Annotated in this window: 42 protein-coding genes and 3 pseudogenes (1 of these 45 cut by a window edge); 32 read left to right on the forward strand and 13 right to left on the reverse strand. The window is 63.6% G+C overall.

Annotated features, from left to right (window positions below; translation table 11 throughout):
- Positions 1-317 precede the first annotated feature (317 nt).
- From ACIBTM_RS41845 to ACIBTM_RS41860, 4 genes and pseudogenes are all read left to right on the forward strand, one after another.
- Positions 318-2,033: a DUF6119 family protein gene (locus ACIBTM_RS41845; RefSeq protein WP_395882682.1), complete on the forward strand. Its 1,716-nt coding sequence runs from the start codon at positions 318-320 to the stop codon at positions 2,031-2,033.
- Positions 2,034-2,372: 339 nt separating this feature from the next.
- Positions 2,373-2,441 (forward strand): annotated as a pseudogene (locus tag ACIBTM_RS41850) (hypothetical protein); the annotation flags it as partial.
- A 267-nt stretch (positions 2,442-2,708) separates the two neighbouring features.
- A complete protein-coding gene (locus ACIBTM_RS41855) occupies positions 2,709-3,581 on the forward strand; it encodes an arylamine N-acetyltransferase (RefSeq protein ID WP_395882728.1) in 873 nt (290 codons plus the stop codon).
- A gap of 234 nt (positions 3,582-3,815) precedes the next feature.
- Positions 3,816-5,825: an NB-ARC domain-containing protein gene (locus tag ACIBTM_RS41860; protein ID WP_395882683.1), complete on the forward strand. Its 2,010-nt coding sequence runs from the start codon at positions 3,816-3,818 to the stop codon at positions 5,823-5,825.
- Here the strand turns inward: ACIBTM_RS41860 and ACIBTM_RS41865 are convergent.
- On the reverse strand, positions 5,779-7,242 hold the full coding sequence (locus ACIBTM_RS41865) for a hypothetical protein (RefSeq protein WP_395882684.1): 1,464 nt from the start codon (positions 7,240-7,242) through the stop codon (positions 5,779-5,781). The genes ACIBTM_RS41860 and ACIBTM_RS41865 overlap by 47 nt on opposite strands.
- 1,046 nt (positions 7,243-8,288) lie before the next feature.
- Between ACIBTM_RS41865 and ACIBTM_RS41870 the strand changes: the two genes are divergently transcribed.
- The 5 genes from ACIBTM_RS41870 (at position 8,289) to ACIBTM_RS41890 (ending at position 14,243) form a co-directional block, all read left to right on the forward strand.
- Positions 8,289-9,443, forward strand: a complete 1,155-nt coding sequence (locus ACIBTM_RS41870; protein ID WP_395882685.1) for a LuxR C-terminal-related transcriptional regulator — start codon at positions 8,289-8,291, stop codon at positions 9,441-9,443.
- 242 nt (positions 9,444-9,685) lie between these two features.
- Positions 9,686-11,044 (forward strand): NADP-specific glutamate dehydrogenase, encoded by a 1,359-nt coding sequence (gene gdhA / locus ACIBTM_RS41875; RefSeq protein WP_395882686.1) that lies wholly within the window; start codon positions 9,686-9,688, stop codon positions 11,042-11,044.
- 328 nt (positions 11,045-11,372) lie between these two features.
- Complete coding sequence (locus ACIBTM_RS41880; protein WP_395882687.1) at positions 11,373-12,296, forward strand: hypothetical protein; 924 nt, start codon at positions 11,373-11,375, stop codon at positions 12,294-12,296.
- Positions 12,297-12,427: 131 nt separating this feature from the next.
- The gene (locus ACIBTM_RS41885) at positions 12,428-13,087 is read left to right on the forward strand and encodes a DUF6879 family protein (RefSeq protein ID WP_395882688.1); all 660 of its coding nucleotides are present in this window, start codon (positions 12,428-12,430) and stop codon (positions 13,085-13,087) included.
- A gap of 532 nt (positions 13,088-13,619) precedes the next feature.
- Entirely contained in the window at positions 13,620-14,243 is a 624-nt protein-coding gene (locus ACIBTM_RS41890; RefSeq protein ID WP_395882689.1) for a LuxR C-terminal-related transcriptional regulator, read from the forward strand.
- On the opposite strand, the gene ACIBTM_RS41895 is transcribed toward ACIBTM_RS41890, so the two are convergent.
- Together ACIBTM_RS41895 and ACIBTM_RS41900 are read right to left on the reverse strand one after the other, a co-directional pair.
- Positions 14,240-17,131, reverse strand: coding sequence for a BTAD domain-containing putative transcriptional regulator (locus tag ACIBTM_RS41895; RefSeq protein WP_395882690.1), 2,892 nt, complete (start codon positions 17,129-17,131; stop codon positions 14,240-14,242). The genes ACIBTM_RS41890 and ACIBTM_RS41895 overlap by 4 nt on opposite strands.
- A complete protein-coding gene (locus ACIBTM_RS41900; protein ID WP_395882691.1) occupies positions 17,128-20,220 on the reverse strand; it encodes a BTAD domain-containing putative transcriptional regulator in 3,093 nt (1,030 codons plus the stop codon). The genes ACIBTM_RS41895 and ACIBTM_RS41900 overlap by 4 nt, the downstream gene beginning before the upstream one ends.
- 569 nt (positions 20,221-20,789) lie before the next feature.
- Here ACIBTM_RS41900 and ACIBTM_RS41905 point away from each other — a divergent pair.
- A complete protein-coding gene (locus ACIBTM_RS41905; protein ID WP_395882692.1) occupies positions 20,790-21,746 on the forward strand; it encodes a helix-turn-helix transcriptional regulator in 957 nt (318 codons plus the stop codon).
- Positions 21,747-21,977: 231 nt separating this feature from the next.
- Here the strand turns inward: ACIBTM_RS41905 and ACIBTM_RS41910 are convergent, their stop codons facing one another.
- Positions 21,978-22,400, reverse strand: coding sequence for a hypothetical protein (locus tag ACIBTM_RS41910; protein WP_395882693.1), 423 nt, complete (start codon positions 22,398-22,400; stop codon positions 21,978-21,980).
- A 529-nt stretch (positions 22,401-22,929) separates the two neighbouring features.
- On the opposite strand from ACIBTM_RS41910, the gene ACIBTM_RS41915 reads away from it, so the two are divergent.
- The 10 genes and pseudogenes from ACIBTM_RS41915 to ACIBTM_RS41960 all read left to right on the forward strand — a co-directional run bounded on the left by ACIBTM_RS41915 (position 22,930) and on the right by ACIBTM_RS41960 (position 31,765).
- The gene (locus tag ACIBTM_RS41915; protein WP_395882694.1) at positions 22,930-23,727 is read left to right on the forward strand and encodes a DUF4142 domain-containing protein; all 798 of its coding nucleotides are present in this window, start codon (positions 22,930-22,932) and stop codon (positions 23,725-23,727) included.
- Positions 23,724-24,569 (forward strand): ferric reductase-like transmembrane domain-containing protein, encoded by an 846-nt coding sequence (locus ACIBTM_RS41920; protein WP_395882695.1) that lies wholly within the window; start codon positions 23,724-23,726, stop codon positions 24,567-24,569. Before ACIBTM_RS41915 ends, ACIBTM_RS41920 begins: the two co-directional genes overlap by 4 nt.
- Positions 24,562-25,851, forward strand: coding sequence for an NAD(P)/FAD-dependent oxidoreductase (locus tag ACIBTM_RS41925; protein ID WP_395882696.1), 1,290 nt, complete (start codon positions 24,562-24,564; stop codon positions 25,849-25,851). The genes ACIBTM_RS41920 and ACIBTM_RS41925 overlap by 8 nt, the downstream gene beginning before the upstream one ends.
- 485 nt (positions 25,852-26,336) lie before the next feature.
- Positions 26,337-26,987, forward strand: a complete 651-nt coding sequence (locus ACIBTM_RS41930; RefSeq protein ID WP_395882697.1) for a DUF742 domain-containing protein — start codon at positions 26,337-26,339, stop codon at positions 26,985-26,987.
- Between the two features lie 24 nt (positions 26,988-27,011).
- Positions 27,012-28,853, forward strand: coding sequence for a sensor histidine kinase (locus tag ACIBTM_RS41935; protein ID WP_395882698.1), 1,842 nt, complete (start codon positions 27,012-27,014; stop codon positions 28,851-28,853).
- A gap of 24 nt (positions 28,854-28,877) precedes the next feature.
- Positions 28,878-29,321, forward strand: coding sequence for a roadblock/LC7 domain-containing protein (locus ACIBTM_RS41940; protein WP_395882699.1), 444 nt, complete (start codon positions 28,878-28,880; stop codon positions 29,319-29,321).
- Between the two features lie 73 nt (positions 29,322-29,394).
- Positions 29,395-29,958 (forward strand): GTP-binding protein, encoded by a 564-nt coding sequence (locus tag ACIBTM_RS41945; protein WP_395882729.1) that lies wholly within the window; start codon positions 29,395-29,397, stop codon positions 29,956-29,958.
- A 54-nt stretch (positions 29,959-30,012) separates the two neighbouring features.
- Entirely contained in the window at positions 30,013-30,396 is a 384-nt protein-coding gene (locus ACIBTM_RS41950; protein WP_395882700.1) for a thioredoxin family protein, read from the forward strand.
- A 33-nt stretch (positions 30,397-30,429) separates the two neighbouring features.
- Positions 30,430-30,885 (forward strand): annotated as a pseudogene (locus ACIBTM_RS41955) (peroxiredoxin); the annotation flags it as partial.
- Positions 30,886-31,081: 196 nt separating this feature from the next.
- On the forward strand, positions 31,082-31,765 hold the full coding sequence (locus ACIBTM_RS41960) for a response regulator transcription factor (RefSeq protein ID WP_395882701.1): 684 nt from the start codon (positions 31,082-31,084) through the stop codon (positions 31,763-31,765).
- Between the two features lie 345 nt (positions 31,766-32,110).
- Here the strand turns inward: ACIBTM_RS41960 and ACIBTM_RS41965 are convergent, their stop codons facing one another.
- On the reverse strand, positions 32,111-33,376 hold the full coding sequence (locus ACIBTM_RS41965) for an aminotransferase class I/II-fold pyridoxal phosphate-dependent enzyme (RefSeq protein ID WP_395882702.1): 1,266 nt from the start codon (positions 33,374-33,376) through the stop codon (positions 32,111-32,113).
- A 1,181-nt stretch (positions 33,377-34,557) separates the two neighbouring features.
- Here ACIBTM_RS41965 and ACIBTM_RS41970 point away from each other — a divergent pair.
- The 4 genes from ACIBTM_RS41970 (at position 34,558) to ACIBTM_RS41985 (ending at position 38,621) form a co-directional block, all read left to right on the forward strand.
- Entirely contained in the window at positions 34,558-35,856 is a 1,299-nt protein-coding gene (locus ACIBTM_RS41970) for a wax ester/triacylglycerol synthase domain-containing protein (RefSeq protein ID WP_395882703.1), read from the forward strand.
- 697 nt (positions 35,857-36,553) lie between these two features.
- Positions 36,554-37,774, forward strand: coding sequence for a cytochrome P450 (locus ACIBTM_RS41975; RefSeq protein ID WP_395882704.1), 1,221 nt, complete (start codon positions 36,554-36,556; stop codon positions 37,772-37,774).
- A gap of 12 nt (positions 37,775-37,786) precedes the next feature.
- Complete coding sequence (locus ACIBTM_RS41980; protein WP_395882705.1) at positions 37,787-38,245, forward strand: PaaI family thioesterase; 459 nt, start codon at positions 37,787-37,789, stop codon at positions 38,243-38,245.
- Positions 38,238-38,621 carry a DUF6221 family protein gene (locus ACIBTM_RS41985; protein ID WP_395882706.1) on the forward strand — a complete coding sequence of 128 codons (384 nt, stop codon included), beginning with the start codon at positions 38,238-38,240 and terminating at the stop codon, positions 38,619-38,621. Before ACIBTM_RS41980 ends, ACIBTM_RS41985 begins: the two co-directional genes overlap by 8 nt.
- Positions 38,622-39,302: 681 nt before the next feature.
- Here the strand turns inward: ACIBTM_RS41985 and ACIBTM_RS41990 are convergent.
- Positions 39,303-39,713 carry a cold-shock protein gene (locus tag ACIBTM_RS41990; RefSeq protein ID WP_395882707.1) on the reverse strand — a complete coding sequence of 137 codons (411 nt, stop codon included), beginning with the start codon at positions 39,711-39,713 and terminating at the stop codon, positions 39,303-39,305.
- 316 nt (positions 39,714-40,029) lie between these two features.
- Here ACIBTM_RS41990 and ACIBTM_RS41995 point away from each other — a divergent pair, with 316 nt between their 5' ends.
- Together ACIBTM_RS41995 and ACIBTM_RS42000 are read left to right on the forward strand one after the other, a co-directional pair.
- Positions 40,030-40,311, forward strand: coding sequence for a hypothetical protein (locus ACIBTM_RS41995; protein WP_395882708.1), 282 nt, complete (start codon positions 40,030-40,032; stop codon positions 40,309-40,311).
- Positions 40,312-40,513: 202 nt separating this feature from the next.
- Entirely contained in the window at positions 40,514-41,368 is an 855-nt protein-coding gene (locus ACIBTM_RS42000; protein WP_395882709.1) for a bile acid:sodium symporter family protein, read from the forward strand.
- Positions 41,369-41,420: 52 nt separating this feature from the next.
- Here the strand turns inward: ACIBTM_RS42000 and ACIBTM_RS42005 are convergent.
- The 7 genes and pseudogenes from ACIBTM_RS42005 to ACIBTM_RS42035 form a co-directional block, all read right to left on the reverse strand.
- Positions 41,421-41,671, reverse strand: a pseudogene (locus ACIBTM_RS42005) (transposase); the annotation flags it as partial.
- Positions 41,672-41,684: 13 nt separating this feature from the next.
- The gene (locus tag ACIBTM_RS42010) at positions 41,685-42,917 is read right to left on the reverse strand and encodes a cytochrome P450 (RefSeq protein WP_395882710.1); all 1,233 of its coding nucleotides are present in this window, start codon (positions 42,915-42,917) and stop codon (positions 41,685-41,687) included.
- A gap of 119 nt (positions 42,918-43,036) precedes the next feature.
- On the reverse strand, positions 43,037-44,236 hold the full coding sequence (locus tag ACIBTM_RS42015) for a cytochrome P450 (RefSeq protein ID WP_395882711.1): 1,200 nt from the start codon (positions 44,234-44,236) through the stop codon (positions 43,037-43,039).
- A gap of 61 nt (positions 44,237-44,297) precedes the next feature.
- On the reverse strand, positions 44,298-45,473 hold the full coding sequence (locus ACIBTM_RS42020; RefSeq protein WP_395882712.1) for a cytochrome P450: 1,176 nt from the start codon (positions 45,471-45,473) through the stop codon (positions 44,298-44,300).
- 70 nt (positions 45,474-45,543) lie between these two features.
- Positions 45,544-46,716 (reverse strand): cytochrome P450, encoded by a 1,173-nt coding sequence (locus ACIBTM_RS42025; RefSeq protein ID WP_395882713.1) that lies wholly within the window; start codon positions 46,714-46,716, stop codon positions 45,544-45,546.
- Positions 46,717-46,820: 104 nt separating this feature from the next.
- A complete protein-coding gene (locus ACIBTM_RS42030) occupies positions 46,821-47,996 on the reverse strand; it encodes a cytochrome P450 (protein ID WP_395882714.1) in 1,176 nt (391 codons plus the stop codon).
- 68 nt (positions 47,997-48,064) lie between these two features.
- The gene (locus ACIBTM_RS42035; protein ID WP_395882715.1) at positions 48,065-51,052 is read right to left on the reverse strand and encodes a squalene/phytoene synthase family protein; all 2,988 of its coding nucleotides are present in this window, start codon (positions 51,050-51,052) and stop codon (positions 48,065-48,067) included.
- A 247-nt stretch (positions 51,053-51,299) separates the two neighbouring features.
- On the opposite strand from ACIBTM_RS42035, the gene ACIBTM_RS42040 reads away from it, so the two are divergent.
- The 6 genes from ACIBTM_RS42040 to ACIBTM_RS42065 form a co-directional block, all read left to right on the forward strand.
- Positions 51,300-52,574, forward strand: coding sequence for an FAD-dependent monooxygenase (locus ACIBTM_RS42040; RefSeq protein WP_395882716.1), 1,275 nt, complete (start codon positions 51,300-51,302; stop codon positions 52,572-52,574).
- Between the two features lie 11 nt (positions 52,575-52,585).
- Positions 52,586-52,783 (forward strand): ferredoxin, encoded by a 198-nt coding sequence (locus tag ACIBTM_RS42045; protein ID WP_395882717.1) that lies wholly within the window; start codon positions 52,586-52,588, stop codon positions 52,781-52,783.
- Positions 52,784-52,870: 87 nt separating this feature from the next.
- Entirely contained in the window at positions 52,871-54,229 is a 1,359-nt protein-coding gene (locus tag ACIBTM_RS42050; protein WP_395882718.1) for a cytochrome P450, read from the forward strand.
- Position 54,230: 1 nt separating this feature from the next.
- Positions 54,231-56,246, forward strand: coding sequence for a prenyltransferase/squalene oxidase repeat-containing protein (locus ACIBTM_RS42055; RefSeq protein ID WP_395882719.1), 2,016 nt, complete (start codon positions 54,231-54,233; stop codon positions 56,244-56,246).
- A complete protein-coding gene (locus tag ACIBTM_RS42060; protein WP_395882720.1) occupies positions 56,243-57,433 on the forward strand; it encodes a cytochrome P450 in 1,191 nt (396 codons plus the stop codon). Before ACIBTM_RS42055 ends, ACIBTM_RS42060 begins: the two co-directional genes overlap by 4 nt.
- Positions 57,434-57,438: 5 nt before the next feature.
- A protein-coding gene (locus ACIBTM_RS42065; RefSeq protein ID WP_395882721.1) for a polyprenyl synthetase family protein crosses the window boundary here: on the forward strand, positions 57,439-57,671 show its 5' end (the start). 832 nt of this gene lie beyond the right edge of the window; 233 of the gene's 1,065 nt are visible here — the first part of the coding sequence; it begins with the start codon at positions 57,439-57,441; its stop codon lies off the right edge, out of view.

Here is a 57,671-nt window from a genome sequence, read left to right on the forward strand (position 1 = left end):
CGGCGAGCATCGCGAACTCCCGTGCGCCGACGTAGACGGTGTGCTGGCCTTGATGAGTCGGCGGGCTAACTCCCTGCCGAGACCCCATGTTGGCCCTGGCGATCTGTGTTGTCGTCATGGCTCCAGCCTGGCTCGCGCGACATGCTCGTGGCAGTCACCTGTCCTTTCTGGGACTGGCAGAGCCACCCTGGCACTACCCGCTGTCGGCTCGTGGGACCGGTGTTTGTTACAGAACGGGTTGTTTATCCGCCGATGTGATGACTACTGGTGGGTGTACTTGGAGTGCTGAGAGTTAGTTTGTTACCCGTGTACCGGTGATGGATAACACGGACGAGGTGCTCGACAGTGTTGCGCAGGCCACGGCGACGCGGAGGATGAGCGTGTACCGCTTGTTGCCGGCGGGGCCGGTGAATGAGCTGCTTGCGCCGAAAGTCGTGGAGGATGAGGAAGGCACCTTCACGATTGAGCGGGTCGTGGTGGGCCGGGTGCCGGGCACGCTCGTGTATGGCGAGACCGAGACCGCTGAGGTGGAGTGGGCTGAGACCGTTGAGAGGTTGACCGGCGTCGACGTCGAGTTCACCACGACCACCGCGTCGGCCGCTCTGGTGTTGCCGGTCGACGGGGTCAATTACGCGGTGGCGTTCGGGCATGGGCGGCATTATTTGCGCGATGGCAAGATCGATGCCCAGTTCGGCCTCGATATCGCGGTGCGGCTGCTCGACCCGGATGAGATTCGCCGCATCACGCGATGGGCGCTGAGCGCGAAAGCCCGCGTGGACCAGAACAATGTCCCCGGCGGGCAACAGCTGTGGGCATTCGGGCTGCGCGAGCACGCCGAGTTGATCCGGAACTTGACGGGTCGGGTCCGGGTGGAGGTGATGCCACAGATCGCGCACGTCAAACGGCGCGGGCATTACCGCAATTTTCGGCTGAGTTTGACGTGTTCGAACGCGGTGCAGGTTCCGCTCGGCATCGAGGGCGATTCACTGATCGCGGACTTGCGGGAGCTGACCCGTGTGATCGATCAGGTCGCTCCGCACGACCAGCTCACACCGTTGCAGTGGGTGCGCCGCATGCCGGCCGATCACCCGCTGATCGAGGTGCTGGACTCGGCGACAGCCGATCTGCTCGCCGAGCCAGACTCCGCGTCGGGTGAGGTGGGGATCGCGTATCCGGCGCGCTACTACGACGGGCCGGACGTGCAGCGTTACCAAGGGTTCATTGGCGAGGCCACGATCGACACGGAGGATCTGACCATCGAGCATGTGCAGGCAGGAGTGCGGGCGCATGGGCCGGATGAGTACTTGCGCGTCTTGCGCACTGGCCGGATCGACGGGCTGGATGAGGCCGGCCGCAGTCTCGGCGGTGATGTGTCGGCGTTGAACTGGCTCGCCGCGGAGATCATCGACCCGCAGTGCCGCTACATCCTGCTCGATGGCGACTGGTATGAGCTGGGCGACCAGTACCTCGATCACGTGGATCGGGTCGTTACCGAAGCGTTCAGCCGCGCGCCGTCATGGACGTTGCCCCGCTGGCGGGACGCGAAACCGGAGGTGAAACCGGACGGGACGGAGCGCTATGTCGAGGGCAACTACAACCTCCACGTGGCCAAACAGGATCCGCGCTTCCTCTGCTTGGACAAGAAACTGGTGACCAGCCGCGCGCATCCGCATGGGATTGAAGCCTGTGATCTGCTCGGCCCAGCCAATGAATTGGTGCATGTGAAGAAGTTCAGCAGCAAGACGGGATCGTCGGTGCTCAGTCACTTGTTCGCGCAAGGCTTGGTGGCGGTCGAGACTCTGTTGACTCATGCCAAGACCTGGGAGGAGTTTCGCGAGAAGGTTCGTGCACAAGATCCCGCACGCGCGGACGCCTTGGGGGTGAGGCCGGCAGCGTTGGTGTATGCGATCCACCGCTCGGACAAGCCGTTGAACCCCGGCACGTTGTTCACATTCGCCCGCTCGGCGCTGGTGTCGGCGTCGATAGCATTGAATCTGTATGGGATTCCGCTTCAGATTTGCGTCATCCGATGACGGTCAGAGGGTGCGGTTCCAGGCAGTCGGTAGCGGTAGCTCGTGCATCTGCTTGCTCACATTGAGGAAGATCTCGACACAACCCCAGCGCGGACGCGGCGGGCCGCTCGAAGTCGCCGTACCGAAGCGCTGCTGGCGGAGCAGGATGCGAGCCGTTCGAGCGGCCGCGTCGGCGCGGGCCGCGAACGGGACCTATCTGGCCCGGGAGATGGTGGTCAAGGCGCCATCGGGGTCGCCGGAGATCAGTGGTGAGGCCACCAACGGCGCACTGTCGGTCCTGGAGTCTTCGATCCCGCCGGGAACGGCCCGCCGCCGCACGTCCAACCCGAGTCGGACGAGGTGTTTTATGTGCTGTCCGAACGACTGGAATTCCAGGCCGGCGACTCGCGGTTCACCGGCAGGGTAGGGGACGCCGTCTTCGTTCCCACGGCGCCTCCGCAGTGCTTCAAGAACGCCAGCGTGCACGTCGCTCATACTATCTTCGCTTACACCCCGCCGGGTTCGAGAAGTTGTTCCAGGAGGCGGGTGATCCGGCGGAGCCGAACACGCCGATCCCGCAATGGAGTTCTGAAAGGTTCGAACCGGGGCGGTGGCGATCGCTCCCCGTCTCGGCTGGGATGGGCCGAAGACCAAGTAGGAAGCCGTCCGCGTCGAGTATGCGTTGCCGGGAGTGCCATGACACACATCGAGCCCACCCCGTTCCCGGTCACCGACCCGATAGCAGTCTTCGACACCACCGCCTTCGACCTGGACGCGTATCTGTGCCGTATCGACCACCCCCGTGTCGGGCCGTCCCTGGAGGCGCTGCGTTCGCTGCACGCCGCGCACGTGCGGGCCATCCCCTTCGAGAACGTCGATGTGGTGCTGTGCCGGCATCGCGGGATCGAGCTGCCGGCCATCATGGACAAGCTGGTCCGCCGGAACCGCGGCGGCTACTGCTACGAGCATGGCCTGCTGTTCGCCGCCGCGCTGGAGGAGCTTGGGTTCACCGTCCGGCGCAGCTTCGCCAGGGTGTGGCCGGACCAGGAGTGCGGTTCGTGCACCCACATGCTGATGGTGGTGCCCGTCGACGGCGTGGAGTACCTGGCGGACGTCGGCTTCGGCGCCTGGGTGATGCGCCCGACCCCGATGATCGACGGCGCCGAGGTTGACCAGGCCGGCTGGCGGCACCGGATCCGCCGGGACAACGGCCAGTGGCTGGTCGAGAGGCGCGCCGCGGACTGCTGGGCCAAGCTGTACTCGACTCTCGGCCTGCCCGCGCGGCAGATCGATTACGAGGTGTTCCACCACTACATCGCCACCCACCCCGGGTCCCCGTTTACCGGCCAACTGGTGGTGATGCGGTTGGCCGACGGGGTGGGGCGCAAGTTCGTCGGGCGCAAGCTCACCACCGAGTACGCCGACGGCCGTCTCGAGAGTGCCGAGATCAGCACCGACCGGCTCGCCGACACCCTGCACGCGCTGGACGTCGAACTGACCCCGGCCGAGCTGTCAGCACTCCGCGAATTCTATGAGTGCACAAAGAACGCCGAGCTCGAAGGACTGTGATTTTCGTGCATGCGTGTCGTCCATCGGCTTCGACATGGGAGCGTCACCTGGCGTCTGCAGGTCAAGAGGCCGAGTTGCCAGGCTCGATTTGAACCCATTCGGGTGATGGAAGACTCCTGCTGAGGTCACATCCATGAACGAGACGCGGCCTAGGGGCACGTGTCCGGTCGTTGATCACGATAAGGTCGTGAACGGCATGGGTGTCGGTGGTCGACTGATGAGCGGGAGGGCTGCATGGTCGTGCCGCAGGAGGTTCCGCTGGGACCGCGTGATTTCGTGAACCGGGAAGCGGATCTCGCACGGATGGACCGGTTCTGGGGTTCCCGCTCGTCCGGGGTGGCCCAGCTCGGTGTCTGCATCGGCCTGCCGGGCGTGGGGAAGACCGCGTTCATCCGTCGCTGTGTCCAGCGGTTTCGTGATGCCAGAATGTTCTCCGGCGGTGATCTGCATGTCGAGTTCGCGACGGCCGACGGGATCGCGCCCTCGGTGGCGGACGCCCTTGCTTCTTGTTTGCTTGCGTTGGGTGTCGCGAAGGATGTGATGCCATCGACGCTGGCGGAGCGAGCCAACCAGCTACGGAGCATCACGGCGGAGAAGCCGGTGCTGATCGTCCTGGAGGACGTCACCGACGCGGCTCAAGTACTGCCGTTCGTGCCTAACGGGGCGGACAGCGCCGTGCTGGTCACGAGCAGCGCCCAGATGAGCGATCTGCTGGTCGAGGGCGCCGAGGCGATTCGGCTCGCCCCGCTCGACGATGCCAGCGGGGCGCATCTGTTGACCACCTTGGTCGGGGCACGGGCGGAGGCCGAGCCCGAGGCGGTCGGCCGGCTCGTTCTGCTGTGCTCGGGTCTGCCTGTAGCCCTGAAGGTCGCTGCGTCGCGCCTGCTCGCTCGCCCTAATCTGCGTGTGGATGCCCTGGTCGCGCAAATCGACAGCGGCCTTTCGGGATTCGCTGTCGGAGGCAGGGACAAGGTCTCGGCGGTTTTCGCAGTGGCGTACGAGGCGTTGGAGCCGGTCGCCGCCCGGATCTACCGCTTGCTCGGATTGTATCCGGGTCGTGATCTGACGCTGGATACCTTGGCGAGCCTGGCCGGCGTCGGGCAAGAAACGCTGAGCTCCGTGGTGGAGGCACTGATCGAATCAGGCCTGCTCAACGAGGATTCAGACAACCGGCTCTCGCTGCATGCGATGGTCAGGCGGCACGCCCAGCAACTTGCCTACAGCCTGGACGGGGCAGACGAATGCGAGGCCGCGGTACGCCGAGTGGTCACTCACCTGGTCACCGCCGCTGCGTTCGCTGATCTTGCCGTGCTGGGGCCTGGGCGATATCGGGTCGACCCGGATGCGTTGGCCGTCGGACGAAAATCTCCCTTTCCTGATGACGACTCGAAGGGAAAGGCGCTGGCATGGCTTGACCGCGAACGGGGGAATCTGCTGGCAGTACAGCGTGCAGCCGCGGATCTCGGGATGCATGACGAGTCGTGGAGGCTCGCTGAAGCCCTTTCCGCCCTATATGTGACCCGTCGCTATCTGGTGGACTGGACCGAGTCGAGTGATCTCGGCGCGACGTCGGCTCGGTTGACCGGCAATGCACGAGCCGAAGCGCGGCTGCGTAGCTTCGCGTCCCGCGCTTGGACCGATTTGGGTGACCTCGGACGAGCAGGTGAAGAGCTGGTCGACCGAGCCCTTCCGTTGGCCGAAGAGGCGGGGGATACCCGGTTGCTGGCCTCGGTCTGGGAGATGCTGGGCAGATTTCGAGACCACGTCGACCCCGAGGGCGCTGCAGCGGCTTATCAGCGCGCAATTGTCTTGTTCACGCAGGAATTCGATACACGGGGGACGGCCTTCACCTCATTCTTCTTCGGATGCTCTCACCACCGCGCCGGTCGGCTCCAGGAAGCCGAAGACATCCTGCGCACCGCCTTGGCGCAGATCCGCGAAGTCGGCGACCTACGCATGCTGGGAAGGTGTCTCACCGAACTCGGGAACGTGCTGCGAGCGGGTGGACAGGTGAAAGGCGCGCGGCTGGCGCTGGACGAGGCGATCAGAGTTCTTCACAACGATGACCAGCCCTATTACGAGGCGATCGCGCAGGAGAGCCTTCTCGCCGTCGTCAAGGACGACGGCTTGTCGCGGTCCACTTTGCGGACCTTGGCGGATATTCATCAACGCCTGGGCAGCGGGCGGGCCGACGAATTCAGGGAGCGGCTTCGCCTGCTTCAAGGTTCTGCAATGACAGAGTGATCAGTGTCGATACCTGCCCCGCATGCACGAGAACTTGGCGGTCGTAGAGGTCATTTGAAAGCCAGCAGCAGAAGACAGCGGTGCCCGCAAGGCACAGTAGCCGGTAGCCGGTGGCCATACCGATCTCAACGAACCCGCTTCCACGTACCGAGGCGAGACCGCCACGTGCCGTGGCGGCGACGGCCACACGCGCACCCGGATAAACCGCCAAAGTCGCGGTTACCCATCGCCGGGCTTCCGATGGGCTGAGGCTTCCGTCTCTGACGATCACCGCGGCTCGTTCGAGAATTTTCAAGTCGCGTTCGGTCTCATCGGCGACCACATGTGTCTCCCTGCCGGTTCTTTTCGGCAGAACCGCCGCCGGAAATCTGGTCAGGGTCAGCGTGTTGTTCTCGATCGCCACCGTGTCCACCACATGAGAGGTGATCGGACGAAGGTCAGGTTTCGGGAGGGGAAACCGTTGCGGTGACGACGTGTTCGACGGCGGTGTGAGCTCGAGTCGCCGGTAGATCAAGCTCCGCAGGTTGATGTCCGCTTCGGCGGTGTGGGCGAATACGCGGCTGGTGATGTGTCCGAACTGGCCGCGGCGGAAGGTGCTGCGGCACCGTTCGAGTTGCGCTTCGAGCGACGTGTTCCTATCGAGTTTCGCGGTCGCCCCCAGCAGCTCGTCCGGAGGCGAGCCGACGACGATTTCTGTGGAGGCGCCGGCGTGCAGGATCGGCTTGTCGAGAGCGGCGGCGAACAGTCCGAGCGAGCCGTGATCGGTGATCACCTGGTCGGCGGCCACCAGGGCTGCCTGCCAACCCGAATCCGGCGGCAGGAGCACCAGACCTGAAGCCAGTGCGGACGAATACCACGACAAAAGCTGCGCACGTCCGTAAAAAGACCACACGTTCGGATGAACCGCAACGCACACCTGATAGCGGTCGACCGGAAGCTGCGCCAGTAGTTCAGAGGGCAGGGATTGCCACCTGCCCAGCAAGGAATCCGGTCTCCAGGTCGAGGCCAGCATGACCAACGTACGTCCTTCGGTTTTGAACGCCTCGCGGTAGCGTTCACGTAGGTCCCGGCTCGACAGCAACCGCGCGAGTGTTGGATCACCGACTATCTCGGTGTGCTCTTCGCTGGCTGGACTGGCCGACGACAACTGCTGTCGTTGCTCCTGATGGGAGAGGACCACCGTTGCTCTACCGGCTTCCAAAACCCACTCTGGCGGAAGTCCGGCCAGCCGTGTTCCGCCGCTGTTGCTATCGGGTACGAACTTATTGAAACCCAAGCCGTGTGGCAGAACGACGGTGTGCTTCGACACGTCTTGGAAATCGATGTTCTCACTCGCAGACAGCACCAGATCGTAGGCGATCTCGTTCGCGCGGACGGCCTGCCAGGGAATCAGCCGGACGCCGGCCTGCCGAAGCACGTCCTCGACGCCGTCGCTGAATGCCGACGTGTCGTTGACCGTGAACAGCAGTCTGACACGAAAGTCGTCGCGGAACAGCGGCCATGCATCGATCAGCCGGTACGCCGAGGTCAGCGTGCGGGCAACGACAAGGACTGTGCGGTCACATCGGAACGTACCCCCGGCTCCCGGCTCCCGGCTCCCGGCTCCCGGCTCCCGGCTCCCGGCTCCCGGCTCCCGGCTCCCGGCTCCCGGCTCCCGGCTCCCGGCTCCCGGCTATTGTCTGATTGTAGCATGTTGATTACTCAGCGTCGCCTTCGGCTGAGGTGATTCTCCGTTCTGATCGCAGTCGGCCATCTGGAGCATAGTCACAGGTGAGTGGCCCTTGGGCTTGCTCGCCAGTGACTTCGCTCAACACTTTCGATGCCACGACGAAGTCGGACTCGATATCGCAACACTCGAACGCGAACATTTTTCGGTGCAGTCGCGGCTGGTCTGCACCACAACGACGGTTTTGGGTGACAAAGCTTCATGTCTCGGTGAAGTTAGGCTCTATTGCCACAAGAGTGGATGATAATGCGGAGAGCGAGCGTTATTCTTGGTTCAGGTCGTCGCGCGCGTATGAGGGAGATCGGGGCATTGTTGCTGTTCAGGAGGGACGGTTGGCGACACGTGGGACTTCGAACCGCGTAGGCAGGGCGGCGAGCGGGATCGCGTAATGGTCATCTGCAACAGGTGATCGGGCATGTCTCGATTGTCTTGCGGATATGCGCTCGTCCTGGGCCGCTGAAGGGGCAGATTTGATGCAGGAATCAGTCGAACGCGACGATGTCGCGAGGGTGCTTCGATCCTTGGAGGCAGCGCGGGCCGAACGCGCGCGGCTGGGCGATCTGGGGCGATGGAGCGAAGCCGATGAAGCCGCCTTGAGTACTCTGCGTGATGTTCTTTCGGCCGCTTCTCCCGGGATCGCCGGGCCAGATCTCGGAGGGCTGGTTTATGTCGCGGGTAGCCCTCGGCCGGGGAGTCGCCGGTCGCGTCGGAACCGGTGTGCGGTTCCGGCTGAGCGGATGACCGCGACCTGCGCAATGCTGCTGGTCAATCGTGGCTGTGAGCCGGAGGCCGTGGTCGGGATGGCTCATAGGGCGCTGAAATCCTACGGCTGGCGCGATTTGGGTACCTTCTGGTACTCCGTTCTCGCGCTCGCGTACGTGGGTGACTGGGACGCCGCGCGAAGCTACCTTGACCGGGCGATGGCACGGTCCGGGTGGGACGCTTCACATCCGCACGGCTCCGCGCTGACGGTGCTTCGAGCCCGGGTCGCGGGTCTGAGCGGCGAGCCGGCGGCGGCATGGCAGTTGCTCGACGGTGCACTCAAGCGGGGCGTGTTCCCGCAGTTCGCTGAGGTCGCGGTGGCCTGGGCGATCAATGCTCTTGTAGATCTCGGCGAACTCGAGCGAGCGGACGATCTCCTGCTCGCCCAAGATTTCGGACGTGCTTTGGACAGCGTCATCGATCGCGCCGAAGTGTTCGCGGCTCGCGGTGCCTTGCACGAAGCCGCGGGACGTCCGCAGGTGGCCTACGAGGACTTCGCTGCTTCGGGGCGTGAACTCGCTGGTTTAGGTGTGACGAATCCCGCGGTGATCGCATGGCGGTCGCAGGCGGCCCTGTGCGCCGCCGTGACCGAGCGGCGAAGTATCGCTCTTTCGTTGGCGAATGAAGAGCTCTTCCATGCGCGGCGATGGGGAACGCCTCAGGCGATCGGTACTGCCCTGCGCGCGGTCGCCCTGGTAGCCGAGGAAGGCCGCGATATCGAGCTGCTCGAGGAGGCGGTCGGCCTGCTGGACCGCGGTGACGCACGGAGCACGCTGATGCGCGCCCAGTACGAACTCGCGATCAAGCATGGCCTGCGAGCTCACGATGAAGAAGGGCGGACAGCGCTTCAGGCCTCGCGGGACGCGGCGGTGTCGATGGGCAGCAAGGTTTGGGTGAGTCGGATAGACGAAGTGACACGACGGTGGGCTGTCGCGGACGCCGAAGGAAAACTGACGTCGCAGGAACTCAAGGTGATGAACCTGGCCCGGGCCGGGCTGGGCAACAAGGAGATCGCCAGCCGGCTGCACCTCGTCAACAGCACCGTGGAGTTCCACCTCTCGAACGTCTATCGGAAGCTGGGGATCTCCGGTCGAAACGAGTTGCGCTCGATCATGGTTCCCGTTCTCTGACAGTTCTCGGTCTCGCCCTACTGTCGACGCGACGCGCCGTTGATGACTAACCACATGTCCAGTGCGACATACTGGACATGTCGAACCTTCTAAGCGTGTGTAGACGGGCAGACAATTTGGACGGTTGTTCCCGGATATGTAACCGTGTTCCTCGGTGCGGGTTGTAGCGTGGAAATCCTGGCGCGCCACGTGGGGCAGTGCTGAACACCCGCGAGTGCGGCGGTGTGAACAGGAGGACGTCGATGGCCATCACCGAGCACGTGGATCTGTCGAAATTCATGGCCGGCTTGCAGAAGCGCAACCCAGGGCAGCCAGAGTTCGTGCAGGCTGTCCAGGAAGTCGCGGAAGACATTTTCGAGTTCATTAAGGACAAGAGTGTCTATCACGAATACCAGATTCTTCGTCGATTGGCGGAACCCGACCGGGTGATCAGTTTTCGGGTGTGCTGGGAGGACGATGAGGGCAACATCCGGGTGCAGCGCGGCTGGCGAGTGCAGAACAACAATGCGATCGGCCCGTACAAGGGTGGGATCCGCTTTCATTCCGCAGTCGATGAGAGCACTCTGAAGTTCCTGGCCTTCGAACAGACCTTCAAGAATGCGCTGACCGGTTTGCCGATGGGTGGGGCCAAGGGTGGGGCGAACTTCAACCCGAGAGGAAAGAGTGATCACGAGGTAATGAGGTTCTGTCAGAGCTTCATGACCGAATTGTACCGCCATGTGGGCGCAGACGTCGACGTGCCGGCCGGAGACATCGGTGTCGGAGCCAGGGAGATCGGTTACATGTTCGGTCAGCACAAGCGCATCACGAACAGCTTCACCGGTGTCCTCACCGGAAAGGGTGTCGAGTACGGCGGGTCGCTGATCCGTACCGAAGCCACGGGGTATGGGACCGGATATTTCCTCGCCGACATGCTGAAGACGAGAGGACTGCAACTCGACGGACACACTGTTGTCATCTCAGGATCTGGCAATGTCGCGATCCATGCCGCGGAAAAGATCACTCAGTTGGGCGGGCTTGTCGTCACTCTGTCCGACAGTGGGGGTTTCATCCATGACCCCAAGGGAATCGATGCGGGGAAGCTCGCCTGGGTAAAGTCCCAAAAGACGCGGAAGCGAGGAAGGATTTCCGATTACGTAAGGGAATTTCCTGAGGCCGAGTTTATCGCGGGACGTCCCCCATGGTGCGTGCCCTGTGATATCGCCGTGCCGTGCGCCACGCAGAACGAGTTGACCGGCGACGATGCGCGCGTTCTGCTCGGCAACGGTTGTCTTGCCGTGGCAGAAGGCTCGAACATGCCGTGCACGCTGGAAGCGGCACATCTGTTCAAAGCCGCTGAGATCCTCTATGCACCCGGAAAAGCGGCCAATGCGGGCGGAGTTGCCGTTTCCGGGCTGGAGATCAGCCAGAACGTGGCGCGGATGTCGTGGAAGCAGAACGAAGTCGAGCAGTTGCTGGTAGGCATCATGTCGGAAATCCATGACCGCTGCGTAGAGTACGGCCGAAGAGCAGGTACAAACCATATCGACTATGTCCGAGGTGCGAACGTAGCCGGATTCAAGAAGGTGGCCGACGCCATGCTCGCCTTCGGAGTGGTTTGATTCGCCGCGGACCACGGACCGTCCAGAGCGGGGGCGTGGGCGTCGGCGCTGCATCCGTGGGGGCACTGCGGTCTCTTGTCGGGGCATGAGTACAGACCGGGGTATCGTTTACCTGCTGAAATCGACACGCCATGTCATCTTTATTGCCTGAAATTGCCCGATCTCTTCTCTTTAGGTCTCACGTCCTTGACCTGGTGTCGCCTGCTGGGTAAGGCTTTGGATCTTGGTAAGGAAATTAGTTCCCTTGTGAACGGAGCCAGTCATCCATACGTGTTGATGGCGTAGGGGACTCCAGGGATCTGGAGTCCAAGGGTAAAGGGAGAAGAGCATGTTCGATAAACGAGTGGTATCTGTCGTCGTTCTCATCGCAGCGGGAGCCTTGTCGCTCGCTGCGTGTGGTTCTGAAGCTCCGGTACCTGCTCAGGCACAGAAACCGGCCGGGCAGCAGAGCGGAGACTCGGGCGCGGTTGCAGCCTTAGTGTCCGGGACGGCGAAGGCGAACAACGCACCGCCGAGGACGGGTGACTGGGCGACCGGATCCGATGGAACGCCGAACACCGCGGACCAGGGTGTTGCCCGGAAGTGGGTGCAGCTCAAGGCGGACGACGCAGGTTCGCTCGGCCCGGTCGTCGTCAACGGTGCTGGGCTGACGCTCTACCGGTTCGACAAAGACGCGGCCGAGCCCTCGAAATCGACGTGCAACGGTGAATGCGCCAAGACGTGGCCGCCGGTACTCGTGACCTCGGGAAGCAAGATCTTCGTTGCCGGTGTCAAGAAGTCCGTAGTGGGCACGGTGCAGCGTGACGACGGCACGCGGCAAGTGACCATCGGCGGTTGGCCCGTCTACCGATTCGCGAAGGACACCAAGCCCGGCGAGACGAAGGGGCAGGGCGTCGGCGGAATCTGGTTCGGTGTCGCCCCGAGCGGGCAGAAGGCGGCAGCGCGAGGCGCGTCAGCCGGAGAACCGGCGCCACAAACGCAGTCTGCGCCCGAGGATCGGCAAAGTGCGACCAGTGCCATCCTCTTCGATGGCAAGAACTTCAGTGACAACGAAGCTTCGCAGGGCGTCTCGGGGAACGGCTGCAAGAACGTCGCTCGCCCGCACGTGACATCGTCGATCTCGACCGACGGCTCCTTGAAGCTGTGGAGCGAGAAGGACTGCAAAGGCAGGGCTGTGGTCATCACCGGTGACGTCGCGGATCTCGCGGCGGTCGAGTTCGACAACGGTGTGGCTTCGGTCTTTTTCGGTTGAGTAGACAGGGGTGAACTGTGGGCTTCCTCAAGGACGGTAGCCATGAGCGATGGCGAGGTTTCTCTGAGTAGATCTCCGGACTGGGGCAGAGACGTGCGACGGCGCCGAAATCTGCCCGATGGTCGGCATGAATGGCCCGCGAGACCATAGCCCTCCGTGGTGACATGCTGGCAATCTTTGACCTACCTAACGGGAAGCCGACGTGGAGATCCCGTCCGAACGATTCCTGGAGGCGTTACATGCGGCCGGTTAGCGCGATTCACGAGGCCGGAGGCGACCTGTCGACGGCAACCGAGTACCTGGACTTGATGGCTTTCAAGCGTACGAGTTTCAGGTTTCAGGTGCATCAGAAATACCGGGTCAGCAGTGAGAAGGCGGCCTTCAAGGAGTTCAGGGAGAAAGGTGCGTTCGAAGTCACACCGGACGACCCCAGGTTGGCTCGTCAGAGGCAGCAACTCAGTGGTGGCCGGGTGCTGCAGCGGGTTCAGGTGGTGGTTCCTCCAGTGTCTTCCTATCTGCGATTCTCCTTTGCCTACTTCGACCATTTCGCGCGTGCAGGCGAGGATCTTCGGATCCTTGATGCCTCGAAGGTGCCCCTTGACGGCCTGCCCAACTACGACTTCGTCCTGCTGGACGACGAGGTCGTCGTCAAGCTCCGTCACAGGGACGGTTACGCGATCGGAAGGGAGCTGCTGACGAACGTGGATATCGGGCATTTCCGCGCATACCGGGACCTTGCACTGAGTGCCGCGGTTCCGTTCGCCGAATACCAGGCGCAGGTAATGGGCTGAGACGCGAAACCGGCGCTCGGATCGAATGCTCAACGGAGCTATGTCCGATAGTCCCAGGGCAGGCTCGTACTTCGGCCGACCCGCGTGCAGCGCGTCAGGCGCTGCTCGCGGGTCGGTTTCGGGGCACAAACGGTTGACCGCTGCGCTGCTGGCCATGCCATGCGTCAAGGCGTGACCGTCGACGCGAATGTTTGCCCGGCCGACGAACTGCCCGGCGGCGGTGTCATCTAGGGGAATCCGGCTTCATCCCAACGGACGCCACGCTTCGTGGCTTGGACTTCGACTGGTCGCGCGCGGTGACGACAATTCCGCAAGCCGTTCCCGCGGTATCTCAGATCGGCCTCAGGCGCTGGCCGGGCACGCCGTGGCATTGACGTCGTCTATCACGGCTGTTGCGAACCTCCTGAGTACGGTGCTGTCCACGGCTGTGGACAGCACCGGCTGAGAAACAGGCCTGGCCTGAGCGTTTAGAGATCGTGAAGTCTGCCCTTGCATTCTTCACCTCAAGGGCGCCGAACGCAGGGAGGACGCCGTGGAACCGGTACGTGTTGCGGTGCAGGCAGCCGACTTGATCGTGCAGATCGGGCTCATGAGCTTCTTGCGGACCCGCCCCGAGCTTGTTGTGGTCGACCAGGAAGAGTTGACCGAGCGGGATGTGCTGGTCGTCCACGTCGATCGGATGACCCCGCAGACGGTGGGCGATTTGCGGGGCAACGGAACTCGCGCGGCCGTCTCCAAGGTTCTGGTGGCTGGTGAGCTGCGAGAGAACGACATCCTGACCGCGGTCGAGTGCCGGGTTGTGGCAGTGCTCCCCCGTGCTCAGACGTCGGGTGATCGCCTCGTCGAGACCATTGTTTCGGTCGCGCCTGGACGGGGGCTCCTGCCGGCTGACCTGCTCGGACAGTTGCTCGACAGTGTGCGGCGGCTGCAGCACGAAGTGCTTCTGCCGCGCGGCCTCGGCTCCGCCGGACTGGCACCACGTGAAGTCGACGTGCTGCGGCTGATGGCGGAGGGGTACGACACCGCGGAAATCGCGAGCAAGCTGTGCTACTCAGAGCGAACTGTGAAGAACGTCATTTACGGGTTGACCAACCGGCTGAACCTACGGAACCGACCGCACGCGGTCGCTTATGCGATGCGCGCCGGAGTGATCTAGTGCGATCCGGCTTGGCCATGACCGGAGGCGAAGATCAAATCGACTGCAAGGCACGTACGAGGGATCGTGGTACGGCCGAATGCACGGTGCAGCACCGAACACCTCTCCCGCTCGGTGCCGGGAGCTCGGAGGTATTGGGCGGCTTCGGGGTCCCTGCCGCGGCCGCAGACCGGCTTTGAGACGCCACCGTGCATCAGCGCGGCCGGGCCTGGCTCGCGAAGTCCATGGAACGTAACGACACGCCTCTCTTCGGAGACAGTATCCGGCCCCGTCCATGTGGCGGCCGGTATTTTGTGGCCGCTCGCCGAGCGGTGTGGAGCACGGTCCACACCGCTGCCGGCCGCAGAGCGCAGAGGTGGTGGACGAGCAGATCGAAAGCGAATCCGACGTCTTCCATATGACATTCGGGCGCGGCGATGGCGTGGTCGATCCGTCGCGACGCGGAGCAGTGGTCGCGTTCGATCGCCTTGATGCGGTTCCTCGTCCGCGAGAGCGTCATGGTGGGGATGCGGGGTCTTCTGCCTTGTCCGCCCGATGTCGCCGCGGTTGAAGTCCGCCAGCAGTGAGCGTCGCCTCTCTCGCCAGATCAGCGGGGTCTCCGGTGAGTCGTTGCCTTCCAGCAGGTCTATCGCCTGCCCGGTATCGCCTCGGCGGAGCAGGATCATCGCCGCCAGATGCCGCATCTCGGCCGCCCGGTCCGGATCACGGCTTATGAGCATCGCTTCCTTTGCGAGCTCAAGAGGTTCTTGATCAAGGAGGCACAGAACGAGGACGTACGCGGCCAGCAGCACTTCACGGCGTGGATCGTCGGAAGGACACTCGTCGGACACCTGGTGCAGCAGCATCGCGGCGATCGAGGGCGCGCGGTTCGACAACGACTCGTGGTTCTCGGTCAGCCAGCTGATCACCCAATCGTCCACTGCGGCGGGTACCGCGACGAGTTGCCGTGCGACCTGCTCCACTCCCGAACCTGTCTCCGCCAGTGCTTCGGCGGCACGGCGATGCCAGCTTGCGCGCACGTTCTTCGGGATTTCGTTGTACAGCGTCCAGCGAAGCATGGGATGCCGGAACGCCAGATGTGTCTCGGTGTCGACGATGATTCGCGTTTCCATCACGTGTTCGAACACACCGAGCAGATCGGAGGGCATCTTGTCCATCGTCGCCGCGATCTGCGCCAGGCCGAACTCGGCCCCCAGCACCGCTGCCCTGCGGAGGGTCTCTCTGGTGAGCTCGTCCGCGAGATCCAGCGTTCGAACCACAGCGCCGATAAGGGATTCGGGCGCCTTTGCTGCGGTGCCGTTACGCACATTCGCGATTCCATCGGTGACTTCGATGGACTGCTCCCGCGCCAGCGCTCCGATTACCTCGCGAAGGTAGAGCGGATTGCCGGCGGCTTTGGGAACGAGCGAGCGTAGCTCCTCGCCAGGACGTGCTCCGACGAGGTCACCTATCAAGTCTTCGGCGTCCGAATCTGCCAGCGGGGCCAGAGTGATCACCTCGAGGCCGCGTGATTCGGCAGCACGCCGCGCCTTGGCCAGTTCTTCCCACCGCGGCACCGGGCGGGATGCCGCGATCAGCAATAACGGGAGCTGCCGAGCGGCCACAGAAATCCGGTTCCACACGAGCACGCTAGCCTCGTCGGCCCAGTGGAGATCGTCGATGATCATGACCAGGGGTGCGGTGGCGCAAAGCCGGTCGACGTAGGCGAGCACCCGATCCGCGGTCGAGGTCACCGGGTCGACGTCTTCCAGCGCCCTCCGGGCCGTGGCTTCGCCGGCGTCCATGCCGAGACAATCCATGATCGTCTGCAGCGGGAACTGCTGCCCAGGCTCACTCGGTGCGGTCCAGGCGACGTGGCATCCGCGTTCGCCGATGTCCGCCAGCGCGGCCATGAGGAGGTCCGATTTGCCGATGCCGGGTTCGCCCTCGATCCACGTCGTCCTGCCGTGTCCTTTGAGGACATCGTCGACCAGTTGCCGTAGCTCGGCGATCTCCTTTTCGCGTCCACGACAGAGATGCAGCGAGGTTCGCCGGTCCTCGATCGTGTGGGCGACATGGTCGGGGAGAACGGAAAGCAGTTTGTCGGAGGGGCGCTCATCCGCCGGTGCCGGGATCAGGGCCGGGTCATTGGTCAAGATCTGCCGGTGAACCTCGACGAGTGCCGGCCCTGGTGTGATACCCAGTTCGTTCCGTAGAACTTCGCGGGCGTTTCGAAAGGCGTCCAAGGCCTCCGTGGTGCGGCCCTCGCGATGCAAGGTGATCATCAGCGACTGCCACAACGACTCGCGTAGCGGATGCTTTCGGACCAAGACGGTCAGATCCGGGACGAGATCTTCGTGAGAGCCCAGTTCCAGAAGGTAGGCCGCACGCATCTCCAGCGCGAGAATTCGTCGTTCGGCAAGCCTTGTGCGCAGCGATTCCGCATAGGGACCTGGAACACCGGAGAGAGCTTCTCCGCTCCACAGGGCGAGTGCTCGGTCGAGAGTCTCGACACCGCCGCCGACGTTGCCATCTTGCCGACACGAACGGGCGGTGTCGCATAGTTGTTCGAACTCGTGGACATCGAGAGCGTCGTTGTCCAGCCGGAGAAGGTATCCGGACGCGTCCGAGACCAGGAGGCCGCCGGTCGACCATCGGGTCCGGCTCGGGTCCAGGATCTGGCGCAGTCCCGAGATATACGTGTGCACACTGCCGCTCGCGCTGGCGGGCGCGGTGGCACCCCACACCGCTTGAATGAGCTCGGCCATGGTCATCGGCTGTGTCGTCGCCCGCGTGGCCAACGCGGCGAACACCGCACGCTGGCGTGCCGGACCGAGATCGAGCTCGTTGTCACCGCGCCAAGCACGTAATGAGCCGAGCGCCTCGACTCGCAGCCGGTCGGCCGTCATTCGCATACCCTTTGCCATTTGGTCTTGACCCGCTGTTTCGCTCGCTGGGCGTCGAGCACGGCACCGAGTTCGTCATAGCCGTTCAAGGCTGCGTGCAACGCCGCCGCGGCTTTGACCGGTTTGCCGCCTTTGGCGAAGAGAGCTGCGGCGTCTTCCATGGCTTGTGCCTCGCCGAACCGGTTACCGGACATACGCAGGCGAGCGGCCGCCGTGAGCGCGGTGAACGGGTCGTCATCCAGAAGCGCCCTGCACCGGAGCGCCGCCGCTTCCTGACCGGGGGTTCGTTCGCAGAGCATGGTCGCGAGTTTGGCGTGGTCGTGCTCGTTCAGTTCGACGGCGAGCCGCACCAGGCCGGGCATCCAAGGGCAGACCACCCCGTCATCGAACTCGAGCATGCTCGCGAGCAAACCGAAGGCGACCGCCTTCCGGTTCTGCATCTCGGCGAGCATGGCATTGGTCGCGAGCATGAAGTCCGTGCCGTCGGTGCCGAACTCGCCGGCAGGAGCCAACGCCCAAACGGACATCAAATGGGTGCGGGCGTCATGCGGTTGCCCACGGTGCGCGGCGATCATCGCCGCGACACCGCTGAGCTGCCGTAACGCCATGGGTCGACCGAGCGAGTGTCGCGCGAGCGTCGCCCCGCCGCCGAGCCGGCGCGTCAGTTCTTCCAACGGGGTGTCCCAGCGGCCGAGCCAGTATGACTCCGTGGCGCAGGATCTCGTCCTTCTCGGTTGAGCGGGGATCGGTGAGCGAGGTTCATCCGTCGTGCAGGTGGGCCACCAGCCGACCCGTACCCGGGACAGCAGAGCCTCGTGCATGGTCCGCCAGTCCGCCGGCGTGCTGTTGTCGTGGAGCGCCTCTCTGATCCCCTTCGATGCCTGGCCGGTGTTGCCGCGCAGCAGGCGCGAGTAGGCGAGGAGCCAGCGCATCTCGGCCACCACGGCGGGGTTCTTCGCCCGCACGGCGACCCTGCCGGCCTCGATGGTGAGGTCTCGGTCGAGCCAGAGCATGATCCGCGCCGTTGCGATCTCGAAGACTTCGCGAAGGTCCAAGGGGACGGTGCCCGAGGTCGCCACCCGCTGAAGCAAGCGCATGGTGGCAAGGGGAGCGCGGGGTGCGAGGTGGTACACCTCACGTGCCAGCCACTCACAGAACCATTTGTCGATCGGGAGCGGGGCGGCGAGAAGCTGGGCAGCCACGCATTCCACCGGGGCGCTCGCGTCGGCGAGCGCCTTTGCCAGCTGCCGGTGCAGCGCAAGGCGGATCGCCGTGGGGGTCCTGGCGTAAAGCGCCTCCCGGACCACGGGATGCCGGAAGGCGAGCTTGCCTCGCGTGCGGACCACCAAGCCCATTGCCTCGACTTCCCCGAGGACGTGGTCGAACTCGACGGCGGGACGTCCCAGCGTCGCGGCGAGGTCGTCACGGGTGAAGGACTTGTCCAGAAAGGCCGCCCAACGGAGTAACTCCGATGCGGCGGTGGACAGGAAGCCCAGCCGACGGTTGACGGCCTCCAACGCCGCCTGCGGGATCGCAGGCCTGTCTCCGGCGAGCTCCGGGTCCGGTTGTTCAGTCCCGTCGAACGCACGGACGATGTCCCGGATGAAGAGGGGGTTACCCGCGGCGGTTCGTGCGAGTTCGACAAGGGCCGGCCCGGGGGCCGTCCCCGTCAGCCCGGTGAGCAGGTCGTTCACTTCGCGCTCGGAAAGCGGGCTCAGTTTGTGTACGTGTGTGCCCGTTGTCGCGATCTTGGCGCGCAGCTCATTGAGCCGATGATCGCCGGGCACGGACCGGCAAGCACCGATCAACAGCAGCGGCGTCTCGGCGCATTCAGAGGCCAGCCGATACCAGGCTTCCAGGCAGGCGGGGGCCGCCCACTGCAGGTTGTCCAGCACGAGGACCATGGGACGTTCTCGACAGAAGTTCACGATGAGATCGACGACCAGCTCGACCGCGTTGGCGATGGCTTCATCGTTGTCGGGAGAGATATGCCGTGTGGCGAGCGCCACATCGCGCCGACGGGGGTCGGGCGAGCTAGCCGTGATGTCCAGGCTGTCGAAGATGGGCTGGAGTGGGATCCGCCGGCTCAGCTCATCCGCACTGGCCTTGGCGAGGCCACAGTTCGTCGCGTTCGCGAGTCCGGCGGAGATCAGTTCGGACTTGCCGATGCCAGGTCCACCCTCAAACCACAAGGAGCTCCCGCGCCCCTCATCCAGGCGGCTCACCGCCGACTTGATGGCCGTCAGCTCGCGGCTTCGGCCGAAGAACAGCGTTTGCCGTTCTACCCGTGCCACGACCGAAGAGCGCGGGACGTTGGTCAGTGCCCGCCACAGTGCTGGGTCGTCGGCCTTGATCTGCTCGTAGCGTGTCGTCAGGTCGAGCCCGGGCTCCATACCGAGTTCATCGATGGTGGTGGTGCGGAGTCCCTCGAATACCCGCAGGGCTTCCTCTCGCTGGCCACACCGGTAGAGAGCGAGCAGATGGAGACTCTGCAGCCCTTCACGCATCGGATGGACCGCGGCGACAGAGCCCAGCTCATCGAGCACCTTCCGGTGGTCACCCGCATCGATCATGATCTTGGCGCGTCGTTCGATGACATCAAGCCGGAGCTCGCGCAGCCGTTCACGTTGGTTGGTGGCGAAGGGGCCGGGCAGTCCGGCCATCGGCTCGTCTCGAAAGAGGCCGAGTGCGCTGTCCAGGGCGGCGAGCGCACCGGGAACGTCATCCCCGCGCTGGTACAGCCGAGCTCGTTCGCGGAGGTTTTCGAACCGGACGACGTCGATCGATTCGGCGTCCACCCGTAGGCAATAGCCCGATCCGGTCGAAGCCAGGACCTCGGCCGCTTCGCGCCGGGTACGGTCGGGATCGAGTGCCGACCGGAGTGACGAGACGTAGGTGTAGATGCTGCCATTGGCGCTGGCCGGCGCCTTCTCTCCCCAAATGGCGTCGATCAGCTCCGACCGGGTGACGACCTGGTTCGCCTGCAACGCGAGTACGGCGAGCAACGTCCTGCGCTGTGCCGACCCCAACACGATCTCTTGGCCTCCGCGCCAGGCACGGACCGGGCCGAAGAGGTCAAGCTGCAAACGCATTATCACCTCCGCGGACACTGCTCGGTACCACAGGTGGTCCTCTCCGGACAGGCTCTCCGGATCAGTTGGCCGTCCTGATCACCTGAATGGTCATGGATGGCCTCGCTCAATGATCCGTCGGCTACGTGGCGTATGCGCAGTACCAGGTGAGATACTGTGGTTGGCCCATAGGTTGTAGACGCTCGTCAGACGGACCAGCGCGAGCACGTCCTGGCGCACCAGCAGACGCGGGTCCCCCACAGCCTTGCCGGGTGAGCAAGCAACGTCGGAGGCTTGGTGCGTTCGGAAGGTGATCGGTGGGAAAGGCACAGCCGCCGCAGGATTCCTCGCCGGAGAGTCTCGCTCTCGGGGCGATCTGGAAGACTCGACCGGCGTCTCATAGGGGATGCCCGGCCGAACAGGCCCTTGCCCTGCTGGCTCAGGGCGCAGACCGGTCGGGCGCAGTCCAGCAGGCAGACCTGGCGCTCGTGAATGATGCGTGCGTAGCGCATCCTCGTTGTTTGTGGCGTGGGTTAACGGTCCTGCTGTGCGCTGGTGAATTGGTGAGTGCGGATGCTCAGCTTCGGAGGTTGGAGAATACCCGCGGCGACCACGTCGTCGATCTGTTGTCTCTGCTCAGGGCGCAGCACGCGCGTTTGGCCGGAGACCTGACCGGAGCGCGGACCTTGTTGAGTCCGCTTGCCTCGGCGGAAGCTTCACTGTCCGTTCGGCACCTCGCCGTGCCGTTTCTCGTCGAGGTGCTTGTCGAAGCCGGCGAGATCGCGTCAGCCGATTCGATGCTCAGTGAGCACGACTTCAGCCGGTTGATGGCCGGTGCCCAGGTAACGCGGCCGTTGTTCCTCGCGGCGCGGGGCACAGTTCACCTCGCTGCAGGTCGGTTTCGCGGAGCCATTGAGGACTTTCTGTCGTGTGTCCGACTTCCCGTCACGGAGATGATGGCGCATTCCGCGGTGATGCGCCGTCGTGGACTGGCGGCGTTGGCGGCGGCCGGCGCGGGCGGACGTGAACGGCTGGTCGCCACGTTGGCGGCGCAGGAGGAGGAAGCTGCGCTAGCGTGGGGTTCTCCTGCGTACGTCGGATGGGCTTTGTACGTCCGTGCGATGGTCGAGCAACCAACGGGAACGACCAGACTGCTGGATGACGCGATCGATTTGCTGGACATCGCTCGATCACGAGCCGGGCTCGCGTCGGCGTGCTACGAGCTGGGTTCTCGCCTTGCGGCATCAGGCGACGAAACCGCCGCGAAAGAGAAGCTTGAGCGTGCGGGGCGTTTGGCGCGGCAAATCGGAAATCGGACCCTGTCAGAGAAGGCCCAAGCCGCGCTATGCGAGTTGGCGCAGAACGGTCAGCCGCCTCCGTTGACCGTGCAAGAAGTGAAGATCGCGGAGCTCGCACGGGCAGGGTACAGCAACAAGCAGATCGCGGAGAGCCTTTTCCTCACTGTTCGCACGATCGAGTTCCATCTGTCCAATGTGTATCGGAAGCTGCAGATCTCCGGGAGACGCGAGCTGACTGACGGACTCTGAAGTTGTCCTGATCAGCTCGTGCGAGCCCAGGATTTCTGAGGGTAGGATGATCGTCGGCGTCGGCCGCGGCCAGTGCGCCTTCACTCGATGCGGCATCGTCGCGGACCCAGGCCGAACACCTCGAATCAGCACGAAGAGCTTTACCGAGTCGGACGCTGAATACCACTGAACGGCGGGTAGACGGAAGCGCGATGGTTGGGAACCATCGTAGCGATAGCCGGAGCTTCGCCGTCAGATCTTGGCAGCTACTACAACACTGAGGCGGGTATCGTGGGACAAGACGGTCATCGTGGTCTGTCGGCAGATGCCCTGCAGTCCGCTCTTGGCCTCTCCGGAAGCGGCCGCGGTGAGAAAAGCTCCCCATCCGGTCCGACGGGTGTGCTGTTTCCTGGCCCGGAGTTGGCTGTTCGGTTGGACCGCTACGTCGATGCCCTGATCCGGATCAGGGCGAGGCAGCATGGTCCGAGCGCGGACAAGTGTTATGTCGATCTCATGGTGGGTCTGTCCGATGCCGCGGAGGCCCTGCGGGCGTCGGATCGCTGTGATCACGAAATGGCCGAACGCCGCCTTCGCTCCGCTGTTGCCCTGCTCCAGGGTGCCGATCTGACGGAACTCGCCTTCCTTGACCAGTGAGAGGCGTTCTTCTGCGCTCACCAGTCCGGGCGAATCATGTACCTGTCGGCAGTGATGGAGGTCGATGGCGCCGGCGGCGACACTCCGCCCGGCTGGTGCCCATCGCTCGCATGTACTTGCCTCGTTAGGGCGCGGTGTTCATGAGTGACGGCCGGATCCCAGCCGTCTGACGCGCTGTGATCGAGGTGGCCTGCGGACTTGACCCGCCGCCACATACCCCGTGACCGGGGAGATGTCGTGCCGAGTGCCGACATGATCGAATGACCACTATAGCCCTGTCTGTCCAGGGCTGGACAGCCGTCGTGTGCATCCTGTGCCTGCAGGGCATATCGGTTGAACAAACTACCCAACTATGCACCTCGCGCTTCCAACCGCGCTTCTGAGCGTGCGTAATTGGTCCATCACGTTTCCTGCTGCGCGGCACATCTGAAGGGAGTGCGAGCATGAGGCACTACCTCGATCGGGTGGCACAAGGTACTGCCGATGTTCCGAAGCGTGAATGTGGGCCGGCCTCCGGCGAGAGCGCCGCGTACTCGAATGGAGTGCAGGCATGGTGACATCGCATCGTACGATCGGTCGTTCATTCGCGCGCCGGTCGATGATAGGGCAACTGCTCGCGGTCGTCGCGATGCTCGGCGCACTGTCGTCCTGTGGCATCTCGGCGACCTCCGGATGGAATGGTGCGGTTCCCGGTAAGGAAGCGCAGAAACGCACCAATCTGGAAGCTCCTTTCGGGCCGGTGTATCCGGCCGACATAGCTGTGCTCGTCGCGGTGTCGCAGGCAGGGTACTGGGAAGCGCCGACCAGTGAGCTGATAGCGAAAGAAAGCACGAACCCCAAGGTTAAGGCGGTCGGCGCGCAGCTAGCACGAGAGCACCACGTGCTGAACATGTACAACGAAGACGCCGCGGCACGCCTCCACGTACAGCTACCCCTGGCAGCGACACCGCAGCAGGAGAGCTGGCGGAAGCAGATCGAGGCCGCCAGCGGAGACGAACGTGACCGGCTGTACGTCGGGCTCACGAGGGCGGCGCACGGCTCGGTCTACATGAAGGTCGCCACCGTACGAGCGACTACGCAGAACGATGTCGTCCGCTCTCTCGCCGAAGTCGCGACCCAATATGTCTCGCGGCACATGGCATTGCTGGAGAGCACCGGACTGGCGGACCTGGATTCGCTCGCGGTCCATTCGGGCACCGACGCCGCGAGCCAGCCCACGCCCTCGGTGGCGGAGTGGGGGTTCGGCATCGGCATGGCGCTGGTCGCGGTGTTCGGGACGCTTGTCGTCGTCCGCGTGGCATCGCGACAAACTTCGGAAGCGGCCGACGACGGAGTGGCGATCGAATGAACCTGACACTGTCATCCTTGCCGGAAGTAGTCCTGGCCGCAGGCTATACTTCCTTTGACAACGGGGCGCGCACAGTCGCCGCGTTCTCCGCGCGGCTGGCCTATCTGGCCATGTGCCTGACGTTGTGCTGGGGCATTCTGACCGCGACCGGGTGGGTCCGCCGTATCACCGGACATCAGGCATTACGTACCGGACACATCATGTTGGCGTCGTTCACGATCGCGACGGCCATCGTGCACGCCTTCGCGATAACCGTTCTCGACGAACAGATCGTGGTCGGCACTCAGGTCGTGGTTCCGTTTCTCAACGGTTACGTTCGCCATGCGCTCGGCATCATCGCCCTCGATCTGATGGTCGCGATCGCCATCACCGCGGGGATGCACCGATTCCTTCGTTACCGCAATTGGTTGCGTTTCCACCAGACTGCCTATTTCGCGATCGCGCTCGGCGTCGCCCACTCCTGGTGGGGAGCATGGGCCAACGGAAATATCCAGCTCGTCTGGCTCGGTGGGCTCACAGCCCTGGCTCCGGTGATCGCGCTGACACTGGTCAGGTTTCTGCCCACGGTGGTCCTGGTGAAGATCGGCTTGGTGGGTGATGGTCCGGCCACACAGAAACAGGTTGTCAAGACGGCGCCGTTGAAAGTTCACGTCGATAATCAACGTTGTCACCGTTATGGCTTTTGTCAGGCAGAGGCTCCTGATGTATTCCAGTTGCGTGAGGACGGGCGTCTCGCGTACCGGAAGACTCCTGAAGTCACTCGCAATCTGGATGTGATTTCCGCGGCGAGGGCGTGTCCGATGCGAGCCATTCAACTGGAAGGGAGGAACCATCATGAATGAGCTGCCACGGATCGTCATCGTCGGGGCGGGGCTCGCCGGGATGTGCGCGGCCGAACGATTGCGGGAACTTGGCTTTGACGGGGAAATCGTCATCATCGGTGACGAGTCGACCATGCCGGTCTATCGGCCGGCGCTGACAAAGCAGTTTTTGACGGGAGAACTCGGGTTCAAGGAGATCCTCACCGCACCGACCCATGATCTCGACGCCATATGGCGGTTGAACACGCAGGTGTCCCAGTTGGATCCCGTGCGACGAGTCGTTTTTCTTCCCGGTGGCGAGGAGCTCGAATACGACGGGCTGATCATCGCGAGTGGGGTCGAAGCCCGGAGGGTGCCGGGTGCGATGAAGGCCGGCTCACGCGTCGCCGTGCTGCGCAGCATCTCGGACAGCAGGCGGTTGCGTCAGGCGTTGAGCGGTGCACGTGATCCCATCGCGGTGATCGGCACCGGTTTCATCGGTTGTGAGGTGGCGTCGAGCATTCGTTCTCTCGGTCAGAACGTGGTCCTCATCGGGCAGTCCAAACTGCTGATGAACAATCTGCTCGACCCTGGGCATGCGCAGCGGCTGACCGAACTGCACCGCCGCCATCGTGTTCAGCTGCAACTCGGCACCAAGGTGGAGGATTGGATGGCCACACCGTCGCGAGTGCAGCTACGCCTCTCCAACGGGAGGCAGCTGGATGCGGCCTTCGTCGTAGTCGCGGCCGGTTCCGTTCCCGCTGTCTCGTGGCTGCGCGACTCGGGAGCACGGCTGGACAACGGTGTGGTGTGCGAAGCCACTTGCCATGTCGCCGGGCTGGAGGACGTGGTCGCCGCGGGAGATGTCGCGAGCTGGCCGAACCTGCGGTTCGACACCAAGCCCCGGCGGGTCGAGCACTGGACCAACGCGATCGAGATGGGGCGTGCGGCCGCGGAGAACCTGCTGACCGGGCGGGAATCGGCGACACCATTCATGCCGGTGCCGCGGTTCTGGTCGGAGCAGCATGGCCTCCGCCTCCAGGCCGCCGGGATGCCTGCTGTCGGCATGAAGCGTGAACCGATCGATCCCACGACACCCGGTGGTCATTCTTTGACCGGCTATTACCGGGACAATGAGCTTGTCGGTGTCATCGGTTTCGACAATTCATCTGCGGTGTTGAACTATGCGAAGAGTTTTGTGGACAAGGCGCTGACCGGTCGAGCGGGGCAAGCGCGTCCGGGCGACCGAGAGCCGGTGTCACAACGAGATGCAAGGTCTGGAGCGCCGAAGCCGGACCCTCGTTCTGCCTTTCTGCAGGTTTAGTGAGAATGTTGCCGAATTCGAAAGGACGATTACATGCGACCGAACGTAATGGCGATCTTCTCAGTTGTCACACTTGCCGCAGCTGCAGCATTGGCGATCCAACAATCGCCGAATTTCTCGTCCCAGACGACCGGCCTGTACATCCTCACCACGGACACGCCGGATTATCGCTATGTAGTCGTTCCCTTACCGTATCGTGAAGAGCAGCGGACCATTCGAGCTCCGGTTCCGGGTGACCAGATCGCCACAGCCTGGGTGGAATCGCCCGCCGGCTCCGCCAAGCCGGGGTCTGTCGCTGAGCCCATGCCTACGCCTACGTCAGTGACCGATCCGGTCAAGCCGTCGGAGGTGGCCGGCGATCCGCTCGCCCCGTCAGTGCCATCGGACGAGTCTGTCGGCCCAGGAAGAACGGCACACACGGGAACATCCGCGGGCCACGCGCCGGAGGGGCGATGATGGGTGGGAACCGGTCAGGGGCAGTAACGGTGCAGTGGCACGGCGAGGGGCCGGGGCACGCGAAGTCGAGAGGCGGCGAACCGGTCCGTTTCGGCGGTTGGTCCGACTATGGAGAATGGGCCGATCACGACTTTCGCGAGCGTGGCCCCGCCGAGGAACCGATCGGGAACGGTCAGCGCCCCATCGTGGTGGAAGTCATGACCCCGGTCGTTCCCATAAAGCTGCCGGAGGAGCCGGAAGATGATTTCGTGTCCCGGACTTACTGCAGCATTCTGTCCCCACACGATGGCGATAATTTCGAGGGCGCTGACCTGTTGGTCGAGGTCGATCATCCAGCGGCTCTCATTCGTCCGTATCTCGGTGCCGGCGGGCAAGCCGGGACCAGACACGACCTCGCGTTCGAAACCATGATCGAGACGGCTCGGCCGTACGCCACCCTGCCGATCGAATCAATGAGTGACGACCAGCGATCGGTCTGCCGACTCTGCGCGACACCGCAGTCGGTCGCGGAGATCGCCGTGGCCATCGGGGCACCGATCGGACTGACGCAAATGATCATCAGCGACGGTATCGACAAGGGATTCCTCAGTGTGCACAGTACGGCACCGCCGACGGTGGGCGGCCTGCCGTCGATCGAACTGCTCCGACGGGTCCACCGAGGGCTGGCGCGGCTGGCCTGAAACGCCATTCTTGACGGAGGCACGGTGAACAACCACATGATTAGAGGACGCGGCCCCGAGCCGCTGCTGACGAGGTTCATCGTCCTCTGCGCGCTCCAGATCTCGACCGGCGCCCTGGTCGCGGTCGGTATGGTCGTGCCGGAAACTTGGCCACCGCTCGCCGCATTGGCCCTCATGGCCGGCGCAGTCGGCGTCGGTATCGCGTTATTCCTGACGGCACAGCGGCTGCGGCGATCGCTGACGGGCTTGCGCGCCGAACTCGATGAGCTCGGCCGGCAACGGCTGCCGGAGATGCTTTCCGAAATTGTCGTAAAGAAGGACGTGCAGCAGGTCAAACTGCGGTTGCCGACCCCAGTCGACGAGAGACTGGCCGTATTGATCGGCGATGTCGAGGAGATCTGTACGAGCGCGGTGCATCTGGCCGTGGAGCGTGATCAGATCCGCGCCGGCTATGCCGAGGTCTTCGTCAACATGTTCCGACGGACTCAGACGCTTTTGCTGCGGCAGCTTCAGATCATCGAAGGTCTTGAGCAGAGTAACCGGTCTCCCGCCGACTTGAACCGGTTCTACCAGCTCGACCACCTTGTCATGCGCATGCGCCGGAACAACGAGAACATACTCGTCCTCTCTGGAACCGAACTCGTGCGTAAGACGAAGGACCCGGTTCCGATCAGCGATATTCTCCGAGCGTCGATCTCGGAGATCGACAACTACCAGCGGGTCCGGCTGCTCAGCACTCCTTCGATACGGGTGTCCAACACGGCGGCCGGTGATCTGATCCGGATCGTCGCCGAGCTGCTGGACAACGCCACTGCCTTTTCGTCGCCGGACAAGCAGGTCACGGTGAAGGCCGAACTCGCTCGTCATCAGGGGTTGGCGATCGGCGTGATCGACAACGGCATCGGGATGTCCGATGTCGATATCCGCAAGGCGAACGAACAGTTGAAGCGGTTGGGCTCCGGCGAGATCGCCCGCTCTCGCCGGCTCGGCCTCCTTGTGGTCGGCAGGCTCGCCGGACGGCACGGTTGCCGGGTCGAACTGTTCGGCGGAGACGATGTCGAGGGTGTCTCGGCGCTGGTTACTGTCCCCAGTTCAGTTCTGCTCGAGGAAGATGCGGTTCGCGCCACCTTGCCGGGAGATCCGACCCGAGGATCCACGATGGGGCACCTGGGCGCCACCGCCAATCGAGCAGGCAGGGGGGAGTCGGCGGTGCCGATGACCGTTACCGTGCGGCGTCAGGACAAGAACTCTCCTGACGCCGCAAGGGTTCGACGGACCTCTTCCTGGCACAACCGGTCGGATGTACAGAAAACGCGCCGGCAGGCTGTGCGCTCGAAGCCGTCCGACCTCGTGGCACAGGCGCATTCGGATGTCCCTGGTGAACTGCCGACTCGTGTACCCAACCGGCAGGCAGAGGATTCGGAGGTGGAAACACAGCCCAGGCGGATAGCGTCCAGGTGGTTCCAGGCGCGGAATACTACCGGACAGGGGAGGTCGACATCGTCTCCGCCGTCGTCAAGCAGTACTGATCGGTTTGTTCAGGGCGCGGTAGAGAATTGGCAGTCGAACGTAGATCAGGCATGGCAAATGGCGGAAAACGCGAATCGGCCGGATGGCTACACCTATACCGAGGATGGCCTCCCGCTGCGGCAAAAAGGTGCACATCTGATTCCGGGGAGTGTCGCCCCCGCTTCGGTGGGTGGTACGGCAGCTCCAGGCAAAGCAATCGAGCGCGACCCGAAACACACCCAGCGTCGGCTCTCCAGCTATCAACAAGGCGTGCAGAAGGCAAAAGAGCAAGAGGCGCGCATGCGTGGCACGAAGCATTCTGCAGGCTGGACCGTTCTGGAAGTCGAGAGTAAGTAATAGCGGCATTGGAGAAGTAATATCATGACCGACAAAGACGAAACCGCGAACGAGTATGCTTGGTTGATCAACGACTTTGTGGACCGGGTTCCCGGTGTCGCCCATGGGGCCGCGGTCTCCTCTGACGGCCTGCTCATCGCGGCATCGAGCACACTTCCGCAGGACCGGGCCGACCAGTTGGCCGCGGTCGCGTGTGGTCTGGTGAGTCTGACGGAAGGGGCCGCCCGCTGTTTCGAGGCGGGAAACGTCAACGAGACCATCGTCGAGATGGACGCCGGCACCATGTTGCTGATGGCCATCAGCGATGGATCATGCCTGTCCTTCCTGGCGGATCCAGGATACGACATTGGGCAGATCGCTTACGAAATGGCGCTGCTGGTGGACAGGTTCGGTCACATGCTGACGCCGGAGCTCCGGGCCAGTGGTGACGAAGTCGCCTCGGCTCCGGCCGGTAGTCGATCCAACTAGCTTCTGTCTTGGAAAGGAAAGGCATATGAGCAAGCATCGGGTCGACCCAGTCGACAAGACGTCGAAGAAGTCGATGATGACTTCGAAGATCGTGGTGGCCGGTGGGTTCGGTGTCGGGAAGACGACGTTCGTCGGAGCGGTTTCCGATATCAAGCCGCTCACGACCGAAGCGATGATGACCGTTGCGAGCGGGAAGCTGGACGACACGGAACGGCTTCCGTACAAGGCTCTGACCACTGTGGCCATGGATTTCGGGCGCGTTGCTCTCGATGACGAGTTGTTGCTGTACCTGTTCGGTACCCCCGGCCAGGAGCGCTTCTGGTTCATGTGGGACAGCCTCGTGCGTGGTTCGATCGGTGCGGTGGTCCTAGCCGACACGAGGCGTCTCGCCGACTCGTTCTCATCTGTCGATTTCTTTGAGAATCGAAATATCCCGTATGTCATCGGAGTGAACACCTTCGATGGAATCCTTCATCATCCTCTCGAACATGTTCGACGGGCCATGGCCATTGATCCCTCCATTCCGATCTTCCGTTGTGATGCCAGGGAACGAGGTGAGGTGAAAGCGGCTCTGCTTGGGTTGATCGAATACGTTATGAAGCGGGTCGAGCAGGTGGCAGAGCCATCGATGGCCTAGGGGATTTTCAAAGATCGGCTACAAACAGGTAAGGAAGGGATGGTTCGACGCGCAATGGTTGAAGGAAATCGCGAGATTGTTGCTCTGGATGTTGACACTTTCACCGAGTTGACCAAGCTGGACGGTGTTGTCGTAATTCACCTTTCGGCCGAGTGGTGTGGGCCATGCCAGGCCTTCACGACCGTGTTCCATGAAACGGCAGAGAACCATGACGACGTGGTGTTCGCCACGCTTGACACCGACTCGCAGCCGGAGCTCGGCGCTGCGTTCCACGTGAAGTCGATCCCAACGATCGCTGTGATGCGTGGTGGAGCGCTGATTTTCACGCATGAGGGTTCGCTCAGTGAACGGGCCCTCAATGATGTGATCCGTCAGGCTCGAGGGGTCGATGTCGATGAAATTCGCAAGTCGATGACCTCCGGAGTGGCATCGACCTAGTATCAGGTCATACACGGTATGGAAAGGTTTGTCGTGGGTATCACAGTCGGTTCTCTGGCCCCGGACTTCACACTGGATGGCAGCCAGATGGAACCAGTGACGTTGTCATCCTTCGCGGGGGACAAAAACGTACTACTTGTGTACTATCCGCGCGCGTTCACCCCGATTTGCCGAGGTGAACTGTGTCAGTTGCGCGACGAAGTCGAGGTCTATCACAAATACGACGTCCAGGTGATCGGCGTGTCGGTTGATTCTCCGTTCTGCCTGAAGGCTTGGGCGGAACAACAGGGGTATCCGTTTCCGTTGCTGTCCGACTTCTGGCCGCACGGCGAGGTGGCTACCACCTATGGGACCTTCGACGACTCTGCGGGTGTCGCCCGGCGCGGTACCTTCTTGATCGATACCGAGGGGATCATCCGATTCGCCCAGGTTCAGCGGGAGGATGTGGCCCGCGACCAGCGTGAGTGGAAGGAAAAGGTCGCCAGTCTGCTCGGAGCGCACGCCCGGGATCTTTCACGGGTGTCGATTCCTGCGGCTCCTGGCAATTGGATCTCGATTCCCGACGAGGGCTCAGAGGTGGTTTGATGCAGGGGGCGATCCGGCGATCTCGGGTGCTCGTTTGAGCGTCGGTCCTGGGTGTTACTCTATGGTTACGAACAGTAATATAGGGCTTACGGAGTATCCCATGTCAAGCTTTGCTCCGGATCTCGGAACAGTCGAGAGGGGCAACGTTGTGGATATTGTCAAGGTTCTGGTGTGCGCGGCCGATGAGATCACTTCGGCTGGTGTCGAGGTAATGCTGGACGCGAGTGAGCTGGTCCACGTGGTTTCGGACGGCGGGGGCGCTCGCCCGGACGTCGTGGTCGTGGTTGTGGACGGTGTCGTAGGTAGCAGTACGTTCGCGCTTCTTCGACGGCTTCAGGGTGATGGTTCCACGCTAGCGTCACGAGCAGTGATGGTCGCCGACACGTTTCGATCCGAAGATATGCTGATGGCGGTCGAATGCGGTGTCGCGGCTCTGCTGTCCAGGAGCGAGATGAAGGAAGGTGCTCTGGTTTCGGCGGTGCTGGCGGTGAGCCGCGGCGCGGCCTTGATGTCAGGCCGACTGCAAGGCATCCTTCTGGATCAGATAGATCGGCTCCGTCTGCAGGTGCTCGCGCCCGCTGGACTGACGCTTTCCGGAATCGAAACACGTGAACGCGATGTCTTGCACCTGATCGCCGAGGGGTATCAGACCGAGGAGATCGCGAAGCAGCTCACCTACTCCGAAGGTACCGTGAAGAACGTACTTTACGGCTTGATGGCCCGGCTGCGCCTGAATTCGCGTGCGCAGGCGGTCGCCTACGCCATGCGTGCCGGCGTCATCTGAGCCGAGGTTTCGCAGCCGGTTCTATCGCGTTTAGTTCGAGTTCGTTTTCAGCTCGGACGCATCGGGTTCTGTGCCACTTATGGTCGCCGTCAGCTCGTCGTAGATCGGGGTTGGCTCGTCCTGTCGGCCGGTGCCGAGAAAGCTGCTGCTTTCGTTCTGGTCGTCGTTCTTCCCGTTTTTCATCCGAATCCAATTCCGCCTGCGTGTGGGCCGAGCCCGATGTCGGCCGAGCGAAGACTCGCGCGGCATTTCTGTGTTTGGCGTTCATATTTTCGCACACGGAGGAGCGAAAGACGCCGAAGCCGGGTACGATCATCTACCAGGAATGCCCGTGGTGCGCGGACATCAGCAGTTTCTTCCCGCGCGGCGCTCATTGATGCCGTCGAGGCCCAGTCGGCCGCCGAGATCGGCGAAGGTGTCGAGGAAACCTTCCCGGTGTTCTTCAGTGTGCCCGGAGTTCAGTGTCAGGCGCAGATGCGGCTTGTTCCGGGATACGGCGGGATAGAAGAAGACCGGGACAAGGTACCCTCGCTCCAGAAATGATTCCTTCAGTTCGACTGCCGTCGCGTCGTCGTCTGCTGGAACCGAGATGAGGTACGAGGGGGTCGCGCGTGGCGGGCACACGATTTCGTCCAGTCGCACGCGAAACCCGGCCACTTGGCGGAGGTAGTCGTCGACGATCTCGGGCTTGGTGCGAAGCAGGTGCATGACCTGGGGCGCGGTGCTCGCCGTAGGCGGCGGCATGGCGCCGGTGAACATGGATGTCCCGGACAGTAGTTCGAACGCGAGCAAAGGATCGGCGAGCCCAGCGATGGCACCGCCCTCGAGACCGACCGACTTGGAAAAAGAGACCATGACGAAGTCGGCCCTCCGCAAGGCGTCGAACTCTGTGGTGAAAGGCCGGCCCTGTCCGCCGTAGAGCAGGAATCCGTTGGCGTTGTCGACATAGCTGAGGGCTTGGTGCTGTTCGCAGAGTCGAGCAGCTCGCCGATCGGGGCGACCGTGCCGTCGGAGGAGTAGACGCTTTCGAAGACCACGACGGTCTTTTTTGCCCTCGAGCGTGCTCAGGGCCCGGTCCAGGTCGGCTGGGTCGTTGTGCCGGAAGGGGAACAACTGTCGTCCGTAGCGCAGTTTTTCGACGGCTTTCCAGAGGCTCCAGTTTACGTCCCGGTCCAGTACGAACATCGCGTCCTGGTTATCGATCTCCCAGCCCTGGCCGAGGTTCAGGTGGTTCGTCATGGTGTGCGCGAAGCCGACGTTGGCCAGTAGACCGCTGGCGAAGCTGATTGCGCGGTCCTTACCGGTGACTCGGCAGAGTTCTCGCTCGAGTTCCAGGTGCGGACGGCAGATTCCTAGTGTCGCCCGCGAACCGCCGGTGGTCAGGCCGTATCGCGTGATGCCATCCAGGAAGTGCTGCCGGACGTCGGTACGGGCCTGCAGGTTCAAGAAGTTGGTGCTCGCGAAGTTGATCAGTGTGCGGCCATCGTGCACCACGGTCGGGCCGACAGGACCGTCGACCACGGGCGGGGCAGCCAGGCGCAGGCCCGTGCCCGTCGTGAGGAAGTCAGTGAAGGGCCAGAGCTTCAGGGCGGCCGATCTGGATGTCGTCACTCGTGTCCGCCTTTGGGTGCGATGGTCTTACCTGGCTGACGGAGGCTGGCTCGTGCCACGTTTCCCAGACGGCCGAGCCCGATCGCGCGAGGTTCTTCGCCGCACCGGTGGTCACCGGCGAGGCGGTGTTGAGCAGGTCGTTCCCGTCGCGCCAGGCCTCGAACGTAAGGTGTCGGCCAGGATCCGGACGGCCGGGATTACAACGCTGGCTTGCGATGAACACGACTTTAGCGGCATCAGAGATCTCTGCGGTGCTTCTCGCGTCTGCGTTGTCTACACGCCGCGTCCCGCGTTCCTCAAGCGCTACGGCGGTTCGGACGGGGTCCTGTTCCAAGTCCGCGGTCCGTGCTGAGTGCGAGCCGCCCGAAGCCGGGTAGACCGATCGTGTTTCCTCGGAAAGCGTCACTCCAACTGCCTCCAAGCGGCCCTCGGTGAGCCGAGCCCTGCGGTCTGGGTTGAGTGACCGAAGTAGGCCCGGTCGGAAGGGAGGCGATCACCTGGTCGATTCAACCGACGGGGCCAGCGAATCAGTTTCACTCTTGACCGGCGGCGGAGAGCTGACAATTGGCAATCGTCGCACACTCGGATTGGCCGGGCTGGACCGACTGTACTGTTTTCCTGTCGTCGAACGGTCTTCCTCCGGAAGAAGAGTACTTTTTAGCGGGCGGTTGTGCCCGCAAAGACTGTGGCCGGGCGAGGAGATTGATCAATTATGCCCGATAGTCTCTGGTTGCGGAAACATGGATACTCGCCGAGTCATAGCGACCAAGGCTCGGCCTTCCTGGTTCTCTGATCGATTTATTTTCGCAAGGCCGGGAAGTGGGTCGCGAAGTTTGATCAACGTTATGGTATATACCTGAGCGAGGAACATGGAGACCGTCGGCTCCGGCTCGTCGTCGGTCAGTTCGATGCCCGAGGTGCGCAGTCCGTACCCGTAGTCGATCGAGGCCTTTCGGGCACAATTCCGCGCCCGCATACCCGAAACCTCAAGCAGGGGAGCCTGATCTGGTCGCGATGCTTCGCCATTGGCTAGTCTCAGGAGGTTCCGTTAGGACGTCGAAAATTCCGGACCACCAGGCTCTGGACGCCGCTGTGCCTGTGGACTCGTTGGTTGCGAGCGCGGTGGTTTGTCCATCGCTCGTAGCGGAGTTGCGCTCGGTGGCGGCCGAAGGAGGAAGTCGATGGTAAGAATGCATGTCGGTTTCGAAAAGGCAACTGTCACTGACTTCTGGACACGACACTTTGCGGGCATCGACAGGATTATCGAGGATCCGACGGACGTCTATTTCGGCTTCGTCCTGCGTATGCGGGGGGAGGCGCCTTCGCTGACGTCACTACGCGAGCAGGTTGCCAGGGCTGTGGTGGGCATCCCCATGCTGACCCGGAGGTTGGTCGACTCCGGGGGAGATCCCACGTGGGAGAACGAGCCTCAGTTCGATATCGACCATCACGTTTGGGAGAACCGGCAGCTGGCTCCCGGGGTGCATCCGGCTCGGACGCTGTTCCTCAATCGGCCGGATCCGGCTCGGCCTCGTTGGGGAATCTGCCTGCTGTCCGGTGACGACCGGGAATGGGCCGTGTGTTACCTGGTTCACCACGCGGTCCAGGACGCCGTGGCAGCACTCGAGACCATGCGCAGGCTATTCGACGGTAGAACTTCCGGCAAAGCCGTGCTGCGAGGGCGGCGAGCGTTGGGGGTAGAGGCGAGTGTTCGTTTAGCGCCCGATGTCCTGTCCACCTATCGGGCGGTAACGCCCTGGACGCCGCTGCTGGCCCCTCCGCTGTCGTCAAGGACGGCCGCTTTCGCCGCAGTAGAGCAAGAGTGGATCGAGGCTATAGCGCGGGCCACCGATGCGACCATCAATCAGGTACACCTCGCCGCGTTGACCGGAGCATTGCGCGACTGGAGTCCCGGCGACTGGACAGGTCGTCTGTCTCGTGCGCAGCGTCGAGGACTGCCGGTCGTCATGCCGGTTGACACACGGAAGCCAGGCGAAGACGACCTTGGCAATCAATTTGGCCTGTTCCGCGCCATGCTTCCCTGTGGCGAGACGGATCCCGAGCGCCGGCTGCGGTCGATCATGACCGCGACGGGTCGTCGTCGAATCGATCGATACCGCCGTGCGCATCGCACCCTTGTCGAAGCCGCGCCGGACGTCGGAGACTGGCTCTGGCGGCGGATCGCCAGAACGTCGATGATGGTCGCCTCGAGTGTCCAAGCCCGGGACACCCTGACTGTCTGCGGAACACCGGTCGCCGAGATCGAGGCCATTCCCTGGCTGCCCCCTGGATACCCCTGCTTCAGCTTCCTCGTCAGCTACAAGGGCCGTGTGGGCATGTCCGTCCTCACACATGGGGGTGCCCCAAGTTCGGAAATGCTCGTCGCCCGATGGCGTGACGCGATCTACGAACTTCACAGCCGCCTCGTCGAGACATCGAGACGACCGACCGCCGGGGCGTGGCGCCCGCGGGCATTCTGAGTACGGTCGTGCGGCGCTCCATCCAACGCTCGCTCGCCAGTGCTCACCACGGGACACCACGCTGCACAGACTCTAGCCTGTAGTCGTGTGACCGCGCAGGCACAATGCTGTGCCCTAAAGGCTTTAGTGCTAGGACATGGTTGTGATCGGGACCGATGGCGTCGATCGGCTTCAGCGCTGATCGGCAGGGTTCCGGGTCGGCGGACAGCGCCAACCGGGTGATCGCTGCGATCCCACCCTCACGCACTCTGCCGGAGCGATGCGGACAGCGACCATGGTCCCGTTCCTATGCCCCTGTGGGCCTGTGTCCGCGGATGGCCAGCGTCGGCGAACCGCGGATGCCGTGTTTTCTGACGGACACTGCACTTCAGGCGGTTGAGGCGCGCGTCGAAACCGCTTGTTCTTGTGACAGCACACGGCCGTCACAAGAACAAGGGGAACCGGCCTTGAGAATGGGCGGGCTTGCCGACGTCAACTTCCGTGCTGGTACCAAATACGGTGATCTATCGACGCGGACACTTCACTGGCCTAAAAAGACGGCCATGAATATACGACGCGACCTGACTTTAGTTTAGATTCGTTGGCGAGATGACGTGATTACGCCGACACTACTGACCCAGTACTCGTGTCCGAGTCGACGACACAGCTCCAGTGTGACCAGCCGAGGCTTCTCCCAGCTCACGAGATTGAGGCCGCAATGCGAACCAGTTCGCCGCCGGAACAAGTGATGCGAGACCGGCACCGTGATCCGTACAGCTATTTCTCGTGGCTGAGGGAGAACGAGCCAGTCCATGCGGAGATGAAACCGAACGGGTTGCGAGTCTGGCAAGTCACCCGTTACGCGGATGTACACGACCTGCTCACCGACAGCCGGTTAAGTAAACGTCCCGAGCTTGCCACCGCCCCGCTCGGACAGACCGTGCCCGCTTATGCCGACGGTGCCGCCGGCTTGTACCGCCATCTACTGCACACGGACCCTCCCGAGCACACCCGCCTGCGCCGACTGGCGAATCGCGCCTTCTCGCCACGCAGGGTAGCCGTACTGGCCCCGATGATCAGGCAAAGAGCCGAGCGGTTGGCCGGCGCCTTTCCTGCTCACGGCGACGTCGACGTGCTCGCTTCCTTTGCCTTCCCTCTCACCTTCGCCACGATCTGCACGATCCTGGGCGTTCCGCATCACCTGCGCACAGAGCGATTCCGTGAACTCGCGGCGGTGACCCTGCAACCCAGTTACGCTGGAACGGGTGTTGGCGCCATGTCTGAGCTCCACGCTTACCTAACCGATCTCGTCCGGCACAAACGGCGCGAGAACGCCGTCAATGAGGAGGGTGATCTCCTCGGGGCGCTGGTGACGGCCTGTGATCGAGGTGACCAGCTGTCCGAACAGGAACTGATCAGCACGGCGTACTTGCTGCTGACTGTCGGTCACGACACCACCATGAACCTCATTGGCAACGGCATGCTGGCGCTGCTCCGCCACCCGCGGCAGCTACGGTGCGTAGCGGAAGCCTCGACGACACCGCCAATCGCCGTAGAGGAGCTCCTCCGGTACGACTCACCAGCCCGCAAAGCCACCTTCCGTGTGGCAGTCGAAGACCTCCGGTTGCACGGCACAGTCATACCCCGCGGCGAGATCGTCAGCCTGGCAATCGGCTCAGCCAACCGAGATCAAGCCCAGTTCGCCGACGCTGCCGAACTCAACGTGAAACGGACCCCCAACGAACACCTCTCCTTCGGTCGCGGACCGCATTTCTGCATCGGCGCTGCACTAGCCCGGCTGGAGTCCGAGATCGCATTCGACGTGCTACTGCAGCGCATGCGGAATCCTCAGCTGGCCATACCGCCCGACCATCTGTCCTGGCGGCCCTCCCAGGTGATGCGTGGCCTGGCCAGCCTGCCGATCCGCTTCGAGCGCTGAGAGGAATTCGCAATGGTCACTGGTATCGACCCGCTGGTCAGGGAGAAGGCGACCGCTATTTTCACCGGGATGACCTTTCTGCGCGCCATTGGTGCGCGACTGGTAGACGTGGCACCGGGAATCGCGGTACTAGAGACCGAGCACCGGGCCGATCTATGCCAGCATCAGGGTGCCACCCACCCCGGCATCCTGAGCGGGCTCGCGGATGCGGCGTGCGGCCTGGCCGCGATCACCATGCAGTCAACTGATCGCGACCTCGTCGCCGTCGAAATGAAGATCAACTTCGTGTCCGGATGTGCCCCAGGGCAACTGCTTCGTGCCACCGGCGCCGTGTCCCGGGCAGGACGCACGCTGACCGTATGCACGGCCCATCTGCACGCGGTGACCGCAGATAAGGAGGAGATCCTGATCGCCCTGGCCATGGCCACCATGTTGTCGCGACCAGCACACCAGGAGCCCGATCGTGGATGACCTGATCACCTTCCTCAATGACCAGTACACCAAGGACGAACGGGATGTGGGCGCGCCAGAGAAGAACTACGAGGGCGTCCACTCCCGCTGGGGCCAGCGCCGCATGGTGGCCGAGATCGCCGTCAAACGTCTCTTGCTCCGCGGACATCGGCCTGGCCACTTCGCAGTCACCTGGGACACGGACGGTGAGCCTGAATACCAAATTGCGTGCGTGGCATGTTGCGTCGATGTCAATCCCGAGATATGGCCGTGCCGCCATATCCGTCTCCTCGCTCTGCCATATGCCGACCAGGCCGGCTACCGCGAGGAGTGGCGTATACCGCTCGACCACCCCCGTGTCGGCAGTGTCGAAGTCTCCGGTTCACGCCCTGCCTGAGCGGCATGCCCCGTTGTACTGCGCGACGGCAGAGGCCTCCGCTCAACACTATGCACCCGATGTAGGAGCGGAGATTCGAAGCCCGGTCGGGTCCGGAAGGGTCATCGCCCCCCCCCGCAACGCCACCGCACCACGGTGGCGTGCGGTCGTCGTCTCAATGAGCCAGGACGGGCTCGTCAGGCTGACGCTCAAGGAGTCGGAGTGAGTGCTCCGAGGTGTGCGGATCGCATGTCCTCGAGTGCCATGTGGCTCGAAAACTCGCCCGAGGCGTTCAATCTCACCGAGCCGGATTCACCTGATCTTGTGTGACTCTCTTGGTGTATCACCACGACGACCCGAGGCAGTTGTCGCTTCCTCGGAACTGGTCATGCTGGCGGGTGCGGACTGTGTCGGCGGGACAAATGTTCGACAATGGCGAAGTCGGCAGCCGTCGATCACCGGTTCGCTCCCGACCTGTCGATCTCCGGCGCGGGCGTGTTCTCAGCACGTCCGCGGTCGCGGACCCATGATGGAATGCGCCAACACAGGACCGCGTCCTGATGGAACCGCTGGGATACTCCGACGAACGAGACACAACAGCACCTTTCCCAGGCCGAAGCCAAAGGGTCAGGGTGTCCGGTCTGTAGGGGAAACCTCGAAGGAGACCCTTCACGGACTCTCGGTCGAGCTAGGTTGCTGTGGTCAATCCTCAATCCAGCGGTGGGTTTTGGCAAGGGCCACCACACATTGGCGGATGCTGACCAGTTGACCGCCGGTCAAGCTCGGCACTTCCGAAAGCAGGGCTTCGGTCAGCTCCGTGGTGAGTTCCGCTGAGGAGAGCACGTCACACAAGCCGTCCTCGATGCTAACGGGCGCAGACGTCGGCTTCGCCGCCGGAACCCGATGGGGTTGGCTGAGCAACCGCACCCGAGAGGCCTTGAGTCCCCGTTCTCCCTCTTCGGTGACATATTCGACTTGGGCACCGGCGGTGACCAAGTGTTTGTCGAAGGAGAGATCGTTGACATGGATGAACACGTCCTCGCCACCCGTGTCGGGTGACACGAAACCATAACCACGGATTTCATCGAACTTGATTATCGTACCAGTAGTCATTAGTTTACCCCACGCATATTACCCAGTAGTTCACTTTGATGTTGCCGACTGTGGTGCCCGTGGCAGTGTATATGTACTGGATCCATGGCCGTGATGGTCGGTGCAGGGTCGACCCGCATTGCGGATGATCCTGCCCGAAAGTTCATGGCGCCGGTCCGCCGACGGGTGTCGCTCATGAGCGCGGGCTACTCGAGTATTTCGGGCAATTCGGTGATAGCTCGAAGCTCGAAGGTGACATCGAGGCCGTTGATTTCGATTCAGTTATGTGGCCTTGCTTCTGCTTCGGATACGCGGAAGGCATCGAGGAGGGCCCTTGGTGGGCACAACGGCCGCGACGGATACAGGCACGCCCGTGCTGCGGCAGCAGACTATCCGGTTCGCCGCGTTGAGCGCTGCGGCCACTCCGACAGGGCCAAACCGTTCGGGGTTCGCGTTTGCGTGGTCGCTCACCGGAGCGGTGCGCGTGTTCAATCATGTGCTCCGCGAGGAACAGAACCAGGCTGGTGAGCTGACGGACACGGCGAGCCATGCGCTGAAGGTCCATGCGGATGCGGCTGATCCCCGCGTCCTACACGCCTTGACCGCTGGCTGGCAGTAGGTGGTGACCGGCTCCACGGACGCCGGTGTCAAGTCCATCTCCGACGCCGACGTTCAACTGACGGTCGACATCGCGAACTGCTCTCGAAAATGCCTAGTGGAGTCACGTCTGGGTCCAGCACCTTGACCCGGTCCGCGAAACTTGACACGATTGCCGACCTGAAAAGGGCACATCGGACGGAGGCCCCTCGATGGGTTCAGCGATGTTTTCCAGCTTCCTGTCAATCGCGCTGGCGCTCGTCATGTTCGGGCTGGGGCTGACCCTGACCGTCGGCGATTTCACTCGGGTGCTGAAGTATCCGAAGGCCGCTGCCGTCGCGTTGGTGTGCCAGATGATCGTGCTGCCCGTGATCTGTGTCGGCCTCATCCTGTTGTTCGGTCTCGGAGGCGTGCTCGCGGTCGGCATGATGCTGCTCGTCGCTTCTCCCGGCGGGACGGCGGCGAACCTGTTCAGCCATCTCGCCGGCGGCGACGTCGCCCTCAACGTCACGCTCACGGCGATCAACTCGGTGCTGGCCGTGTTCACCCTGCCGCTGGTGGTGGGCCTGTCGATGGCCGGATTCCTCGGTGGCGGTGCCTCGATCGGGCTCCAGCCCGCGAAGTTCGTGCAGGTGTTCGCGATCGTGCTGATCCCCGTCGTGATCGGGATGGCGGTCCGGGCCCGGTTCACCGGCTGGGCCGAGCGGATGCGCAAACCGGTCAGGATCGGCTCCGCCGTGGTGCTCGTGCTGGTGATCGCGGCCGCGATCGCGCAGGCGTTCCGGACCTTGGTGGACAACATCTGGACGCTCGGGCCGGTGGCGCTGGCGCTTTCCGTGTTGAGCCTCGCGATCGGGTACGCCGTGCCGCGGCTGTTCCGGGTGGACCGCGGGCAGTCGATCGCGTCCGCCATGGAGATCGGCGTCCACAACGGCACCCTCGCGATCGCGGTGGCGGTCTCCGTGCTCGGTGACAAGGCGATGGCCGTGCCCGCCGTGGTCTACGGCGTGCTCATGTTCTTCCTCGCCGGGGTAGTGGCGTTCCTGTTGTCCCGCAGCCGAGAGACCGCATCGGTCTGAATCACGCCGGTGTGGTCGTGCCGGGCGCGCAGTTGACTCTCCTGACTTGCGGGCGGCCCACCGGGCCGGGCCCGGTCAAGGAGCTCCATTCTTGGCCCGTACGCGGGCACGGCCACGATCGCGCGACTCCAGTCGGCAGGTCCTGGCGCCGAGTTCATCCAAGAGCGCGTGGTGCAGCCGTCGCCACAATCCGGCTTTGGTCCACTGACCGAAGCGGCGATGCGCGGTCCGGAACGGTGCCCCTAACGATGGCGGCAGATCCCGCCACGCGCACCCGCTGGTCAGGACATACACGATCGCGCTCTAATACGACGGGCTACGACCGTGCAGACTTCGCCGTATTGTCTCTGATTGGAGCTTGTCGCCACGTCACGATGAGCTTGCGTGGACCTCTCTGCACGTTTCCCTTTTTGAATTCGACGGGTTCGGCGAGTTGTAGTCCGGGGAATCGGCGGAGCAGGGTGCCGAGTCCTACCTGTAGCTGGGTTCGGCCTAGTTGGGCGCCGGGGCAGTAGTGGCTTCCGTGTCCGAACGCGAGGTGTTGGCCGGCTGTTTCGCGGCGGAGGTCGAGTTCGTCGGGGTGTTCGAAGGCTGACTCGTCGCGGTTCGCTGAGTTGAGGGAGACGAGTATCGCCTGGCCCTTTTTCACTGTGACGTCGGCGACCTGGACGTCCTCGGCGGCGATGCGCTGTGGCCCGGTACCGGTGAGCAGTGGGACGAACCGTAGTAGTTCTTCGATCGCCCCAGGGAGTAGTTCGGGTTCTTCGCGCAGTTGTGCCATCGCCTCGGGGCGATCGAGCAAGGTCGCGATGATGCTGCCCAGTTGGTTCATGGGCGACTGGCCGCCGCTCAGCATCGTCATCCCGAAGATGAGGAGCTCCTGGTCGGTGAGCATGTCGCCGTCGTCGCGGGCGGCTACGAGTGTGCCGAGCAGGTCGTCGGTGGGTGTCGCACGTCGTTGTGCCACCAGGCCGGTGATGTAGTCGCTGAGCTTCGCCATGCCGTCCGCGGTCTCCTCGGGGGTATACCCGTCGACCGTGGTGATGATTTCGGTCCACCGCCGGAAGTCTGCGCGGTCCTCAAGTGGTACGCCGAGCAGTTCGCATATCACTGTTTGCGGGAGCGGTGCGGTGAAGCCTGCGACGAGATCACCGGGGTTGTCCAGGTGGTCCAGCAGGTCGTCGGTGATCTCCTGGATCCGTGGCCGTAGCTCCTCGGCCCGCCGCCCGGTGAACGCATGGAACGTCAGACGCCGCAACCGTGCGAGATCAGCCCCATCCGCGGCGGCGATCGCCCCCGTCGGCTGGATGGTGCGTACCATCCTCGGTACATCCCGTCCTGCCGCCAGCGCCTTGCTGAATCTGGGGTCACCGTAGACGAACTTGGCCTCCTGGTAGGTGGTGATGAGCCAGCCCTCGCCGCCATAGGGGAATTTCACCCAGGTGATCGGTTCTTCGCGCCGCAACCGGGCGTATGCCGGGTCGAGAACCAGGCCCTTGGGTTCGGAGAATGGATAATTCGGCGCCGTACCTGACATGAGAAGCTCCAATCACGGCATAGGGCTGACAATCTGTGTTCTACACCGGTAACAGGTCTCTCATTTCCTGGCCAGACCAGTTTGCTGGAGAGCGGTACGCCTCAGCCGCTGCGTACGCCGGCGCGGAGCTCTTACCACGTGACGATGAGCTTGTGTGGTCCACGCAGTACGCCTCCTTTTTTGAATTCGACGGGTTCGGCGAGTTGTAGTCCGGGGAATCGGCGGAGCAGGGTGCCGAGTCCTATTTGGAGTTGTGTCCGGGCGAGTTGGGCGCCGGGGCAGTAGTGGCTTCCGTGTCCGAACGCGAGGTGTTGGCTGGCTGTTTCGCGGCGGAGGTCGAGTTCGTCGGGGTGTTCGAAGGCTGACTCGTCGCGGTTCGCCGAGATGAGGGAGGCGAGCACCGCCTGGCCCTTTTTCACTGGGACGCTGGCGACTTGGACGTCTTCGGTGGCAACGCGCGTCTGCCCGGCACCAGTGAACAGCGGAACGAACCGTAGTAGTTCTTCGATCGCAGCAGGGAGTTGCTCAGGGTTCTCGCGCAGTTGTGCCATCGCCTCGGGGCGATCGAGCAGGGTCACGATGATGTTGCTCAGCTGGTGCAAGATGGTCTGGTGGCCGCCGCTCAGCATCGTCATCCCGAAGATGACGACTTCCTGGTCGGTGAGCATGTCGCCGTCGTCGCGGGCTGCTGCGAGTGTGCCGAGCAGGTCGTCGGTGGGTGTCGCGCGTCGTTGTGTCACCAGTTCGGCGATGTAGCTGCTCAGCTTCGCCATACCGTCCGCGGCCTCCTCCGGCGTGTGCCCGCCGACCGTGCTGGTCGCTTCGGCCCACTGCTGGAAGTCGGTGCGGTCCTCGAGCGGTATCCCGAGCAGTTCGCATATCACCGTTTGCGGTAGCGGTGCGGTGAAGCCCGCGACGAGATCACCGGGGTTGTCCAGGTGGTCCAGCAGGTCGTCGGCGATCTCTTGGATCCGGGGCCGCAGAGCAGCGGCCCGCCGTCCGGTGAACGCGTGAAACGTCAGGCGCCGCAACCGTGCGAGATCAGCGCCGTCCGTGGCGGCGATCGACCCCACTGGCGCGAAGTTGCTCATCATTCTCGGCACGTCGTCCCGCGCCGCAAGCGCGTTGCTGAATCGGGGGTCGCTATAGACGAACATGGCCGCTTGGTAAGTCGTGATGAGCCAGCCTTCGCCGCCGTGGGGGAATTTCACCCATGTGATCGGTTCTTCGCGTCGTAATCGAGCGTAGGCCGGATCGAGAGCCAGCCCCTCGGGTTCGGAGAACGGATAAGCCGGTACAGTAACTGGCATGTGAATCTCCAATCGCGACACGACCGATTACCAGTGTTGCGTCGGTGGCCTCTCGGTCGCTGAATACGTCAGGTCGATGCTCTTACCACGTGACGACGAGCTTACGGGGGCCGCGTTGTGTGCCTCCCTTTTTGAATTCGACGGGTTCGGCAAGTCGAAGTTCGGGAAAACGCCGTAACAAGGTGCCAAGTCCTACCTGCAGCTGCATCCGGCCGAGCTGGGCGCCGGGGCAATAGTGGCTCCCGTAGCCGAATGCCAGATGCTGCCCCGCCTCGCGGGCGAGATCGAGTTCGTCAGGCTGTTCGAAAACCGACTCGTCGCGGTTCGCCGAGGTGAGGGAGACGAGCACTGCCTGACCCTTTTTCACTGTGACGTCGCCGACCCGAACATCTTCGGTGGCGACGCGAGTCTGGCCGGTACCGGTGAGCAGAGGGACAAGTCGCAGTAGTTCTTCGATCGCCCCGGGGAGTAGTTCGGGTTCGTCGCGCAGTTGTGCCATCGCTTCGGGGCGGTCGAGCAGGGTCACGATGATGTTACCCAGTTGGTTCGTGGGCGACTGGAGGCCGGCAACCAGCATCGTCATTTGGAAGATGACGATTTCGTGGTCGGTGAGCATGTCGCCGTCGTCGCGGGCGGCCACGAGTGCGCCGAGCAGGTCGTCGGTGGGTGTCGCGCGTCGTTGTGTCACCAGTTCGGCGATGTATCCGCCGAGCTTCGCCATGCCTTCCGCGGCCTCGCCCGGCGTGTATTTGTCGACCGTGAGGGCCATTTCGGCCCACAGGCGGAAGTTGTCGCGTTCCTCGAACGGCACGCCGAGCAGCTCACACGTCACCGTGAGCGTGAGCGGTGAGGTGAAGCTTGTGACGAGATCGTCGGGGTTGTCCAGGTGGTCCAGCAGGTCGTCGGCGATCTCTTGGGCCCGGGGCCGCAGTTCCTCGACCCGCCGCGGGGTGAACGCATGGAACGTCAGGCGCCGCAAGCGTGCGAGATCAGCGCCGTCCGTGGAGGCGATCGACCCCGGTGGTGGGACGTTGCTCAACATCCTCGGTATGTCGTCCCGCGCACCCAGCGCCTTGCTGAATCTGGGGTCACCGTAGACGAATTTCGCCTGCTTGTAGGTGGTGACGAGCCAGCCCTCGCCGCCATAGGGATACTTCACCCAGGTGACCGGTTCTTCGCGTCGTAATCGGGAGTAGGTCGGATCAAGTGTCAGGCCCTCGGGTTCGGAGAATGGATAAGTCGGCGCGGAACTTGACATGTGAAGCTCCAATCACGAGACGGGGCTGACAATGGGTTCGCTCCTGATGGTAATTCGGGCGGTGGAGTGTTCACCACGTCACGACGAGCTTACGTGGACCTCGATGCGGGCTTCCCTTTTTGAATTCGACGGGTTCGGCGAGTTGTAGTCCGGGGAATCGGCGGAGCAGGGTGCCGAGTCCTACTTGGAGTTGTGTCCGGGCGAGTTGGGCGCCGGGACAGTAATGGCTTCCGTGCCCGAACGCCAGGTGATGTGCGTCCTCGCGGTGCAGATCAAGCTCGTCGGGTTGCTCGAAGGCTGACTCGTCGCGGTTCGCCGAGGTGAGGGAGACGAGCACCGCGTCGTCCTTTTTCACCGTGACATTGCCGACCCGAACGTCCTCGGTGGCGACGCGCGTCAGCGCGGCACCCGAGAGCAGCGGGACGAACCGCAGCAATTCCTCGATCGCCCCGGGGAGTAATTCGGGTTCGTCGCGCAGTTGTGCCATCGCTTCGGGGCGGTCGAGCAGGGTCACGATGATGTTGCCCAGCTGGTTGGTGATCGTCTGGTGGCCGCCGATCAGCATCGCCATCCCGAAGCTGACGATTTCCTGGTCGGTGAGCATGTCGCCGTCGTCGCGGGCGGCCACGAGTGCGCCGAGCAGGTCGTCGGTGGGTTTCGCTCGTCGTTGTGCCACGAGATCGGTGACGTAGCCGGCAAGCTTCGCCATGCCATCGGCGGCCTCCTCCGGCGTATGCCCGCCGACCGATGCGCTGATTTCGGCCCATTGCTGGAAGTCGGCGCGGTCCTCGAACGGCACACCGAGCAGTTCGCACATCACCGTCACCGGCAGCGACGAGTTGAAGCTCGGGACGAGATCGTCGGGGTTGTCCAGGTGGTCCAGCAGGTCGTCGGTGATCTCCTGGATCCGTGGCCGCAGTTCCTCAGCCCGTCGTCCGGTGAACGCGTAGAACGTCAAACGCCGCAACCGCGCGTGATCGGCGCCGTCGGTGGCAGCGATCGACCTCGACGGCGAGGCGTTGCTCAACATCCTTGGTACGTCTCGCCCCGCCTGTGCCTTGCTGAATCTGGGGTCGCCGTAGACGAACCTGGCTTCCTTGTAGGTGGTGACGAGCCAGCCTTCCCCGCCGTGGGGGAACTTCACCCAGGTGACCGGCTCATCGCGCCGCAGCCGGGTGTAGGCCGGATCAAGTGTCAGGCCCTCGGGCTCGGAGAACGGATAGGTCGGCGCGGTGCCTGACATATGAGACTCCAATCGCGATCTCGGCTACCCGGCGAGAAAGGTACTGCCGTTCGCAGCCGGCTGAAATATGTATGTTGCGGTGCTGAAGCATCGTGCCGTGGCCGTCACCATGCGACGACGAGCTTGCGTGGTCCGCGTTGTGTGCCTCCCTTTTTGAATTCGACAGGTTCAGCAAGTTTTAGTCCGGGGAATCGCTGTAGCAGGGTGCCGAGTCCTATTTGGAGTTGTGTCCGGGCGAGTTGGGCGCCAGGACAGTAGTGGATTCCGTGTCCGAACGCCAGGTGGTGGCCGGTCTCGCGGTGCAGGTCGAGTTCGCTGGGGCGTTCGAATACCGAATTGTCGCGGTTTGCGGAGTTGAGGGAGACGAGCACTGCTTGGCCCTTTTTCACGGTGACGTTGGCGACCTGAACGTCCTCAGTGGCGATATGCGGCTGCTCGGCACCGGAGTGCAGCGGGACGAACCGTAGTAGTTCTTCGATCGCCCCGGGGAGTAGTTCGGGTTCGTTGCGGAGTTGTGCCATCGTTTCGGGGCGGTCGAGCAGGGTCACGATGATGTTGCCTAGTTGGTTCGCTGTCGTCTCTTGACCGGCGATCAGCATCGTGATTCCGAACATGACGAGTTCCTGGTCGGTGAGCATGTCGCCGTCGTCGCGGGCGGCCACGAGTGTGCCAAGCAGGTCGTTGGTGGGTGTCGCGCGTCGTTGTGCCACCAGATCGGTGACGTAGCCGAACAGCTTTGACAGGCCGTCCGCGGCCTCCTCCGGCGTGTTTCTACCAACAGTGAGAGCGATTTCGGCCCACCTCTGGAAGTCGGTCCGGTCCTCGACCGGTACCCCGAGCAGTTCGCATATCACCGTTTGCGGTAGCGGTGCGGTGAAGCCCGCGACGAGATCACCGGGGTTGTCCAGGCGGTCCAGCAGGTCGTCGGCGATCTTTTGAGTCCGGGGCCGCAAGGCCGCGGCCCGCCGCGGGGTGAAGGCGTGAAACGTCAGGCGTCGCAACCGCGCGTGGTCAGTGCCGTCCAGGGTGAAGATCGACCCTGCGGGCAGTATGTTGCTCGTCATCCTTGGTACGTCCCGGCCACCCGTCAGTGCTTTGCTGAATCTGGGGTCGCCGTAGACGAATTTCGCTTCCTTGTAGGTGGTGACGAGCCACCCATCGCCACCATGGGGGTACTTCACCCAAGTGACCGGTTCTTCGCGGCGTAATCGGGCGTAGGCCGGATCAAGCGCCAGACCTTCGGGTTCGGAGAACGGGTAATTCGGAGCAGAGCCTGACACGTGAGAGTCCAATCACGACAAGGGGCTGACAATCGTTCTTGTTCTCGAAACCAACTCTGGCAATGGAGTCATGACGACTCCCTGGCGTTCACGACGGCTGACAAAGCCCATAAGGGAAAGACACTGTTGTGCGGAGCGGCATATCGCGGCATCGCGCCCGGTATGCGTTGGTCCGGCCAGTCTCCATCGGGTTGCTGAGTTCGCAGCAGGAATGCGGTTGCGTTGCGTACGGCCGGCGAGGTGGCTCGGCCGGCGTTGACCAGGGCGAGCAATGCCCAGGAAGTCACGGCGGCCTGGCTTGTCGCCGCGTGGATGTAGTGATGGTGACCGGAGTCGTCGATCGTTTCGCCCCAGCCGCCGTCGGCGCGCTGGTGGGCCAGCAGGAACTCACAGGCCCGGTCCGCGGCGGTGGTGGCACGCGGATCGCGGGATTCGAACAGACCGCGGACGCCGAGCCAAGTGCCGTAAGTGAAGTACGCACTCCAGAGACCTGCCCAGGAACCGTCGGCACGCTGGGTGCGCAGAAGGTATTCCTCGCCCTGCGCGATCGCGCGGCCGAGCGCTCCCAGGTACCGGCATTCGGGGTGCCGCGCGCGGTAGCTCCGTAGTGCCGTTGTACATGAGGACGTGGCCTCGACGGTGGAGCTGTCGAGCACGAAGTTGTCGAGGACGTTCGAGGAATCGAGCTTTTCCAGCCACGCCGGTCCTTCGGCCGACACACACCTGGGCCAGCCGCCATCAGGGTTCTGCGTTGACAGCAGGAGGTCGATGATTCCCGGGCTGTGTTGAAACGTGTTCTCGGCCGCGATGCCCTGTACGTCCAGTACCAGGATCGCTTTGAGGGCTTCCGCCGTCTCATCGGTGTTGCCGCGGCTGCGGTGCTCCGGACGGTGCTGATCGCACACCAGGAAGCCGGATGTGTCCAGGAGGGTCTGCCGCGCACCTGGGTGGCGAGACTCCACCAGCGCCTGGACCGTGAAGGACGTGTCTCTGGACTCGAAGGGCTTGATGCCGTTGGGCTCGTCCCACCCGAGCCGTTTGATGTGTGCCGTGATCTCCTCACCGCCTGGCCTTGCGAAATGCCAGACGAGGGTGTCGAGCGCGGTGGGGATCAGGTCGTGACCCACGTGGTTCGAGGAGCGGTTCTCGTGCTCGATGAGATCGAGCGCTGTCGCCATGGCCCGCTCCCGCAGCGTGCGGGAGGGGTGCGCCTCATAAGTGGCGCAGACGGCCTTGAGCACCCAAGACCGCGACCGGCCGGTGGAGCCCCAGTCGACGTCCTGGTAAGGCGTGGTGTACAGCTCCTCGCGCAGCTCGCGGAGTACCGCGTTGTCCTCGATCACGGCACGGCGCGCGCAGAGCCAGCTCATGGACGCCAGCACCGGGCGCGGGCAGCGCCACATGCGGTCGGGATGCATGGGCAGCCACCGCGGCAAGAGCCACATCTCCGGAATGAACGAGCAGGATAGCCTTTTCCAGTCGCATGCTCCGAGCACGGCCAGGAAAATATTGCCCCAGGGCGGCATGACGAGCGCGCCACCGTGCCGCAGGAACCAGGCGCGACCACGGCGCAGGCGTGGCTCGTTCGCGGCTACGCCCAGCAACCGCAAGGCGGCGTAGCACAGCACGGACACTGGTACCACGCTGGACGACCCGACGCCGTGGCCCCAGCCGCCATCAGGGTTCTGGCAGGCGCGCAATTGCTGTTCCAGGTGCGCACACGCCGTGTCGTCGGGCATCGCACCGACTGCGTAGCAGGTGATGACATGCAGGGCAAGGGAAACGGGCATACTGCCGTAGTCGGCGGGCCAGGAACCGGACGGTGCCTGGGTCTTGGCCAACAGGGTTACTGTCGCCGCGATAGCCTCGTCGATCGATCGTCCCTCCGTGACGGCCGATGATTCGAACGCACTGTGCGGCGGAAGTGGGCGCGGCAATGGCCGCCGGAGCACATTCACCAGCGTTCCGAGCACGACAGGTCGCGCCGCACACACACTGGTCGTCACCAGCGCGGCGTGCACAGCCCGGCGGCTGATCTTCACCGAGCTAGCGCCGAAACCATCTTTGTCGGCCCACAACTTCCGCAGTGTGAGAACAGCCATCAGCAGAGGCGCCACACAGAACCGCCGAATCCCGACTTCGGAGGTGGGCAGGGACTCGAGGTAGGCGAGGGCCTCGAGCAGCTCCCGATGGGTGGCCGCGATCATCCGCCGCAACACCCCACGTGCCTGCGTGGCCAAGGCCGGATCTCTCAGCTGATCGGGACTGTCGATGCCACAGTCGGCGAGCACACTGCGGGGTAACCAGCACAGGCCGGAGTCCAGATCCACCCGAACGTCCTTGACGATGTTGGTCAGCTGCAACACCCGCCCGAACGCGGCCGCGCGAGGCTCGAGCTCGGGCAGGACCGCCGCCACAGCCCCCGAATGCCACGCGAACAGCCCGGTGAGCATCGTTCCCACGGTGCCTGCGACGATGTCGCAGTAACCGAGCACCTCGTCCAGATCCTCCAGACCACACGAGCGATCCGGCCGGCGCAGCACCGTCTCCGCCATACCTGAGGTCATGTCCCGCACACAAGCCTGGACCAGCTTACGCACCGCACGCGGCCGACCGGCGAGATCGTCCAGTAACACGGGCAGACCGGCCACCAGTCGCACTTGGTCCGTGGCAGTGCCGTCATCGAGCAGACGGCACGCGCGCTCGGCCCAGGTGGCGGAGCCGCCCTGCCAGTCTTCCGGCAGTGCCACAAGCGAGCTGAGTTCGGTCAGCAGGTCGACACGGACGGCCGCCGGAATGGCGGCCTCGTCCTCGACGGTGTCAGCCACCCTGCACAACAGGTACGCCATCGCGACGATATCCCCCAACGGCGCCGGCAGCATCGGAACGTTGAGCGCGAAGGTCCGCGACGTCAGGGGCAGCATTTCCCGGCAAAACGCCACAGAGTCATGCGGAGGAGGTTCAGACTGTGGGCCGAGATCAGTCGTGTCATGATCGGTTACATCGGCGTTTGACCTGTTCGAAGAGGGTTTACGTCGTACCAACTTGAGGGCCACGAAACCCAACCTTCCCATCCTGCCGGCCAGCTGAACCCCGACTAGCATTAGCACGGAAAGCCGAGTAGTCGACAGTTGCGTTGGCTGCACCTAATCCTAAGTTCATGGACGTGCGGATGGCTGCTGCACTGGTGGCCATATTAATTGTCAAACCAATTTTACTTTCGGCTATCTAGCTGTTGCCATGAGTGGTTGGCCCGTTACCGTCGGATGATGATGAGCCATTCCCAGCACTCCGATTCGGCCGATGATCTCGGCTGATGTCCTGGTCGCCGGTGCCGGACCCGCCGGCTGTGCGGCCGCCTTGGCCTTGGCGCAGTCTGGAGAAAACGTCATGCTGGCAGGGTTGCGAGGATCCCCGGACCGTGGTCTGTCCGGCGAGTGGTTGCACCCGGCAGGGGTGGCAGTCCTGCGACGACTGGGTGTCGACCTGTGCGGCGTCGGTTTCACTGAGAACAACGGTTTCGTGGTTCACCCAGGCTCGGATCATGCCCCGATAAGATTGCCGTACGCGCACGGTACGGCCGTGAGCATGAGCCATTATTTCCTCGTCGACCGGATGCGCGACGCGGCCGCTGCACACCCCGGTATCACCCCGTCGTTCGATGAGCGGGTCACCGAAGTGGTGGAGAATGGATCCGCTGTCACGACAGCGGAAACGTACCGTGCAGGTTTGCTGGTCGGCGCGGACGGTCGTACCTCGCTGGTGCGCCGTACGTTGTGCCCGGGCGAGTCGCCTGGTGCGAAGCTGTCGTCCACCGCCGGGTTCGAACTGGTCGGGGTGGCACTGCCGAACGAGGGATACGGCCACATCTTCCTGGGTGGCCCCGGACCTGTGCTGGCTTACCGGATCGGCCCGGACACCATCCGCCTTTCCCTGGACGTCGCACCGGGTCGGATGTCGCCGCCGGAGACGCTACGCCACCTGCGGCGCTATGCCTCGGCGCTCCCTGGTGAACTCCGCGTCGCCTTCCTCGAAGCGACCTCCCATCGGCCACGCATGCGCTGGGCGGCCAACCGATTCCGCCGCAGGCGGTTCTATGGACACGGCCGCCTCGCCCTCGTCGGCGACGCCGTCGGTTTCGAGCACCCACTCGCCGCACACGGGATGACCACAGCGATCCTGGACGCCGAATGCCTCGCCCGGCGCGGCGACATCGACTCCTACGCCAGGGAACGCCGAGCCCGGTCCTGGGCGTCTGAACGGCTCGGCATCGCCCTGCACCGTGTCCTGACCGACGACGCGTCGGTCGTCATGCGGGAAGCTCTGTTCCACCTGTGGCGGCACAATGCGACCGAACGCGACCGCATGATGCGCCTGCTCGCCGTCCAGGAGGACACCCGCACGGAACTCGGCCTCGCCGTGGCGCACATCGCCGGTTCCGCACTGTCGCACCTCAACGGAGGTGGTTTGCGGCGGGCTCGCACCATCCTCGACCTCGTCAACTGGCTGCGCTGGCTGGGCAGCCCCAATGCCGGATCTCGATGTTTCCAAAAGGCGAAATGTTCGGAGGCGCAGTGAGTTCCTGTCAGATGGTCAAAGTCGACGCGAACAAGTGCATCAGGTCCGGAATGTGTGCGTCGACGACTCCGGACCTGTTCGAACTCGACGAGAACAGCAAGAGTCGCCCGAAGAACGGCGGCCGTGTCCCGGCGGAGCTGGCTGATATCGCTCAAGACGTCGTCGATTTCTGTCCGGCGGAAGCGATATCCATTTCGCCGGCCGAATAGGCGCTCCTCAGGCCGCAACCGGAAAATCGAAGATATTTCTCGCGCCGACACCGCGCTTGCCTCCTTGGCTCGCGGATTGGAGTAGTCATGACAGCGATTCCGGCCGCGCCGCCCCGGTTGGTGGGGGCGCTGCCACTGGTCGGGCACGCCCTGGAATTCCTCCGTGACCCGACAGCGTTGCTGACCCGCGGTCAGCTCGCCCATGGAAACGTCTACTCGTTGCGACTGGGCAGACGCGACGCCGTCGTGCTGCTCGGTCCGGAGCACAGCCGGTTCGTCTTCACGGAAACCGACCGGAGGCTGTCCTTCAAGGACGCCTACCCCTTCGTGATGCGGATGTTCGATCCGGAATTCTACTTCTTCGCCGACGATGAGGAGTACCAGCGGCAGCGAAGCATCGTACTGCCAAGGTTCCAGGGAAGACAGCTGGACGATTACGTGCGGCTGATGTCGGACGAGGTCCAGGAGTTCATGCACGGCATGGGTGAGAGCGGGGAGTTCGATCTCCCCAAGGTGTTCGGGCCCATGGTCATGCGGATCGCCGCCACGACCCTGTTCGGCGAACGGTTCGCGGCTCAGCTCGGCGAGGGGGAGTTCGCACTCTTCCGCCAATTCTCGGCCGGAATCAACGGTGTCCTTCCGCAATGGCTGCCAGCGCCGAGCCTGCTGCGTGGAATCGCCGCCAGGAAGCGACTCCACACGATGCTCGCCGGATTCCTGGCCCAACGCCGAAACGAACCCGTGCGGCCGCCGGACTTCTTCCAGACTTTGGCCGAAGCGCGATATTCCGATGGATCACCTGTCCCCGACAAGATCCTTATCAACATGCTGATCTTCCTGACGTGGTCGGGACACGAGACGACCACGGGGCATCTCTGCTGGGGGTTGGTGGATCTGTTGCAGCACCCGGCGGAATCGAACAGAATCGTGGCGGAGCAGCGCGAGGTGCTCGGATCCGCCGTGCCGCGGACGCTGAAGCAGGTCGACCTGATGAAACACCTCGACAATGCCCTGCACGAGACTGAACGACTCCGTCCTGTCGTGTTCACGATGCTCCGTCGCGCCAGCGAGGACATCGAGTATGGCGGCCACTTGATTCCGCGCGGATCCTTGGTCCTAGTCTCACCGTGGGTCACCCACCGCCTTCCTGACGTGTTCACCGAGCCGGATCGCTACCGCCCCGACCGGTTCCGGGAAAATCCGAAGGCCAAGACCAACCTGATCGGATTCGGCGGCGGAATCCACCGATGCCTGGGGCAGCATTTCGCCTACCTGGAGATGAAGGTGGTGCTCAGCATGTTGTTGTGCGCCTACGAGTTCGAGTTGCTCGACCAGGTGCCTCGCCCCGTAAAGGGCGCGAAGACCAAGTGGCCCGCGAGCCCGTGCCGAGTCCGCTACACCAGACGGGACGGGACCCGACCGGACGCACGTTTTCGGGAGCGCTGACATGTCCCGGATCGCGGTGGAGGCGGCCGTGGAACACCTGCTCGCACTCCAGCATCACGATGGTCGCTGGGAAGGCGAGATGGTGTGGAACACGATGCTGCTCTCGCAGTACGTGCTCACCCATCGGATGCTGCGAGCCTGGCCACTGTCCGATGAGGACGCGAGCGCGATACGCAGACACTACGAGGCGACAAGGCTGACGGATGGTTCCTGGCCGAGCCACTCCGACGGTCCCGGGTCGGTCTACATCACGACGCTCGCGTACGTGACGCTGCGGGTCATGGGGGTACCACCGGACGATCCGCTTATCAGTACGGCTCGCTCGTGGCTCCACGCGCGACCCGAGGGCGTGCTGGGCATCCCGACCTGGGGGCGGATCTGGCTGGCGATGCTCGGGCTGTACGGCTACGAAGGAGTCGCTCCTGTGCCACCGGAGCTCATCCTGTTGCCGCGCCGCTTTCCGCTGCACCCCCATCAGCTCTATTGCCATACGCGGTATGTCTACCTGGGGCTTGCGTACCTGTACGGGCAGCGAACCCGGTTCGACCTCCCGCCCTCGTTCGTCGGCCAGCTGCGCGACGAGCTCTACGACCGCCCGTACGACGAGATCGACTTCGCCGGCGCGCGTGGCAGGAGTGCCGGACCGGACGTTGTCGTCGCGCCGAATCCGGTGCTGCGCGTGGTTCAGCGAGCCCTGGCGCACTACGAGGATCGACATGTCACCCGGCTTAGGCGACTCGCGCTGCGCCGGTGCGCCGCAGGATTGCGCCGCGAGCTCGCCGCGTCGGGTGGACACGGGCTGTCTCCGGTCAACGCGCTGCTCGCCTGTCTGGTGATGGCCGCGGATGGGTCGGACGAGGTGTCCGTACACGCCGCACTGCGTCAGGTCGACGTGTGGCGATGGCAGGACAAGGCCGAAGGGTTGCGCATCGTCGGCGCCCGTTCCTCGGCGTGGGACACCACGTTCGCTATGCGTGCGTTGCTCAGCGCACCGGCCTCGCCGACCGTGACTTCCGCGCTGGCCCGTGCCTACCGGTGGTTGTGCGACGCACAAGAGACCGGCGAGCTGCCGGAGGCGACTCGTGACGGTCGCGACGCTGTCCTCGGCGGCTGGTGCTTCTCGGACGGTGCACACCGCTGGCCGGTCGCGGACTGCACCGCGGAGGCCCTGTCGGCCGTTCTGCTGACGCACGACCGGCACGACCTGCTTGACATGATCGGCCACCGGCTACCGACCGACCGACTGATCGAGGCCGTGGAGTTCATCCTGCGCAGGCAGAATGGCGATGGAGGGTTCAGTACCTACGAACGGCGACGGGCACCCACCGGTGTGGAGATGGTGAACCCATCGGAGATGTTCATCAACTGTATGACCGATCGCTCCCATGTCGAGTGCACGGCATCATGCGTCGCCGCGCTGGCCAGATTCGCCGGCCGACACCCGGGCCACGCCCAGCGCCGGATCTCTACGGCTATCAGGCGAGGGGTCGCCTTCATCCGCTCGCGGCAACTCAAGGACGGAAGTTACCCGGCCGCGTGGGGCATCCATTTCACCTATTCATCGTTCTTCGTCGTCGAGGCGCTGACGACCGCCGGGGTGGACCGAACCGATCAGGCCGTGGCCGGCGCCCTCACCTGGCTGTCAGCACACCAGAAGCGCGACGGCGGATGGGGTGAGCACCACTCGAGTTGCCTGACCGGGACCTACGTGGAGCATCCGGAGAGCCAGGCAGCGATGACCGCTTGGTCCTTGCTGGCGCTAGTACGGCACGGGGCGAGTGAAGCCGTTGATCGTGGAATGGAGCGCCTCATCACGATGCAGGATCCCGCGACCGGTGGATGGCGTGACGAGGCGGCGTCCGGCGTGTTCTTCGGCAGCGCCGTACTGGACTACCGGCTGTACAAGGACATCTTCCCGCTGTGGGCACTCGCCGAGGCGTCCCGATGGGACGGGAAGGCCGAAATTTCTCGCTCTGTGATTTCCCAGAGGACTGAACCGAGAGGAGATCGTCGATGACAGAATTGGCCACACCATTCGACGCGGATCCAGCGCAGGCGCACGAGGTGCTAGGTGCGCTGCGCGAGGCCGGGCCGATCCATCGGATCACGTTGCCCAACGGCGTTGCTGCCTGGTTGGTGACACGATATGAGGAATCGCGAGCCGTGCTCGCCGACCCGAGGCTGTTCTCCGGCATCTCCACCGACTACATCGACTCCGGCTCGCTCGCGCCGGACGTCCGCTCAGCGGTGTACAGCCACATGATGCACTCCGATCCGGTCGAACACGCCAGGCTGCGAAAACTGGTGGCCAAGGTGTTCACCACGCGCCGGGTGGAGAACCTGCGACCACGGGCTGAGGCGATCATCGACGATCTGCTGGACGGGGTGACCGATCGTACCGGTTTCGACCTGGTCACCGAGGTCGCGGAGCCGCTGCCGATGCAGGTCATCTGTGAACTGTTGGGGATACCTCTCGAGGACCGTGAACCCTTCCCGAAGTGGACGACCGCCTTCGTGGCCGCGTCGCTTCTGCCCGAGTACCCGGTCGAGGACATCACCGCCTTCGTCACGTACTTCCGCCGGTTGGTCGCGCACAAGCGATCCCACCCCGACAACGCCCTGCTGTCCGGGCTGATCGCGGCCCGGGATGACGACGACCGGCTCACCGAGGACGAGTTGATCTCGACCGCCGTCATCCTCCTGGGCGCGGGGTGGCGGGGCACAGCCAACCTGATCAGCACTGGCATGTGCACGCTGCTTGACCGTCCGCAGGTCGCCGACCGTCTCCGCGCCGATCCGGAGGCACTGCCGGCCGCGGTGGAGGAACTGCTTCGCTACGACGGTCCGGCCTTGGCCGCGATGCCCAGGTACGTAACCGAACCCGTGGAGATCGGAGGCTGCAGGCTCGCCGCCGGCGAGCTGGTCGTGGTCTCGTTCCTGGCCGCCAACCGGGACGAGAATGTCGTACCCGAGCCGGAATCGTTCTGCCCCACCCGGCCGACAGGACCGCATCTTGCTTTCGGGCACGGAATCCACCACTGCCTCGGCGCGCCGCTGGCCCGGCTGGTGGCTCAGATCGCGATCGGCGCGTTGCTACGCCGCTTTCCCACTCTGCGCCTCGCCGTTCCTCCTGACGAGCTCATCTGGAAGCTGGATGTCTTCTCTCGCGGCCTGAAGGCACTCCCCGTAACGGCCATGGAGTGATGGGCATGACTTCCACGACTTCGATACCGGGTCCGATCGAGGGGAGATCAGACCGACGCAGGACTGTTCAAGAGACGCTGGCCGATTGCCGGGAGGTGGTGTCGTCGGCGTTGCGGGCGGCTGTGGACACACTCCCGGAGTCGCTGTGCGCCGTCGCCGGCTATCACTTCGGCTGGCTGGACCAGCGCGGTCGGCCTGCTGAGGCCGACTGCGGCAAGTTGCTCCGTCCGGCACTGGT

It is taken from the genome of Amycolatopsis sp. NPDC049868, assembly GCF_044461365.1.
GTDB lineage: Bacteria > Actinomycetota > Actinomycetes > Mycobacteriales > Pseudonocardiaceae > Amycolatopsis.

Coding starts and splice junctions, on each gene's coding strand:
- ACIBTM_RS41845 (WP_395882682.1), top strand. CDS start 318: ATGGATAACACGGACGAGGTGCTCGACAGTGTTGCGCAGGCCACGGCG.
- ACIBTM_RS41855 (WP_395882728.1), top strand. CDS start 2,709: ATGACACACATCGAGCCCACCCCGTTCCCGGTCACCGACCCGATAGCA.
- ACIBTM_RS41860 (WP_395882683.1), top strand. CDS start 3,816: ATGGTCGTGCCGCAGGAGGTTCCGCTGGGACCGCGTGATTTCGTGAAC.
- ACIBTM_RS41870 (WP_395882685.1), top strand. CDS start 8,289: ATGACCGCGACCTGCGCAATGCTGCTGGTCAATCGTGGCTGTGAGCCG.
- gdhA (WP_395882686.1), top strand. CDS start 9,686: ATGGCCATCACCGAGCACGTGGATCTGTCGAAATTCATGGCCGGCTTG.
- ACIBTM_RS41880 (WP_395882687.1), top strand. CDS start 11,373: ATGTTCGATAAACGAGTGGTATCTGTCGTCGTTCTCATCGCAGCGGGA.
- ACIBTM_RS41885 (WP_395882688.1), top strand. CDS start 12,428: ATGGCCCGCGAGACCATAGCCCTCCGTGGTGACATGCTGGCAATCTTT.
- ACIBTM_RS41895 (WP_395882690.1), bottom strand. CDS start 17,131: ATGACGGCCGACCGGCTGCGAGTCGAGGCGCTCGGCTCATTACGTGCT.
- ACIBTM_RS41900 (WP_395882691.1), bottom strand. CDS start 20,220: ATGCGTTTGCAGCTTGACCTCTTCGGCCCGGTCCGTGCCTGGCGCGGA.
- ACIBTM_RS41915 (WP_395882694.1), top strand. CDS start 22,930: ATGGTGACATCGCATCGTACGATCGGTCGTTCATTCGCGCGCCGGTCG.
- ACIBTM_RS41920 (WP_395882695.1), top strand. CDS start 23,724: ATGAACCTGACACTGTCATCCTTGCCGGAAGTAGTCCTGGCCGCAGGC.
- ACIBTM_RS41925 (WP_395882696.1), top strand. CDS start 24,562: ATGAATGAGCTGCCACGGATCGTCATCGTCGGGGCGGGGCTCGCCGGG.
- ACIBTM_RS41940 (WP_395882699.1), top strand. CDS start 28,878: ATGACCGACAAAGACGAAACCGCGAACGAGTATGCTTGGTTGATCAAC.
- ACIBTM_RS41945 (WP_395882729.1), top strand. CDS start 29,395: ATGATGACTTCGAAGATCGTGGTGGCCGGTGGGTTCGGTGTCGGGAAG.
- ACIBTM_RS41950 (WP_395882700.1), top strand. CDS start 30,013: ATGGTTGAAGGAAATCGCGAGATTGTTGCTCTGGATGTTGACACTTTC.
- ACIBTM_RS41960 (WP_395882701.1), top strand. CDS start 31,082: ATGTCAAGCTTTGCTCCGGATCTCGGAACAGTCGAGAGGGGCAACGTT.
- ACIBTM_RS41970 (WP_395882703.1), top strand. CDS start 34,558: ATGGTAAGAATGCATGTCGGTTTCGAAAAGGCAACTGTCACTGACTTC.
- ACIBTM_RS41975 (WP_395882704.1), top strand. CDS start 36,554: ATGCGAACCAGTTCGCCGCCGGAACAAGTGATGCGAGACCGGCACCGT.
- ACIBTM_RS41980 (WP_395882705.1), top strand. CDS start 37,787: ATGGTCACTGGTATCGACCCGCTGGTCAGGGAGAAGGCGACCGCTATT.
- ACIBTM_RS41990 (WP_395882707.1), bottom strand. CDS start 39,713: ATGACTACTGGTACGATAATCAAGTTCGATGAAATCCGTGGTTATGGT.
- ACIBTM_RS42000 (WP_395882709.1), top strand. CDS start 40,514: ATGTTTTCCAGCTTCCTGTCAATCGCGCTGGCGCTCGTCATGTTCGGG.
- ACIBTM_RS42020 (WP_395882712.1), bottom strand. CDS start 45,473: ATGTCAAGTTCCGCGCCGACTTATCCATTCTCCGAACCCGAGGGCCTG.
- ACIBTM_RS42025 (WP_395882713.1), bottom strand. CDS start 46,716: ATGTCAGGCACCGCGCCGACCTATCCGTTCTCCGAGCCCGAGGGCCTG.
- ACIBTM_RS42040 (WP_395882716.1), top strand. CDS start 51,300: ATGATCTCGGCTGATGTCCTGGTCGCCGGTGCCGGACCCGCCGGCTGT.
- ACIBTM_RS42045 (WP_395882717.1), top strand. CDS start 52,586: ATGGTCAAAGTCGACGCGAACAAGTGCATCAGGTCCGGAATGTGTGCG.
- ACIBTM_RS42050 (WP_395882718.1), top strand. CDS start 52,871: ATGACAGCGATTCCGGCCGCGCCGCCCCGGTTGGTGGGGGCGCTGCCA.
- ACIBTM_RS42055 (WP_395882719.1), top strand. CDS start 54,231: ATGTCCCGGATCGCGGTGGAGGCGGCCGTGGAACACCTGCTCGCACTC.
- ACIBTM_RS42060 (WP_395882720.1), top strand. CDS start 56,243: ATGACAGAATTGGCCACACCATTCGACGCGGATCCAGCGCAGGCGCAC.